We start from the raw sequence: 56,854 nt of genomic DNA, 5'->3' as shown, positions 1-56,854 counted from the left end.
GCCAGCGCAAACGCGAGCGCATCCAACTGATGAACGAGATCTTCGATTTCGGCCGCCATGCCGGACAATCGTCCAAGGACCTGCCGCTCGGCCTGAAGCAGCGCCTCGCGCTCGCCTGCGCCGTCATGCACGAGCCGCGGGCGCTGTTCCTCGACGAACCCACCTCCGGCGTCGACCCGATCACCCGGCGCGAATTCTGGACGCATATCAACGCGTTGGTCGAAAAGGGCGTGACGGTGCTTGTCACCACCCATTTTATGGAGGAGGCCGAATATTGCGACCGGATTTCGCTGATCTATCGCGGCCGCTCGATCGCGCTCGGCTCGCCGGATGAGCTGAAGGCGCGCGTCGTCACCGACGACCAGCCCGATCCGACCATGGAGGACGCCTTCATTGCGCTCATCCGGCAGTCCGAAGCCGAAACGAGGAAAGCGGCATGAGCACATCCTCGGCATCGGACAGGATCCGGCGCTTTGCGGCTCTGGTGCGCAAGGAGAGCTACCAGGCCGTGCGCGACCCCAGCACGACGCTGATCGCCTTCGTGCTGCCCTTGATCCTGCTCTTCCTGTTCGGCTATGGCGTCTCGCTCGACACCACCCGCACCCGCGTCGGCCTCGTCATGGAGGAGACCACGCCGCTCACCCAGAGCCTTGCGGCAAGCTTCCAGGCCTCGCGCTATTTCGCCGTTGCCACCAACCGAGACCGGCGTGTTTTCGAGGAGGATCTGGTCAACGGCCGCATTCGCGGCATTCTCGTCATCCCCGCCAGTTTCACCACCGACTACGCCGCCGGCAACCACCCGCAGGTGCAGGTGATCGTCGATGGCTCCGAGCCGAATACGGCAAATTTCGTCCAGAACTATGCGCAGGGCACCGTCGCCAATTGGGAGCGCCAGCGGCAGGCGCTGATGGCGGAGCGTGCCTCGGCGATCTCGATCGAACAGCGGTTCTGGTTCAATCCGGAGCTCACCAGCCGCTATTTCCTCGTCCCCGGCTCGATCGCCATCGTCATGACGCTGGTCGGCACGCTTCTGACCTCGCTGGTGGTCGCCCGCGAATGGGAGCGCGGCACGATGGAGGCGATGATGGCAACGCCGGTGACCGCGGTCGAGCTCCTGCTCGGCAAGATCCTTCCGTATTTCCTGCTCGGCCTCGCGGCGATGACGCTCTGCGTGCTGCTCGCCGTCTTCCTGTTCGGCGTGCCCTTCCGCGGCTCGGTCGTCGCGCTCTACGCGCTGTCGGCGACTTTCCTCGTTCCGGCCCTCGGCCAGGGGCTGTTGATCTCCGCGGCGACGAAGAACCAGTTCCTCGCCTCGCAACTGGCGCTGATCACCGCCTTCCTGCCGGCCTTCCTGCTCTCCGGCTTTCTGTTCGAGATCAATTCCATGCCCACCATTATCCAGTGGATCACCTTCGTCGTGCCGGCGCGCTACCTGATCCCGAGCCTGCAGACCGTGTTCCTTGCCGGTGATATCTGGCCGATGTTCCTGCATTCGATCGCCGTCATGCTGACGATCGGCGCGGTGTTCTTCCTGATTGCCGCCCGCAGCACCAGAAAGAGGATCGGCTGATGTGGTGGACGCGGCTTCGGGCCCTGATCGTCAAGGAGCTGCTGGCGGTGCTGCGCGACCCGAAGGGCCGTGCCATCCTGATCGGCCCGCCCCTGATCCAGCTCCTCGTCTTCTCCTATGCAGCGACGCTCGAGGTGCGCAATGTAGACGTGATGATCCTCAATCGCGACTCTGGACATTGGGGACAGGAACTGGTCGAGCGCATCGACGGTTCGCCCACTTTCCGCCGGATCGCGATCGCCGCCGATCCGCAACAGGTCCGCGCGGCGATCGACGACCAGGATGTCATTGCCGCCGTCGAGATCGGCCCGGATTTCTCCCGCGGCATCGAGGCTGGAACCCCGGTCGACCTGCAGATCATCCTCGACGGGCGCCGCTCCAACGCCTCGCAGATCGTTTCCGGCTATCTGACCCAGATCGCCGGCGGACTTGGCTCCGAAACGCCGGCCGGCAAACGGTCGGCCACGCAGTCGATCTCGACCATTCCCCGCAACTGGTTCAACCCTAATCTCATCTATCAGTGGTTCATGGTGCCGAACCTGATTGCCAGCATCGCACTGCTGATCGGCCTGATCGTCACGGCGCTGTCGATCGCCCGCGAGCGTGAACTCGGCACGTTCGACCAGTTGATGGTGTCGCCGCTCAGGGTGCATGAGATCCTGATCGGCAAGCTCCTGCCGCCGATGATGATCGGTCTCTTTCACATCACCCTTTATATCCTGGCGGCGCTCTTCATCTTCGGCCTGCCGCTGCGCGGATCGCTGTTCCTGCTCTATGGCAGCGGCATCTTCTATCTTGCCTCGGTGGTCGGCATCGGGCTGTTCATCTCGGCCCTGTCGATGACGCAGCAGCAGGCCATCCTCGGCGCGTTCCTGTTCATGGTGCCGGCCATGCTGCTCTCCGGCTTTGCGACGCCGATCGAGAACATGCCGGACTGGCTGCAGCCGGTGACGCTGGTCAACCCGTTGCGCTACTTCCTGATCATCGTGAAGGGCGTCTTCCTCAAGGATATCGGCCTTGGCGAAGTGATCCATCTGACCATCCCGCTCTGCCTGATCGCAGCGGTGACGCTCACCGCCGCGGCCTGGCTGTTCCGCAGCCGGCTGGAGTGATCAAGACGTCTGGACCGGGTATTGCTCACACCTCCGATGTCGGCTGCCGCGGGATACCCCCCTCTGTTACTTCGTGACATCTCCCCCTCAAGGGGGATCGGCAGTATGTCGAACCTTCCGCCGATAATGACCTCCTTTTCAACCGAAATGGAGATGGTCGATAGGCGCGCGGCAGATCAATCTCCCCCCTTGAGGGGGAGATGTCACGAAGTGACAGAGGGGGGTACTGCGGCAAACTCCGAAGCCGCGGGAACAGTTTTCACCGCCTGTCAATCTCAATCCGCGATCCGGTAGGGAAGCGGGCCGCGCACCGTGTGGTCGACGATCAGCTTGCGCTTCAGCGGCGGCACGGCCCGGCTGGTGCACTTCGTGCGTTCGCAGATGCGGCAGGAAATGCCGATCGGATCGAAGGCGGCGCGATTGCTCATGTCCAGCCCGTCGGCATAGATGAAGCTGTGCGCGTCGGAAATCTCGCAGCCGAGCGCGATCGCATAGCTCGGCCGCGGCGTGCCGAAACTGCCGCCGCCCTTCGTCACCTGCGTCGCCAGACAGAGGTAGCGCATGCCATCGGGCGTTTCCGCCAGCTGACGGATCATCCGCCCCGGTGTTTCGAAAGCCTGGTGCACGTTCCAGAGCGGGCAGGCGGCGCCGAAACGCGCGAACTGCAGCTTGGCGGCGCTGTGCCGCTTGGTGATGTTGCCGGCGCGGTCGATGCGGGCAAAGAAGATCGGGATGCCCTTGGCGCCCGGCCGCTGCAGCGTCGAGAGCCGATGACAAACCTGTTCCAGCGAGGCGCCGAAACGCGCCGCCAGCAGTTCGAGGTCATGCCGCAACTCTCGCGCCGCAACGAGAAAGGACTGATAGGGCAGAAGCAATGCGCCGGCGAAATAGTTCTGCAGGCCGATGCGACAGATCTCGTAGGCTTCCTCGGTGCGGAAGCCGGCAGCCGCCGCCACCGCGTCGATCTCCTTGCCCGCATGCAACTGGGCGATCTGCAGGGCGATCTGGAAATCGCGCGTCGGCGCCGGAGCATAGGGGTTGAGCGTCAGGATGCGCGACTTCGGATCATAGCGGCGCAGCTCGTCGCTGTCGGGCGCGCCGCGCACGATCCGTACGCCATGCTGCCGCTCGATATAGGCCGACATCAGCCCGTGGCTGTCGCCCTCGCCGATCCCGAGCGCTTGCGCCAGCCGCTCTGCCGAGACGTCGATGTCGTTGATGTAATTGTCGACGAAGTGGAAGAAATCCCGCACCTCCTCATAGGGCGTCGTCTCCGTCAGCGCCGCCCCGCGCGCATCGTCGAAGCTGGCAAGCTGCTCGCTGTTGCGGCGATAGGCCTGATGGACCGCAATCAGCGCGTGGGCGAGACCCGGGGCGTTCTGTGTCACCAGCTTCAGTTCCTGCAGGCTTGGCGTATAGGTCTCGAACAGCGGATCCGAGAGCGCCTCCGAAAGCGCCGACAGCAGCCGGTCACCCTCACCGGAGGAAAGGTCGCCGATGCTGATCTGGAACTTCTCTGCCAGCGCCAGCAGCACGGAGGCGGAAACCGGCCGCTGATTGTTCTCGATCTGGTTAAGATAGCTGGTCGAGATGCCGATGCGTTCGGCAAATTGCGACTGGGTCGCGCGGCTCGCTTCGCGCAGCGCCCGCACCTTCCGGCCGATGAAAAGTTTTCCGATTGCCATTTTCGCAAAATCGCAATTTACAATTTTCAATTTTGTATATTCTGCATTCGCACATGATCCAAGGTTTTTCTTCGATGCTTTGCCGGCTATTGCGGGAGCACGAAAACCGGTCACAATAGCCGCGAACAGGGCAGCCGGAGAGGCCGGCACGAGGGGGAACACGCAATGCGCGCCATTCTTGCGGAAGTGGAGTCACGTCGCGCCGAGGCGCGGCTCGGCGGCGGCCAGAAGCGTATCGACGCGCAGCATGCCAAGGGCAAGCTGACCGCGCGTGAGCGCATCGAGGTGCTGCTCGACGAAGGCTCGTTCGAAGAATACGACATGTACGTCACCCACCGCGCCGTCGATTTCGGCATGGCCGAGCAGAAGGTTGCAGGCGACGGCGTCGTCACCGGCTGGGGCACGATCAACGGCCGCCAGGTCTACGTCTTCTCCCAGGATTTCACCGTGCTCGGCGGCTCGCTGTCGGAAACCCACGCCCAGAAGATCTGCAAGATCATGGACATGGCGGTGCGCAACGGCGCACCCGTCATCGGCCTCAACGATTCGGGCGGCGCCCGCATCCAGGAGGGCGTCGCCTCGCTCGCCGGCTATGCCGAGGTCTTCCGTCGCAATGCCGAGGCCTCCGGCGTCATCCCGCAGATCTCCGTGATCATGGGGCCTTGCGCCGGCGGCGCCGTCTATTCGCCGGCGATGACCGACTTCATCTTCATGGTGCGCGATACATCCTACATGTTCGTCACCGGCCCCGACGTGGTGAAGACCGTCACCAACGAGATCGTCACGGCCGAAGAACTCGGCGGCGCCGGCACGCATACGAGAAAATCCTCCGTCGCCGATGCGGCTTACGAGAACGACATCGAGACGCTGGAGCAGGTGCGCCTGCTGTTCGACTTCTTACCCGCCAACAACCGCGAAAAGCCGCCGGTGCGTCCGTTCCACGACGACCCGGCCCGCATCGAGAACCGTCTCGACACCCTGATCCCGGACTCGTCCGCCAAGCCTTACGACATGAAGGAACTGATCCACGCGATCGCCGACGAAGGCGATTTCTTCGAACTGCAGGAAGCCTTCGCCAGAAACATCATCACCGGCTTCATCCGGTTGGAAGGCCAGACCGTCGGCGTCGTCGCCAACCAGCCGATGGTGCTGGCCGGCTGCCTCGACATCGACTCCTCACGCAAGGCCGCCCGCTTCGTCCGCTTCTGCGACGCCTTCTCGATCCCGATCCTGACGCTGGTCGACGTTCCAGGCTTTCTGCCCGGCGTGGCGCAGGAATATGGCGGCGTCATCAAGCATGGCGCCAAACTGCTCTTTGCCTATTCGCAGGCGACCGTGCCGATGGTGACGCTGATCACCCGAAAAGCCTATGGCGGCGCCTATGACGTCATGGCCTCCAAGCACATCGGCGCCGACGTCAACTATGCCTGGCCGACCGCCGAGATCGCCGTGATGGGTGCAAAGGGCGCCACCGAGATCCTCTACCGCTCCGAACTCGACGACCCGCAAAAGATCGCCGCCCGCACCGCGGAATACGAGACCCGCTTCGCCAACCCCTTCGTCGCCGCCGAGCGCGGCTTCATCGACGAGGTGATCATGCCGCACTCGTCGCGCCGCCGCATCGCCCGCGCCTTCGCCTCGCTCAGGAACAAGCGCAAGGAGCAGCTGTGGCGCAAGCACGACACGATCCCGTTGTAGCCCGTCACATGGACAAACCACACTCGCCGTCATCGGGCTCGACCCGCCACTCGTCATCCTCGGGCTTGACCCCGTCATCCTCGGGTCAAGCCCGAGGATGACGGAGAAACGCAATACGCCTTGGGGGGAAAGTGACTGTCTGCACTAGCGAAATATTGCTTGCTTCCCATATGCGCTATGCGCCCCCTGCGCGCAGGTGTCACCAACAAGGACAGTTTCATGACCGAACAATCCCCTGCCGATAACTTTCCCGCCGGCTACGAAGTCCCCAAGGTCTGGACCTGGGACAAAGCCAATGGCGGCGCGTTCGCCAATATCAACCGCCCCATCGCCGGCCCGACCCATGACAAGGAACTGCCGGTCGGCAAGCATCCGTTGCAGCTCTATTCGCTGGGAACGCCGAACGGCGTCAAGGTCACCATCATGCTGGAGGAGCTTCTGGCTCTCGGCCACAAGGGCGCCGAATACGACGCCTGGCTGATCAGGATCGGCGATGGCGACCAGTTCGGCTCCGGCTTCGTCGACGTCAACCCGAACTCGAAGATCCCGGCGCTTGCGGACCACGCTCCGAAGGATGGCGGCGAACCGGTGCGCGTCTTTGAATCGGCGTCGATCCTCGTCTATCTCGCAGAGAAATTCGGCGCCTTCCTGCCGTCCGAACTGCGCGCTCGCACGGAAACGTTGAACTGGCTGTTCTGGCAGATGGGCTCTGCCCCTTTCCTCGGCGGCGGCTTCGGGCATTTCTATGCCTATGCACCGATGAAGATCAAATATGCGATCGATCGTTACGCCATGGAGGTGAAGCGCCAGCTCGACGTGCTCGACCGGCACCTCGCCGACAACCGCTACATGGCAGGCTCGGAATATTCCATCGCCGATATGGCCATCTGGCCCTGGTACGGAAATCTGGCGCTCAACCAGTCATATGGCGATGCCGGCAACTTCCTGGAAGTCCAAAGCTACAGCCACGTCCAGCGCTGGACCGCTGAAATCGCCAAGCGCCCTGCCGTGAAGCGCGGCCGCATGGTCAACCGCCTGTCCGGCGAGCCATCCGAGCAGCTGCACGAGCGCCATGACGCCTCCGACTTCGAGACGAAGACTGAGGACAAGATCGGGCAGGACCAGACGGTCAAGGCCTGAAGGAGACAGAGATGCCCAAACGGCCCGACATGACCAAGCATCGAGGCTTTCCCTCCGGCATGCCGGGCCATGGCCATCATTTCACCATCCGGCGGGCGAACGAGAAGGGGGTAACGCCGCTCAAGGCGTTGCAGCGCCTCGCTCGCCCGAACACGATCGAACACAAGGTGGATGCAGCCTTCCTGCATGCGCTCTGGCACCATTTCGGGGCCGAACCGTTCGAACGGGGCAATCTCGACGCCGGACGGCTCAACCTCCTGTTTGGCCGCGAAGTCGTGCCGGCCGAGGAGCCCTTCGATCCGGCGTCCTATGAAGCGCTGCTGCGGATCGACGAGCGGGTAGCGCGCAAAAGCTTTCCGGAAGCCTTCGACGACGTGATGGAGGTGTGAAGCCGTGCTCCAGTCAGTCCGTCACTTAGCCGCCTCACATCCCCCCCTGTCGCTTTACGGCATTTCCCCCTCAATGGGCGAGGCACGCTCATCTGGATGCGTGAACGAAGCGGGCAGCGGCCTCCCTCTTCTCCCCGGCGGGGAGAAGATGCCCGAAGGGCAGACGAGGGGGTGCGCGAAGCGCCAATGTCGTGCCCGAAGCCCCCTCATCGCCTCGCATGCGCTCGGCACTTCTCCCCGCGGGGGAGAAGAGGGAGCCAGCGGGCGCCCTCGCCGTCGCATAGGCCCACGCTTGATCATGCGGTTCGCAAAGGCGAGACCGGACGCTCCTATTCACCGCGATTTCCAGGGAGCGGCCTGCTAGCATGTTCAAGAAAATCCTCATCGCCAACCGCGGCGAGATCGCCTGCCGGGTCATCAAATCAGCCAGGAAGCTCGGCATCGCCACCGTCGCCGTCTATTCCGACGCGGATGCCGATGCGCTGCATGTGAGACAAGCCGACGAAGCCGTCCGCATCGGCCCGGCGCCATCCAGCCAGTCCTACATCGTCATCGACAGGATCCTCGAGGCAATCAGCAAGACCGGCGCCGATGCGGTGCATCCGGGCTACGGCTTCCTGTCGGAAAACGCCGCCTTCGCCGAAGCGCTAGAGAAGGCGGGTATCGCCTTCATCGGGCCTCCGGTCGGCGCGATTTCAGCAATGGGCGACAAGATCACCTCGAAGAAGCTGGCGGCCGAAGCCGGGGTTTCCACGGTGCCCGGCCATATGGGCCTGATCGAGGAAGCCGACGAGGCAGTGAGGATCGCCAGCGAGATCGGCTATCCGGTGATGATCAAGGCCTCGGCCGGCGGCGGTGGCAAGGGCATGCGCATCGCCTGGAACGATGCGGAAGCCCGCGATGGCTTCCAGGCCTCGAAGAACGAGGCGAGGTCCTCGTTCGGCGACGACCGCATCTTCGTCGAGAAGTTCGTCACGCAGCCGCGCCACATCGAGATCCAGGTGCTCGGCGACAAGCACGGCACCGTGCTCTATCTCGGCGAACGCGAATGCTCGATCCAGCGGCGAAACCAGAAGGTCATCGAGGAGGCGCCCTCGCCCTTCCTCGACGAGAAGACCCGCCGCGCCATGGGCGAACAGGCCGTCGCCCTTGCGAAAGCCGTCGGTTACCATTCGGCGGGCACAGTCGAGTTCATCGTCGATGGCGCGCGCAATTTCTACTTCCTCGAAATGAACACGCGGCTGCAGGTCGAGCACCCGGTGACCGAACTGATCACCGGCATCGACCTGGTCGAGCAGATGATCCGCGTCGCTGCCGGCGAAAAGCTCGCCTTCACCCAGAAGGACGTCCGGCTCAACGGCTGGGCGATCGAGAGCCGGCTCTATGCCGAGGACCCCTACCGCAACTTCCTGCCCTCGATCGGTCGCCTGTCGCGCTACCGGCCGCCGCCGGAAGGTGTGCGGCCGGATGGCATTGTCATTCGCAACGATACCGGCGTCTTCGAAGGCGGCGAGATCTCGATGTATTACGATCCGATGGTCGCCAAGCTCTGCACCTGGGCGCCCGACCGGCTGACCGCCATCGATGCGATGAGCGCCGCCCTCGACGATTTCGAGGTCGAGGGCATTGGCCATAACCTGCCGTTTCTGTCGGCCGTCATGCAGCACGACCGGTTTCGTTCCGGCCAGATCACCACCGCCTTTATCGCCGAGGAATTCCCGGAAGGCTTCCACGGCGTCGAACCCGATCCGGCATCGGCCCGCAAGCTGGCGGCCGTCGCCACGCTGATCCATCAGGCCCTTCAGAACCGCGCGGCGCAGATCTCCGGCACGATCGGCAATCACCGCCGGGTGATCGGCAAGGACTGGGTCGTCTCGTTCGGCGGCCAGGAACATGCCGTGACGCTCGACACCACGGGCGACGGGGCCTGTGTGCAGATGGCCGATGGAGCGGTGTTCGCGGTCGCCGGCGACTGGATGCCCGGCCGCAGCCATGCCACCTTCCATGTCGAGGGCACGGCGCTCGGCGTGAAGATCGACCTCTCCGGCACCGCCATCCGCCTGCGCTGGCGCGGCATGGACGTCACCGCCCATGTGATGAGCCCGCGCGTTGCCGAGCTTGCCCGGCTGATGCCGAAGAAGCTGCCGCCCGATACCTCTAAGATGCTGCTCTGCCCGATGCCGGGCGTCGTCACCGCGCTTGCCGTTGCCGCGGGCGACACGGTCGAGGCCGGCCAGGCGCTCGCCACCGTCGAAGCGATGAAGATGGAAAACACCCTGCGCGCCGAACGCCGCGGCGTGGTCAAGCGCGTCGCCGTTGCGGCCGGCACGAGTCTCGCGGTGGACGAGTTGATCATGGAGTTCGAGTGATGGTTATCGCGCCTCCGGGGACGAACACGCCCCCTCACCTATAAAATCTAGCACTTAGCTGACGCTAAGATGCTGATTTCATATCCTCTCCCGCAGGGGGAGAGGTAGAATGCGGCAGCCGCGGTGCCTCATCTCTCCCCTCGTGGGAGAGAAAGCAATTTCAACATCTTAGCTTTGGCTAAGTGTTAGAAATTGCAAGTGAGGGGGTTTCGCGGACGCAGAGAACCACATGGAAACGAGCCGTCGGGAGCCGGAGCATTGATGACATTTATCGCATCGGATTTTCCCCGTCTGGCCCGACGATGGCATATTGGATGCGTCCCGCCGTCGGATACGCTGCCAGCCGTGGCAGCGAGCGGGACCGGCGCCGGGTTCGGGGAAAGGACGGAAGTCCTCGGAATCGGGGTTCGCGAGAAGGTTCCCCTCCGCAGGCTGTTGCTGCTGCGGGCGTGCAATCGCACAGAGGGCCGAGAGGCCGTAGCGGAACGAGTTTGCGGGCAGAAACCGCCGAACGGGGCGCCGGAAGGTGTCACCTATTCTACTCTCTCGAGGCAGCTTCCGGCGCCCCGTCCGAGTTTCATTGCAGCAAAACCACGGCGAGTGTCTCGCGCGTGGCTGAAGGCCGTTGCGGCAGGCCTCGGTCTGATCTCCCCCCTTGAGGGGGAGATGCCCCGAACGGGGCAGAGGGGGGTAACGCGGCATGCGCACAGGCCGACGGTTCACCCCCCTCTGTCGGTTTCACCGACATCTCCCCCTCAAGGGGGGAGAGTGGACCGAGCCCTTGGCCGCACTATCTCACGTCAACGGAGGCACTCCCATGTCCGATAAGAAAACCCTCAGCGACTGGGCCGCCCTCGCCGAACGCGAAGTGAAATCTCCCCCTGAGGCGCTCACCTGGCAGACGCCCGAGGGCATCGCCGTCAAGCCGCTCTACACCGAGGCCGACCTCGATGGCGCCGGTCATCTCGGCTCGCTGCCGGGCTTTGCGCCGTTTACCCGCGGCCCGCGCGCCACCATGTATGCCGGCCGGCCCTGGACGATCCGCCAATATGCCGGATTTTCCACGGCGGAGGCCTCGAACGCCTTCTATCGCAAGGCACTTGCGAGCGGCCAGCAGGGCGTCTCGGTCGCCTTCGACCTTGCCACCCATCGCGGCTATGATTCGGATCATCCGCGCGTCGTAGGCGATGTCGGCAAGGCGGGCGTGGCGATCGATTCGGTCGAGGACATGAAGATCCTGTTCGACGGCATACCGCTCGAAAAGATCTCCGTGTCGATGACCATGAACGGCGCCGTCATCCCGATCCTCGCCGCCTTCATCGTCGCCGGCGAGGAACAGGGCGTGCCGCGCGCCGCGCTTTCCGGCACCATCCAGAACGACATCCTCAAGGAGTTCATGGTCCGCAACACCTATATCTATCCGCCCGAACCCTCGATGCGGATCGTCGCCGACATCATCGACTACACGGCGCGCGAAATGCCGAAGTTCAACTCCATCTCGATCTCCGGCTATCACATGCAGGAGGCCGGCGCGACACTGGTGCAGGAACTCGCCTTCACGCTCGCCGACGGCCGCGAATATGTCCGCGCCGCCCTCGCCAAGGGCCTGAATGTCGACGATTTCGCCGGCCGCCTCTCCTTCTTCTTCGCCATCGGCATGAATTTCTTCATGGAGGCCGCCAAGCTGCGCGCCGCCCGCCTGCTCTGGGCCCGCACCATGGAGGCGTTTTCGCCGAAGAAACAATCCTCGCTGATGCTCAGAACCCATTGCCAGACGTCCGGCGTCTCGCTGCAGGAGCAGGATCCCTACAACAACATCATCCGCACCGCGTTCGAGGCGATGTCGGCCGTGCTCGGCGGCACGCAGTCGCTGCACACAAACTCGTTCGACGAGGCAATCGCCCTGCCGACCGAATTCTCCTCGCGCATCGCCCGCAACACCCAACTCATCCTCCAGCACGAGACCGGCGTCACCCGGGTCGTCGATCCGCTCGCCGGCTCCTACTATGTCGAAAGCCTGACGGCGGAGCTCGCGGACAAGGCCTGGGCCTTGATGGAAGAGGTCGAGGCGCTCGGCGGCATGACCAAGGCGGTGGCCGACGGCCTGCCGAAACGGCTGATCGAGGAGGCAGCGACCCGCCGGCAGGCCGCGGTCGACAAGGGCGAGGAAGTCGTCGTCGGCGTCAACAGATACCGGCTGGAAACCGAGGATGATCACGACATCCTCGACATCGACAATGCCGCCGTGCGCACCGCCCAGATCAAGCGCATCGAGGAAACGAAGCGCCGCCGCGATACGGCAGAGGTCACTGCAGCGCTGAATGCCCTGACCGAGGTCGCCCGCAGCGGCAAGGGCAATATCCTCGAGGCCGCCGTGGCTGCTGCGCGTGCCCGCGCCACAGTCGGCGAAATCTCGGATGCCATGCGCGCCGTTTTTGGCGATCATTCCGCCGTTCCCGAGGTCGTCACCGACATCTATGGCGACGCCTACAGGGACGAGCCGGAACTGGCGACGCTCTCCGCGCGGCTTTCCGCCGTCTCCCGGTCGATTGGCCGAAAGCCGAAGATTATGGTCGCCAAGCTCGGCCAGGATGGCCATGACCGCGGCGCCAAGATCATAGCGTCGGCCTTCGGCGATATCGGCTTCGACGTGCTCGCCGGTCCGCTGTTCCAGACACCGGAGGAAGCCGCGGACATGGCGCTTGCAGCAAACGTCCATGTCGTCGGCGTTTCGTCGCTCGCCGCCGGTCACAAGACACTTCTGCCGCAACTGGTCGAGACATTGAAAGCCCGCGGCGGCGGCGAAGTCATCGTCGTCTGCGGCGGCGTCGTGCCGCGCCAGGACTACCAGTTCCTGATGGACCACGGGGTTGCCGCCGTCTTCGGGCCTGGAACCAACGTCATGGAGGCAGGCCGCGCCGTGCTCGACCTCCTGGAAGGCAGGCTGCGCAACGCCTGAAGCGACGGGACACCCCAAATAATCATCGCCGAAAAGTTGTGCTTTCGCTTTAGCGGAAATGTCGCATCCTGTTCACGTGCTCAGATGATTCGCCTTATGTGCCTGCGTCCAGGCCGGATTGGGAGCGGGGGGCGGCAACGCTAAATGATTTAGCTGGGGGCAAGCGCAATGCGGAAGCGCGACGACGTCGAAAACTGGGCAGTTTACCGGGCGCAACAAATTCTGATGCGCGAGGGCATGGACCTCGCGCTCTCGGCTCGCGACCTGGACAAAAAGGCGATCCGGGCCAAGGGAAAGCTTCTGGCGATGGCCATCGTCGCGTCGCTGCTGGAGGCATCCGCCGTCGCGGAATGAACTCAAAGGCTGCCCGGCCCGGTTCCTCGTTCGATTGCCAGGCCCGAAACCCCTTAAATCTGGGAATTGCCACCGTATCGAATGGCTCTACACTGTCCATCCAAACCGGGTGTGTTCCGAAAGGTAAAAGCAGTGTCGTTTCTGTCGGACCTGGCCCTGAACCAGAATGAAATCGAAGTCGTCTGCGGCGCGCTGGAGGAATGGTGCGCGGAAACGCGCACGACGCTCGACAGCGACGATGGCCGCGACGCCGCCACCGTCATTCTCGGCCTCTACAAGACGGGCCACGCCACCAAGGGTTCCATTCTCGAAGCGATGCGCCGGGTCGCCGGCGTGTGCGCCTGACGGCCTCCGGCACTCCTCGCTTTGCCCCTCACCCTGGCCCTCTCCCCGCAAGCAGGGAGAGGGGACGACGGAGGTCGCCGCTTGTCCCTTCTCCCCGTTTGCGGGGAGAAGGTGGCCGGCAGGCCGGATGAGGGGCCAATCGGCGGTCAGCCAAGCACTGCCGTATTGATCACCGCATGCCCGCCTCCTTGCCCGCTCAATTTCCCCGCTTTACCCAACTGCGGTAGACTCGTCCTTCGCAAGGGAGGGCCTATGCCGTCTGTTCTTTGAAAGTACGGTTGAGTTATAAAACCACCCGCCGGCCGCCAATCTCAGTTGACGGTGACAGGTTTGGAGCGCATGCGCGACACCGTCTCGCGCTCCGCCCGCTTGCAGCGCATCGGCGGCAGGCTGCGGTCCATCAGGTCCATGTCCTCCAGTACCATATCGCCCATTTTCTTGAAGGCACTGTCGAGCGCGCCGGCCCGGTGGGCGGAACGCAGGAAACCCTTGAGATTTCGAACGGGATGGTCGAGCGGTAAAGGCTCCTCCGGAAAGACATCGCTTGCCGCAACGATATGGCCGCTTGCCACCGCCGCCATCAGCGCATCGAAATCCACCACATTGGCACGGCTGAGCAGGATGAAGGCGGCGCCGGGCCGCATGCTGGCAAAGGCGTCGGCACCGAGGAAATGCTGGTTCTCGCTGGTGGCGGCCGCAACGACGAAGACGAAGTCGCTTTCGCTCAGCACCTCCTTAAGGCTCGACGGCTGGACGCCGTGGTCGATCAGGATCGAGGCCGGCATCCACGGATCGTAGACGCGGGTCTTAGTGCGGAAGCCGCCTAGGACCCGGTTCAGAGCCTTGCCGAGATCGCCGAAGCCGATAATGCCGACGGCGGCACCGGAGAGAAGCCGCGCCCTGGCGTTGCCCTCGCCGCCCCAGAGTTCCCTGCCCTCCCGGAAATCGACATCCGCATCGACGATGCCGCGGGCGATGTTCAGCGCCATGGCAAGGCCGAGTTCCGCAACCGGCTCGGCAAAGACCTGGCCGGTCGTCACCACATGAATGCCGCGGGCGAACAGAACCTCATAAGGCATGTTGTTGATCAGGTTGCTTTCGACGTTGAGGATGCAGCGCAGCGCAGCGAGGCGCGCAAGCGTTTCGGGGCTGAGCGGCGGCTGGCCGATGATGTAGCGGCATTCCCCGAGCACATCGTCACCCAGACCGGCGATGTTCTCCTGATCGGCCTCGACGATCCGGTATTTCGCCTTGAGCCGTGCCAGAGCCTGCGGCGTGAAGATCAGGTCGAGCGTGCGCGGCTCCGGCGCGCAGATGACCAGGGGTCGGTGCGGTTCAGCCATGATGTCTCTCCCAGGCCAGCCCCGGAAAGGCCGGCAAGCCTCGATGCAGCAAGTTGTATTGTCGCCCCGGCAATTTGCAAGCGCGCCGACGGTCAGTAGGTGAAGCCGCGCAATTGCCGTATGATCGACGGCGGCAGCCGGCCGGACTGGAAGACCGGTCCATTGCCGCGCCGGCAGAAATTAGCGGTCGCATAGCCCGAGTTGAGGCCGGGGCTGCGCCGTATGCGCACCTGCTGGCAACTCACCGCGTTTTCCTGCTCCACGGCCTCAGGCGTCTTGACGCCCGGGAGATCCGTATAGGCCTGCACCGGCTGCCGGAACGGATCAGCCGACACGGTCGCACCGAACGGCATCGAAGCTGCCCACAGCACGAGAGAAAAGGTGACGGTTCGAAGCGCTTTCATGAGATGATCGCATTTGGGGCCGGCAACGGCTATCCGGCTGTCACGGCAGAAGGAGAAGGTATCGCTTTCAGAGAAGTTGCGCTATAGGCCAACAACTTGGACGACGCGCGACACCCTGTCCGGCTGATGTGGGGATTGAAATGGCAAATACAATACGGCTTCACGCAGGTGACATCTCGGCCGACGACGCGGCCCGCTACAAGGGCGCGATAGCCATCGATACCGAAACGCTCGGCCTCATTCCGCGCCGCGACCGGCTGTGCGTCGTGCAGCTTTCGCCGGGCGACGGCACCGCCGACGTGATCCAGATCGCCAGCGGCCAGAGAGAGGCGCCAAACCTCGTGGCCATGCTGGAAGACCCGGCCCGCCAGAAGATCTTCCATTTCGGCCGTTTCGACATCGCGGTGCTGTTCCACACCTTTGGCGTCACGACGACGCCGGTGTTCTGCACTAAGATCGCCTCCCGCCTGACGCGGACCTATACCGACCGCCACGGCCTGAAAGACAATCTCAAGGAACTGCTCGAGGTCGATATCTCCAAGCAGCAGCAGTCCTCCGACTGGGCGGCCGAGACGCTGACACCGGCGCAGCTGGAATATGCCGCCTCCGACGTGCTGCACCTGCATGCGCTGCGCGACAAGCTGACGGCACGGCTGATCCGCGATGGCCGGATGGATCATGCCGACGCCTGCTTCGCCTTCCTGCCGACGCGCGCCAAGCTCGACCTCCTCGGCTGGGACGAAACCGACATTTTCGCGCATAGCTGATGCCGCCGATCGAAGACCGTGCGAAGGCAGGAGGCCCGCCTGATCAGGCCTTGCGAATGATCCCGAGCCGCGCCATCACTTCCTTGGGGATTCCGTAGCGCTGGACGGCATCTCGGTTCGAGCGCAGACCGCAGATCTCGCGCTGGATGAAGAACGCCCAGACGGCATCGGCCGCATCGTTCAGCAACTGCTCTCGCCTGTCCGGCGTCGTTGCCGCATCCCCAAGCACGCTGAGGGCCGCGATCGCCTTTTCCACCTTCAGGCCGTGCCGCCCGAGCGCATCGGCCCGTTCGGACATCAGCTCGTATTCCAGGAGATTGAGGCCGGAATCTCGCGTGAAGGACGGCGACAGGGATTGGGGCGGACGGACAGTCATCTCAAGGCTCCCGTATAAATCGGCGCAAGGATGGGACGAGAGCGCCGATGCTGCAAGCGTCTATTTGGCGCGCTCGCGAATTTCCGCGAAGCTCCAGTCCCTCAGAAGCTCGCCATCCTTCCAGACCGGCTCCAGATGGTTGCGTCGACCCTTGAGTTCATCGAGGCGCGCCGCCTCCAGACCGCCCGGACCGCTGACCACCGCCTGGCGGCCGGCCTTGGAGGCCTTGACGTTCATGGTCGCCGGACGCTTATAGACATCGTGCCATCTGCCGGCATCGTCCAGCCGCGCATTGGTCTTCATGGCGAAGGAATAGGTGTCGCGGCTGACCTTCTGCAGCAGGCCGCCACCCATTCCGAAGGCGATGTTCTCAGCCGAGAAACCGAAGGCTTCCAGCCGCCCGAGGATCTGACCGATATCGGCAATGGAAACACCGTCGCCCTGGATCACGCGCACAGACTTGTCGAGGACCTTGTAGCCCTTGGCGTTCAGCGTCGAACCAAAATGATAGTCCAGTTGCTTGATGACATGGACCGGCGTTTCAATGGGGTCGCCACTGTCGGGCCGGACGACCACCGTGCCGCCGCTGGCCCTGACCTTCTCGCGCAGCTGCTCGCCCCAGATTTCCGAGACCGCGTAATTGATATCGTAGCTGTCGGAGACAACCGCCACCATGCCGCCACCGGCAAAGCGGTCGATCATGTTGGCATAGGCATCCGCCTCGCGGCCGATACCCCAGGCGGTCATGGTCGAGTGCTCGGAGGCCGGAATGGACAAGCCGGCCATCTCGGCGCCGTAGTACCGCCGGGCATAGAGCACGCCGGTTACGGTATCGGTCACCGTGAAGTTGACGAGGTGGGCTGCGCCGCCGATGCCCGCCTGCTCGAAAGCGCCGACGCCGCGGGCGCCAAAATCATGCAGCCGGGACGGCAACACCGCTTCCGGATTGTCGCTGGTCTTTTCGAGCATCGGGCGGATGATCCGCTTGACCTTGCGGGCATTGCTGGCGACGGAGGACGGATACCAGACGGCGCGCAACAGCGCCGTCTCGATGTGGGAGGTCAGCCAGAAGGAGTGCGGATCGGTATTGACCACCTGCACCATCGGCACGCCGCGGCGAACGAGCGTCCCTTCCGGCAGGGCCTGGATCTCCAGCGGCAGGTAGCCGCCGAACTGTTCGACGATGCGCGTCCAGCCGGCGCGATTAAACGGCAGGCCGTGGGCCGTGACGATCGCCTCGGCTTCGTCGATATCGGCCCGCGTCACCGGCTTGCCGAGATATTCCTTCAAGAACATCTGCAGGCCGAAGAACAGGACGTCGGCATGATCCTGATGGCCGCGCGCTTCGATATAGGCGGAGATTGCGCTTGTGCCGGGCGGATATTGCAGGAAATGGCTGAACTTGTAGCTGTCGGTATTGAGGATCAGATTGGCCGCATTCATCGCATTCCCCCCAGGTCCAGTCCGCGGCCCCACCGACGGCGCGCGGCGGCAGAGATGTACGCGACCCCACAACACGCAGCAAGGTCAAAGCAAGCCGCCTGCTCCAGCACCTCGCGCCGCGCAGTATGGTTAATATTCTGTCAATCATTCTGCCCTAACATTGAACCTGAAATGCTCAACCATTCGTGGTTTGGCAGCAGCCGCCGCAGTCTGGTATGGCCGTGAACGAGCCGTCGGGCATGCGCATGAAGCGCCCTTCCCCCTCGACACCCGCATGCGACTTATCCGGCTCGATAGCCGGTGTGCCGCCAACAGAACGATGCTTTTGACCTCGACCCGAACCTGACGGAGATTGCGATGCTGACGCCCATTCTCACGGTCAAGACATCCGCCGCGCTCACGCCGGCAGCCGCCGTGGTGGAGACCGCTACGCCGAAAGAGCGCACGCATGTCGAACCGGTGAGGATTTCGGGAAGCCAGTCGGAAGCCGTCCTCAAGATCGTGGAGACGCTGAACCGACACGTCGTCGGCAGCGAATCGCTGCAAAAGGAAGCATTGATCCGGTTGCTGGACACGCTGGCAAAAGCCCTGAATTTTCCGCCGCTGCCGCAGGAAACCCTGCGTGACTTCACCAGGCGGCTGGCGGTCTTTCTCGATACGCTGCCACCGGCCGCCCGGCTGACGCTGGAAAAGCAGCTCGGGCAGCGTAATCTCGCCATGTCGATCCGGATTCTCGCGGAGGCACTGAAGGGACCTTCGATCATCGACGCGCTGGACGAATTTTTCACCCCGGCGGCGCAGCCGGCGACGAGCCAGCCGGGGGGCAGGCCGGCGGGGACAGGGACCGTCCCGCGGGAGATCGTGCAAGGTCGCCCGACAGCGCTGCCGGCGATGCAGCCGCAGTTTGCCGCACCGGCGACAGGGGCCGATCCAGGCCTGCTGCAGGCAGCCCTGAAGAAAGCCTTCGGCGACGAAGACGAGGCCCTGGTACCGGCGGGCAGCGATACGACGTCCGCTGGCACACCGTCCCACGCCAAGGCAGATTCCGAGACGATCCCCTTGCTGCGGGCTGCCGCTGCCTTTCTCGCCGCGGATCCGGAGGCGCTGTCGCTGGTGGCTGCCATTGCCACGGGCGACATCGATAGCCGGACAACAGCCGATCTGGAGCAGGAACTGGGATTTGATCTTTCACAGCAAACAGGTCAGATCGAGCTGTCGGAAGAGCCGACCCACGCTCGATCCTACATTGCAGAGGCCGAGCGGGAGAGCGCAGCGGGACCGGCAGCAGACGAGAACTCTGCGGCTTCCCAAACCGGTTCCGTTCCACGGCAGACCGCTTCGGTGCCAGCTGATCCCCTTCCTGCGACCGCCGCTGAACCGGAGGTCGAGACGGAAACCGCCGGACCCGGCGACATGCTGGCGCACCGCGGCGAGGTCGAGGGTTTCAAAGGCCACGACCTCGGTGAATGGGAGCTGCATGCAGAACCGTTGCCACGATCCTTTGCGCCCGCAGCCGAGGGGCAAATTGCGGAATTCGAATTCGAGACGTTGCAGTCGGAAGAGACACTGGTCGAGACCCTGCAGACGCTGATCGATGCCGGCCTGCCGCCGCCGGAAGGATCGGCAGGCACGGACACGCTTTTTGCCACGCTGGCAGGCGAGACAGCCGATATGAGTGCCGAGACGCTGTTTGCACAGCTTCAGACGGAGGACGACCTCGAATTGCCGCCGGATACCGCGCCGACCACCGGCGCCTTGGCCGAGCAGGCCGAACCGCCCGGACTTGAAGCCGACACCTGGAGTGCGCTGCTGGATGCGGCAGAGGAGAAGGCGGCGCGCCGTCCGGCCCATGCATCCGGCCCCCAGGAAGGCGCGCAGGAGGCCCAGATGCCCCGCCAGCCGGAAACGGGCATTGCACGCGACGCCATCCCCTTCGCCATGATTCCCTATCTGCCGGCAAAGACCGCCGAGACGCGGAGCCTGGAGGCGGAAGAGGAGCGGCCTGCCGATGACGAACAGCGGGACGAGCGCGGAGAAGCCGACGACCAGGCTGCCGAGGACGAGGCGGCCGCCGGCGACGAGGACGAGACGGAAACCGCCGATGCCTACGATTTCTACCAGCGCATGGGCGGACTGGGCTAGCCGAAGCAGCCGGCGCCGCCCGGCAAGGACACAAAAAAAGCCCGCGGAAACCGCTTCCCGCGGGCTTCTTATTCGTAAGGCCTAAGGCTTATTCGCCCGAGCGGTTCTTCAGAGCCGCACCGAGGATGTCGCCGAGCGAAGCGCCGCTATCGGACGAACCGAACTGTGCGACGGCTTCCTTCTCTTCAGCGATTTCAAGCGCCTTGATCGACAGCATGACCTTGCGGTCCTTCTTGGAGAAGTTGGTGACGCGGGCGTCGACAACCTGACCAACGGAGAAACGCTCCGGACGCTGCTCGTCGCGGTCACGCGACAGATCGGCACGGCGGATGAACGAGGTGAGGTCTTCGTGGTTGACGAGCTTCACTTCGATGCCACCGTCGTTGATGGCGATGACTTCGCACGAGACGACGGCGTTCTTGCGCAGATCGCCGGAAGCAGCGGCGTCGCCGACCGCATCCTTGCCGAGCTGCTTGATGCCGAGCGAGATGCGCTCCTTTTCGACGTCCACATCGAGAACGACAGCCTTGACGACGTCGCCCTTGTTGTATTCCTCGATGACCTGCTCGCCCGGACGGTTCCAGTCGAGGTCGGACAGGTGCACCATGCCGTCGACGTCGCCGTCGAGACCGATGAACAGGCCGAATTCGGTCTTGTTCTTGACTTCGCCTTCAACTTCCGTGCCAGCCGGATGGCTGTGCGCGAAGGCCTGCCACGGGTTCTCGAGCGTCTGCTTGAGGCCGAGCGAGATGCGGCGCTTGGTCGGGTCGACTTCGAGAACGACAACGTCAACTTCCTGCGTCGTGGACAGGATCTTGCCGGGATGTACGTTCTTCTTGGTCCAGGACATTTCGGAGATGTGGATCAGGCCTTCGATGCCCGGCTCCAGCTCTACGAATGCACCGTAGTCCGTGATGTTGGTGACGGTACCGGAGATCTTTTTGCCGACCGGGTACTTGGCACCGATGCCATCCCACGGATCCGACTCGAGCTGCTTCATGCCGAGCGAGATGCGGTGGGTTTCCTGGTTGATACGGATGATCTGAACCTTGACCTGCTGGCCGATGTTCAGGATTTCCGACGGATGGTTGACGCGGCGCCATGCCATGTCGGTTACGTGCAGCAGGCCGTCGATGCCGCCGAGGTCAACGAACGCACCGTAGTCGGTGATGTTCTTGACGACGCCGTCAACAACCTGGCCTTCTTCGAGGTTCTGGACGATTTCCGAACGCTGCTCGGCGCGCGATTCTTCAAGAACCGTACGACGCGACACGACGATGTTGCCACGGCGCTTGTCCATCTTGAGGATTTCGAAGGGCTGCGGGTTGTGCATCAGCGGCGTGACGTCGCGGATCGGACGGATGTCGACCTGGGAGCGCGGCAGGAAGGCAACGGCACCATCCAGATCGACGGTGAAGCCACCCTTGACCTGGTTGAAAATGACGCCCTCGACGCGTTCGCCGGCTTCGAACTTGACTTCGAGGCGGACCCAGCTTTCTTCGCGGCGAGCCTTCTCGCGCGACAGTACAGCTTCGCCCAGCGCGTTTTCGATGCGCTCGACGTAAACTTCGACTTCATCGCCGACCTTCAGCGTGCCGTCCTTGGCCTTGGCGCCGAATTCCTTGAGAGCGATGCGGCCTTCGACCTTCAGACCGACGTCGACGATCGCGACGTCCTTCTCGATGGCCGTGACAATACCCTTGGTGACGTAGCCTTCGGCAAGATCCTGCGTGGCAAAGGATTCCTGCAGCAGCGCGGCGAAATCGTCGCGGGTGGGGTTAGCTTGAGACATGAATACTCCTGATGTGCCCTCATATGGGCACAGGCGCCGGGGGTTGGTGTTGAACCTGTCCGAAAACCATCCGCTCCCATTCAGATGAGGAGCAAATCCGGCGCGGGGATGGTGTCTCGGACCAAGCAAACTTGCGTTGGCAAGCCAACGCATCATTTGCCGAGCTTTTTATCTCGTCGCAGGCTTTGATCGGCGTGATACACTTTTCCGAACCTGCTTAGTGCTTCAATGCGGCATCGATGATGCTCTTCGCCGCCAAGAATGCGGCCTCTATACTCATTTCGGACGTATCTAGCAAGTGCGCGTCTTCGGCCGGTCGAAGCGGGCTGTCGGCGCGGCCCATGTCGCGCTCGTCACGCTTGACGATATCTGCCAGGATCTCCAGATAATCGGCCGGAATGCCGTTTGCCACGATCTCGTCGAAGCGGCGGCGCGCCCTGACTTCAGGGGATGCCGTGACATAGAGCTTCACCGGCGCATCCGGGCAGACGACCGTGCCGATGTCGCGGCCGTCGAGCACCGTTCCCGGCGCGCGCTTCGAAAAGGCACGCTGCGCCTCGACCAGCGCCTGGCGGACAAGCGGCATCACCGCGATCTTCGACGCCGCCTCGCCGACCGAATGGGCCGAGAGGACGGCACGATCAAGCCCCGCAAGCTCCACCTCGCGCGCCATCTCCTCAGCCAGCAGTTCGTCATCGAGCGGCAGGCCCGCATCGATGAGGGCCTTGGCGGTGGCGCGATAGGTCAGGCCGGTGTCGAGGTGGTGGAAACCGTATTCCTCGGCGATCCGGCGCGACAAGGTTCCCTTGCCGGCCGCCGCGGGTCCGTCGATGGCGATGATCATGAAAACGTCCTTGCAATGCGGTTGTCGTCGTGCGCCTTGTTAGCGGAAAGCCGCGGAGAATGCCACGCGCGGGCGCTCGTTGCCCTCGATGTTCCCGTGCCATTCGAATCGGCAGCCTAATTTCGAGCGTTTCTACAGACACCATGGCGTGCCCGCGTCGGTCATCGGCTCCGGAATCCGGAAAGTTAGGCTTTGACAGATCAGGCCAAGACGATTATGGGGACCGGCTAATTCATTTCACGTTCAACGCCGGTATTCCGGCAAATGCCGGTAACCCCGGCCATTCAAGAGGCTTTGACTGTGGCAAAAGCGGAACTTGGAACAAAGCGCATCGATCCCGAAACAGGCCGTAAGTTCTACGACCTGAACAAGGATCCGATCGTTTCTCCCTACACCGGCAAATCCTATCCCCTCTCCTTCTTCGAAGAAACCTCCGTCGCCAAGGTGCTGGAAAAGGCTGCCGAGGAGGACGAGATCCAGGAAGTCGATACCGAGAACACCGAAGTCGAACTCGTGTCGCTCGAGGATGCCGACGGCGAAGCAGGCGGCGGCGACGATCTGCCGGACCTGGGCGACGATGATGTCGAGATCGAGGGCGACGACGATGACACCTTCCTCGAGCAGGACGACGAAGACGAAGACGGCCTGTCCGACCTGATCGGCGTCTCGGACGACGACGACGAGGTCTAAACCTCTCAAAATACACGCAAATGGCGTTCGCGCGGTGTTTTCAACAGGCCATGCGGACGCATTTTCCGGGTTCAGCGGAAAAAACTTGCCCGGTTGTCTTTTTCGGCTTGCCATCTGCAGAAAGCAGAAGTATGAAGCCGCCACCCGACCGGACGAACTGTCCGGACGGACTTCCCGGAACCGGCATCGCCGGACCCAAAATGGGGCTATAGCTCAGCTGGGAGAGCGCTTGCATGGCATGCAAGAGGTCAGCGGTTCGATCCCGCTTAGCTCCACCAATTTCCTTCGATTGGAATTTTCTCTCCCTGAAATGCGCTTTGTCGCCGGTCCACCGGCTGGAATTCTATTGATCCACTTGTGACCGCCTGGCCATCGCTGGCTGAGGCCGGCCACAGTTCCTCGATCACATGAAAGAACAGGACATGACGGACTTGAAGACACGATCCCGGCCGACTGGTGCAACGGCGGTTCTCGGCCGGACCGGCTTTCCGCATGTCACGTCAGCAACCGGGGGCGAACTCGGCATCGTCACCGGCCCCTCGCAGCCGGGCTTCAATCCGCTCGACCTGCTTCACGCGTCGCTATCGGCCTGCCTGGCCATGAGTGCCCGCATCGCAGCAAGCCAGAGGGGCGTTCTCGACAGGGTGGTGGAAATCAGCGCGGAAGTGACGGGCGAAAAGGCGACGGAAGGACTTTCGCGAATTCAGACATTCTACATCGTCTTGACGATCAAGGGCGACATTGACGACGAGACGCGCAACGCCATTGCGCGGGCGGCGGAAGAGGAAATCTGCACGGTCAGCAACACGATCCGCGGCAATGCCGAATTTTCGACGATTGTCTCCAGCTAGTCTCCAAACATCCCGCCCATTGGCAAGGCGCGCGTGTTTGACTATGGATGCGCCTGAGCAATTCTGGAGTATGTCATGAAAATCACGATGATCGGCGCCGGTTATGTCGGGCTTGTCTCCGGCGTCTGTTTTGCGGATTTCGGCCATGAGGTGGTCTGCATCGACAAGGATGGAAGCAAGATCGACGCGCTCGTTGCCGGCCGCATTCCGATCTTCGAGCCGGGACTGGAACAGCTGGTTGCCGACAACGTCAAGACGGGGCGCCTCAGCTTCAGCACCGATCTGGCAGCAAGCGTCTCGCAAAGCGACGTGATCTTCATTGCGGTCGGCACGCCTTCGCGGCGCGGCGACGGCCATGCCGACCTCTCCTATGTCTACGATGCCGCCCGCGAGATAGCCGCCCATGTGACCGGCTTCACCGTCATCGTCACCAAGTCGACCGTTCCGGTCGGCACCGGCGACGAGGTCGAGCGGATCATGCGCGAGACCAATCCGGATGCCGACATCGCGGTCGTCTCCAATCCGGAATTTTTGCGCGAGGGTGCGGCGATCGACGACTTCAAGCGACCTGACCGCATCGTCATCGGTCTCAACGACGAGCGCGCCCGCGGCGTCATGACCGGCGTCTACCGGCCGCTCTACCTCAACCAGGCACCGCTGCTCTTTACCTCGCGGCGCACCTCCGAACTGATAAAATATGCCGGCAACGCCTTCCTGGCCATGAAGATCACCTTCATCAACGAGATGGCCGACCTGTGCGAAAAGGTCGGCGCCAATGTCCAGGAGGTCGCCCGCGGCATCGGCCTTGATGGCCGCATCGGCGCGAAGTTCCTGCATGCGGGCCCCGGCTACGGTGGCTCCTGCTTCCCCAAGGACACCCTGGCGCTGGTCAAGACGGCGCAGGACCACGACAGCCCGGTCCGGCTGATCGAAACCACCGTCGCCATCAACGACAACCGCAAGCGGGCCATGGGCCGAAAGGTGATCGCCGCTGCCGGCGGCGAGGTGCGCGGCAAGAAGATCGCCGTGCTCGGTCTTACCTTCAAGCCCAACACCGACGACATGCGCGACAGCCCGGCGATCGCCATCATCCAGGCGCTGACCGACGGTGGCGCCATCGTTACCGGCTATGATCCTGAGGGCATGGAAAACGCGAAGCATGTTATCGACGGCATTGGCTATGCCGAGAGCCCCTACGAGGCCGCCGAAAACGCCGATGCGCTCGTGATCGTCACCGAATGGAACGAATTCAGGGCCCTCAACCTCGACCGGCTGAAGTCGTCGATGAAAAACCCCGTGCTTGTCGATCTCAGGAACATCTACCACCCCGACGAAGTCACCAAGCACGGATTCAGCTATACGAGCGTCGGCCGGCCGCAATAGGGGCGGCATCTCGATCGATTGCAGGGAAGGCAAGGAGCGGCATGCGCTATCTGATCACAGGGACGGCAGGTTTCATCGGGTTTCACCTGGCCAAGCGGCTGCTCGACGAGGGCCATTTCGTCACCGGCTTCGACGGCATGACGCCCTATTACGACGTCCGCCTGAAGGAACGGCGCCACGCCATCCTGGCGCGCTCGAACGGCTTCCGGCCGGTGATCGGCATGCTCGAGGACAAGGCCGCGCTGGAGCAGGCAGCCGAGATCGGCGAACCGGACGTTATCGTCCACCTCGCGGCACAGGCGGGCGTGCGCTACAGCCTGGAAAACCCGAAGGCCTATGTCGATTCCAACCTTACCGGCTCGTGGAACATCCTTGAACTGGCGAAGGCCGTGCGGCCGAGGCACCTGCTGCTCGCCTCCACTTCCTCGATCTACGGCGCCAACGAGAAGATTCCGTTTGCCGAGACCGACCGGGCCGACGAGCCGATGACGCTCTATGCCGCCACGAAGAAATCGGCCGAACTGATGGCCCATAGCTATTCCCATCTCCACCAGGTGCCGACGACCGCGTTTCGCTTCTTCACGGTCTACGGGCCCTGGGGGCGTCCGGACATGGCGCTGTTCAAATTCGTCGACAGCATCCTTCACGACCGGCCGATCGAGATCTACGGCGAAGGCCGCATGAGCCGTGACTTCACCTATATCGACGACCTCGTCGAAGGCATCGTCAGGCTGATGGGCGTCGTGCCGGCGCAGGACAATCGTATTGACGACATCGATACGCTGTCGCATCACGCGCCATTCCGCGTCGTCAATATCGGCGGCGGGCAGCCGGTGGAACTGATGCGATTCGTCGAGACAGTCGAGGCTGCGGTGGGCCGGCCGGCGGTCCGCAGGATGCTGCCGATGCAGCAGGGTGACGTGCCGCGAACCTTTGCCGCCCCGGACCTTCTAACGGCACTGACGGGCTTCACCCCATCCATATCGGTGGAGGAAGGCGTTAGACGCTTCGTCGACTGGTATCGCGCGGAGATGGCGGGCGCCTGAGGCCGCCTGCACACGACGCACTTTCCGCAAATCATCAAGCGTTTGCGGCGACAGGAAGCCCGCAGTGCATCCGGAAGGATCAAAGGCATCGCACTGCATATATTTGTTGCTGCACTGCACAGTTTGCCGGCTTTCGACTGCGGTTTCCCTGTCGGATCAATTCATTATCCGGGTTGCGTCTTGACAGAGACCGCAGGAAACTTCTAGGTTAGGTAGTATATTTGATTTTTGTAACGAAACTCCCAAGTCCAATCCATTTTTAAAGGGGCTCATCGATGTTTAAGCGATCTTTATTGATCTCGACTGTAGCGCTATGCGCTTCTCTTTCTTTCGCACAGGCTCAAACGGCGCCGGCTGCGGCTACGATTGCCGCTCTTGCAAGCTGCTCGAGCAATTGCGTCGGGCAGGCACAAAGCCTTTCTGCTGAAATCAGCGCTCTGCCGGCCGGTCCGGCAAAAGACGCCTTGATCTTATCGCTGGTCAAGGCGGTCGGTACGCTCGCAATCTCCCAGCCGGCGCTTTCTGTTGCTCTCGGCGACGTCGTTGCCTCGGCGCAGGCCGGCCTCAGCACAGATGCTGCTGCTGCGGCTCCGTTCGTCGAACAGGTCGCTGCCGCGCTTCGGGCTGGCACTCCGGGCACCGCAACGGCAGCGATCGGCCAGATGCCGGGCGGGGAGCCTGCCAGCTGATAGCGTGCACCGGCACAGGGTTTGACGCGTCGAAAAGCGCCCATCGGGCGCTTTTTTGTGCCGGGCCGCTCCAAAAACTTCGCCGGGCTTCCAAACGACAGGTTTAACTTACCCTTGTTACCGTCCGGCCTCGCAATATAGGGTACAAGCATACTGGAAATACGAACTTGAATATGGGCCTCGTCCAACCGTAGATGGTGCGGTACAGCCGACGCGCGAAAGCCGAGCCGTTCGCGCGCCTCGGTGAACTGCGATTCGGCCCTGTTTGGGACTGCTAATCATAACCGAGCGGTAGGAATGACATTTTCAGAAAGCATCCGGCTTCACGTGCTTGGAAAAGCATCCGGTCCGGAGCAAAGCCAGAGATGGCACATCATGGTAAGGCAGCGCAAATGGATCGCGATGGTATGCTGCCTGCTGATTGCGGCAGCGAGCGGCTACGGGCTGCGGCGCGAACTGGCGCCGTTTACCGCCAAACCCATCGAACAGGCGCTGACACCCGGCGCCTTCGCCGACGAGGACTTCGGCTACGGTCTGTCGTCCTATTCGAAGGCGCTGGTGATGAAGGACTGTTTCCGCATCGTGCTGGCCTACAGCGACATCGACATGATCGACAAGGCAGTGCGCGACGTGGTGTCGAGATGCGCCGCCCGGGCCGCGGACATCGTGGCGACGACACCGACAGACTCCTTCGCCTGGCTCGTGCGCGCCGCCGCATCCGTTCGCCTGCTTGCCAACGATGACTTCAATGCCGCCTTGAGGCAATCGCAACTGACCGGCCCAAACGAACAATGGATCGCCCGCCTTCGCGTCGATCTGGCGGAAAGCTATTTTTCACGACTGAGCGCTAAGACCATCGAGTCTGAAGCCGTGGACCTGAAGCTGCTCGCCAGCAGCCAGAAAGGTGTCGCAGTCATCGCCCGGCGTTACGTCTCCGACCCCGATTTCCGGGCGCGGATCATGGCAGTCGTCGAAGCGATGCCGCAGGACCGGCAAGCCGCCTTTGTGAACAACGTCAAGAGATCGATGGGCAAGTGATGATCCGGTTTTCCGCTTTGCCGTGTCCCCACCGGGACCCGGCCGCAATCCAGCCGTCAGGCCCGCGCTTTTCTGGCGCCACGGCAGGTCTGAGACCATGACGACGCGCTACCACTCGGACCGCTTTCGGCTGAACAACCAGTTGATGTGGCCCATTCTCTTGGTTCTGTTCCTTTCGCCCTTCGCATTCGGCAGCACCAAGCCCGCCCTCTGGCTGCTGTGGTGCCTGCTGATCTCGCTGTGCGGCGCGGTTTTCTTCGGCCGCATGGCACTGTCCAACGCCCGCTTCAGGATCGCACCACGCAATCTGCCGGTACAGTTCTGCCTTTTCGCCCTTCTCGGCGCCTTTATGGTTTTTCAGGCTCTGCCCCTTGGCGTATCGTCAACGGCTGCCAGCATTGCCGACTTCGGTGTCCTTATCAGGCTCGATACGATCAGCCTGACGCCGCACGATACCATCCTCGCCCTGGTGCGCTGGGCGACCTATGGCCTGCTCTTCTTCCTCGTGCTGCAAATCACCAGCAACCCCCAGCGCGCTCGCGCCTTCATCAACCTCCTCTATTGGGCGATCGTCACCCACGCCGTCGTCGGCCTGCTGTTCCTGCTGCAGTTCGGCGACACGATCCTCGGTATTCCGAAATGGAAGTATTTCGGCTCGGCGCTGGGCGGTTTCATCAATCGCAACTCGTTTGCCACCTTCCTGTCCTTCGGCAGCGTGCTCGGCGTCAATCTCATGATCGAACGGATGACGGAGAGGCTATCGGGGAAAGACGACACCTCGATCCTGGGGACCTATCTTGGCAAGGACGGTGTCGTGGTCATCGGGCTCGGCTGGCTGATCCTGGTCATCACGCTGATCGCCACGAACTCGCGCATGGGTCTCTTCGCCGGCTGCTGCGGCATGATCGCCTCGGTCGTTCTGGCGCTTGCCAAGAAGTCCGCCAATACCAACCGCACCAGCATCTGGCTGTTTCTGCTCGTCATCCCTGTTTTCGTCGGTCTTGGCATGCTTGGCTACGGCACGCTGTTGCTGGAGCGCCTCGGCCGCGTTGGCGATGCGTCCGACGTGAGAATGCAGCTCTACCAGCAGGTGCTGCAGATGATCGAAACCCGGCCTCTGCTCGGCTTCGGCGGCGATAGTTTCGAATATGCCTATCCGCTGTTCCATCAGGCGCCGGTCAGCGTCGATCTCGTCTGGGAAAAGGCGCATTCCACCTATCTGTCGCTCTGGGCCGAATACGGGCTGTTCTTCGGCAGCCTGCCGATGCTGATCGTCGCGATCATCGTGCTGCAGCTTGGCGTGGCCTATATGAAGGCGCCCGGTCAGGACATGCTGATCCGCAGCGGCCTTTGCGTAATACTTGTCGGCGCGCTGCACTCGCTGGTCGATTTCAGCCTCGAGATCGAAGCCGTAACGTTTGCGTTCGTCGCCATTGTCGCCACCGCCTGGGCACGGCAATTCGAACTCAGGAACACCGACACGAGGGACGGGCCATGATCCGCGGCATCCTTGATTTCCTGCGCGGCGGTCCCGGCACGACGACGACCGCGCAACGACAGAAGCTCTTCTTCGAAGGCGGCCCGGATCACATCTATGCCGTCGGCGACGTGCATGGGTGCGACGATCTTCTCGGGAGGCTGGAGGATCGGATCTTCGAAGACTGCCGCAGGCGTGAGGGCACCAAATGGCTGATCATGCTCGGCGACTACGTGGACCGCGGACCGAAATCGGCATCGGTGCTCGACCGCCTGATCGCCAAGCCGCGTGCAGACATCAGGCGCTTCTGCCTTGCCGGCAATCATGAGGACGTGATGCTCGACTTCCTGCGCAACCCGTCTCACGACCATCAATGGCTGGATTTCGGCGGGCGGGAAACGCTCTATTCCTACGGCCTGCAAAAGCTGCCGGCCAGTCGCCCGGCACTGAGGAACCTGCTGCAATCGCGCATTCCGGACGAACACGTCGCCTTTCTTGAATCCTTGCCCTCGATGCTGAGCATACCGGGATTCTGCTTCGTCCATGCCGGCCTTCGCGATGGAGTGCCGCTCGCCGACCAGTCGGATGCGGACCTGTTGTGGCTACGGCCTTCGGCGAGCGGAAAGGTTGTAGCTACAAGCGGCATCGTCACGATTCACGGCCATACCCCGGTCGCCAGGGTCGAAGTAGGTCAGGCGCGAGTCAATGTGGATACGGGCGCCTACATGAGCGGTATATTGTCCGCCGTGCGACTTTCTCGCCGCAGTGCGCCAGAGATCATTCAATGCAGTTGATGATGTTTGAACTTGGCAATTGTCGGTCTTGCGTAATCTGCTAGAACTACCACCATACATATTGCATTGCAGCATTCATAAAATACTTTTCACTTTTTCAAATAAGCGGCGGCAGCTGCGCAAATCCTGGTTGTGTGCATATGGAAGCAGAAATTGACCTCAAAGGCATACTTGGCTTGATACGCCGCCAGCTCTGGCTGATTTTATCAACAATTGCCGCCATACTGGTCCTGACGATTATCGTCACCTACTCCCTTACACCCAAATACACGGCAACCTCTCTTGTCCTTGTCGATACGAGCACGAAAAACCTGCTTGATTCAGACAATGTCCTTTCCAATCCCAATGCCGACAATTCCCGCGTTGAAAGCGAGGTCGGAATTCTCAAATCCGATCACATCCTGCTCAACGTCGTCAGCGAAAACAACCTCGTTTCGGACAGCGAATTCGGCATCGGCGTTTCGCTGAAAGACCGGATCCTGAGCTGGCTGCGCATCCCATTGCCGCCGGCGCCCTCGGGCGAGGCGGCCCTGTCACGCGTCCTCACCGCGTTCAAATCTGCCGTCACCGTCAGCCGCAGCGGCCTGACCTACCTGATCACCGTCGGCGTGGTTTCGAGGGATCCCGAGAAGGCGGCAAAGCTCGCCAATTCGATGAGCGAGACGTATATTCGCGAGCAGATCAACGCGAAGATCGCTGTGACGCTGACCAAACGCGATTCGATCCAGAAGCAGGCGGAGGCGGCCAACGCCGCAATTGTCGAAAACGAACGGAACTTCGATGCCTATATTACCAGCAATATCAACCGGCTGGAGAAGCAGACAAATTCGCACGGCCTGACCACGCTTCGCGCCGAACTCGAGAAGGTCAATCGCGAAAGCGCAAGCATGCTCGACCGCATCGAATCGCTGCAGAAATCGCTGCAGGCGCAGGATTTCTCGACGCTGGTGACCCAGCTCGGTTCAGACGCGGTCAACGCGTTGCAGCGCCAGCGCGAAGGCCTCGCGACGCGGATCGCCGCGGCCGGCGACAGGAGCACTGAGGCCATCGGCCTGCGCGAAGAACTTGCCAAGCTTGACAAATCGCTGGCCAACGCGGCCTCTCAGGAGGTCAACACCCTGCAGCAGTCGGTCAACAACTACCAGCAGCAGGCAAACGAGGTTCGGCAGAAGATCCGCAGCACGGTCCTGCAAAGCAACCTGCCGCCGGAAGTGCTGACCGAAATCTACAGCCTGCAGCAATCCTCCGAGATCGCCCGCAATCAATACCAGACCCTGCTGTCGCGGCTGCAGGAGCTTGATGCGCAAGCCTCGCTGCAGTTGCCCGACAGCCGCGTGGTTTCGGCCGCGCTGACCCCGACCCTGCCGTCGTTCCCGAACAGCAAATTGATCCTCGGCCTGTCGCTGATCGTTTCGATCGGCATCGGCACCGGCCTTGCGATCCTGCGCGAATACTTCATCGGCGGCTTCGTCAGCGAAAACCAGATCGAAGCCGTGCTGAAAGTGCCGTTGTCGGCCATTGCCCCACGTCAGGCGAGCGACGATCATCATAAGCTGGCGAGCCCGAACTCCAGCCTGTCCGATCTCATGGTCACCGCGCCCCTCACGCTCTTCAGCGAAAGCGTGCGGCGGCTGCGGCTGACACTCGACCAGCAGGAAAGGAAAGATCCGGCGCCCAAGCGGCAGGATGCCGACGAGGGCAAGATCATCATGGTCTCCTCCGCGCTTCCGGCGGAAGGCAAGTCGACGATGGCGCTGTCGCTGGCCCGAGCCTATGCCCTGACGGGCAAGCGGACACTGTTGATCGACTGCGACCTGCGCAAGCCGAGCGTCAACAAGCACCTCAATCTCGAGCCAAACCACGACTTCATCGACTATCTGCGGCAGGATCGCAACTCCGCGACCTTGACCTCGCTCATCATGCGCGATCCGCTCTCGAACCTCACCGTACTTCTCGGCGGACGCCGCAGCGACGTGGCCACCGACGAACTGGTGATGAGCGAGAAAATGGGCCGGATTCTGGCCAGTGCCCGCAAGCACTTCGATTACGTCATTCTCGACACACCGCCGATCGAACCGGTCGTGGACGGCCTTTATCTTTCCCGTCATGCCGACATGATCGTCTTCGTCATCAAATGGGCCAGCACGTCGCAGTCGAGCGCCAAGCGGGCAGTCGCCGCGCTCAAGGAAAACAAGAACCCGGACGCCGGTATCGTCACGCTGCTCAACCAGCAGGACCGCACCAAGATGTCGGGCAATTACAGCTACTCCGGCTACTACACCGAGTAGACGCCGACAATTTGCAGATCGGGCTGTGCGCCCCTTTTTGTGCCTCGAAGCGGCAACGCCATGTGGCACGGGGCCTGCCGCATGAGGTCCGCGCAGGACTTGCGGCGCAAAAAATCGCAATCGGTAAAATTCTATCTTTCCACTTAAGCGAGCAGAAGAACGTTCTCCTGTACCTTTATGGCACAGATGGACGAAACGGATGTGATCCGCTTCGCAGCATGATGCGCCCTCCGCCTGAACCGAAATGATTTCGGTCCAACAAACGAAGCCTTGGAAGAAGGCTGCGGACGACAGGGACAGGGATCATGTTCAAGAAAGCAGTCATCGCGTTGGCGACCATCGCGGCTCTTGGCGCCACCAGCATGTCTTCGGCCTATGCCGTCAATCTCGGCTCGGCGCGCGGCGCCGCAAAGGATCATCGCCAGACCTCGGTGGCACCGATCGCATTTTCGCTTTACTGCCTCGATCATATCGCGGAGTGCACCAAGAGCTCGAAGTCACAGGTCGCTTACACCTCAAAGATCCGCGGGCTGCTGGCCTCCGTCAACCGCTCGGTCAACCGCAGCATCCGCCCGCTGAACGAGCGCCGCGACGTCTGGTCGCTCAACCCGGCCTCCGGCGACTGCGACGACTATGTCATGACCAAGCGCAGCCATCTCATCCGCGCCGGCATACCGGCCAGCGCGCTCAGGGTTGCCGTCGTGCGCACGCCGCGCGGCGAAGGCCACGCGATCCTGCTGGTCAAGACGTCCGCTGGCGAATTCGCCCTCGACAACCTGCGCAAGACGATCGTCAGGCGCAGCCAGACCGGTTACCGCTTCGTCAGCGTTGCTTCGGCCGATCCGACCCGCTGGGCGGCGAACTGAGAACGTCAAACGATGGAACGCGAACGGGGAGAGCCCTTTCCGTTCGAGCGAGATGCAAGGTTGCCTGGCGAGCAGCCCGCGCCCTGTTGCCGATGCAGCAGGGCGATGATCCCGGAACCGTTGTTGGTCACCTTTTAAGGCAGACTCCACATGCCATCCATTTCAATGATGGGCATGGCGGGCCAAACAGGCAAATGCCCCAAAATTGGTCGGGTCTTTCGAACGGTTCGCCGGCTTCGTTTCTTGGAAATTTAGTTTTTCTGCAGATAGTAAAGTCCGGTTGCCTCCGTTTTCCGCATGCGCCGTCGCAACCTTACGGCGCGCCCTCCATGACAGGATTTGCCATGAAACTTAAAACTTCGCTGTGCGTTGCAGCGGTCCTCCTACACCTTTCCGCAGCCGCCTTCCCGAACGTCGGCGCCGCCCATGCGGCCGGCCATAAGATGCGCTCCGCGCACTTCGTCACCACGGCTCTGGAGAAAAAGGGCTTCAAGATCGATGGCGTTCATCGCAAGGGACAGGTGTATTTCGTCAAGGTCACCGACGACGGCACCACGGCCATTCTTGCCATCGACGGCTACAGTGCCGAAATCGTCGGTCTGAAGGTCCTGGTCCTCGCACCCGGCGCCACGGCCAAGGCGCGGGGCACCGGCGGCAACCATTTCGTCGATCTGACGTATGAATATGGATACGTGGTCGAAGAGAGCGTCTACGAGGCGTCCTACGAGCTGACGGTCGAGGAAATATCCGTCACCGAGGAATACACCGAGGTCAGCTACGAGGAAAGCGAGGAGGTCACCTACGAGGAGGTCGAGGAGACGGCGGAGGCCGACCTCGACGACGGCACGGCGGAAGATGCCGCGGGCGATGCCGAAGCGGACGCCAATGACGATGCCGACGACGGCGACGCCGATGATGCCGCTGCCGAAGCGGATGATGCCTCCGATGACGCAGCCGACGATGGAGCCGATGACGATGTCGGCGACGACGACGGCGGTGACGACGACGGCGGGGATGACGGCGGCGGGGATGACGGCGGCGGGGATGAATAACTCCGGTATGACACTGGCGGCTCCCATCATGCTGCGGGGCCGCCGCTGACAGGCTCTGGGGTTAGATGAGCCCCCGCGTCGCAAGATTGCGCATCAGCGCTGCCGAACCGAATGTCCAGGGTGGGCATTCGGTCGACAGGCGCACGGTGTTGGTGAGCGAGCCCAGATGCGGGTTGGAGATGGTGACGACGTCGCCGATCTTGTGGGTGAACCCCTGCCCCGGCGCGTCGCGATCCTCGACGGGCGCAAACAGCGTGCCCATGAACAGCATAAAACCGTCGGGATATTGATGGTGGCGTCCGATCGTCTGGGAGACGAGGTCGAGCGGATCGCGACTGATTTCCCGCATCGTGCTTGCGCCGTTCAGCACAAACCCGTCCGGGCCGCTGATCGTCAGCGTCAGATCGGCATTGCGTACGTCGTCTATCGAATAGCTGGCGTCGAACAGCCGGATGAACGGGCCGATGGCTGATGACGCGTTGTTGTCCTTGGCCTTGCCGAGCAGCAGCGCCGAGCGGCCCTCGACATCGCGCAGATTGACGTCGTTGCCGAGGGTGGCGCCCTTGACGCGACCCCGGCTGTCGACGGCGAGCACGATTTCCGGCTCCGGATTGTTCCACCGCGAGATCGGGTGCAGGCCGACGGAGGCGCCCCAGCCAACCGAGGCCAGGACCTGCGCCTTGGAAAAGACCTCGGCATCGGGACCGATGCCGACTTCGAGATACTGCGACCAGACGCCCTCCTCGATCAGCGCCGCCTTCACCTTCGCCGCCTGCGGCGAACCCGCCTTCAGGTCGCGCAGGCTGTCTCCGATGATGGCGGTCACGCGCTCGCGCATCTTTTCGGCCAGCGCCGGATTTCCGGCAGCCTTTTCCTCGATGACGCGCTCGAGCATTGACCGGGCGAAGGTGACGCCGCACGCCTTGACCGCCTGCAGATCGCATGGAGCGAGAAGATGCATGGTCGACAGATCGCCGGTCGCCTCAATCGACGCGTCCATGAGCGTCTGCAGCGATGCGAGACGCTCGCCCTCCTGCTGCATCAGGAAGGCAATGGGATCGTCGCGTTCGAGCAGGTCGCGCATCGTCGGCACCTCCTTCGAGGTGATGTCGTAGAGATCGCCGCCGCGCAGCACCACCAGCGAGGGGCCTGCCACATCCGGCCGCCAGAGGCGACCAACGAATGTGCCCGTTTCAAAAATATCGCTTGCCGCCGCCATGCCGCCCTCCCGTTCTACGCCTGCAGCGGCAAGATAACTGCCGCCGGATCGCGGGCAAGGTGCGCGACGGAAAAACAATATGCCCGCGTCGGAACGACTGTCGCGAAATCTTGCCGGATGACCCGAAGAATGGTCGGCGCGACAGGCGAACGCTCTATTTAATTTTACCAGATTTCTGATAGCACCGGAGAGCGCGAATAAGCGTGCGAGGCCAGCCGTTGCACGGATGGTCACAAGAGGGGATGCCACATGAGTTTTACCGAAACGACGAAGACTTCATGGTTTTCACGGCTGAAGAACGGACTGATCGGCCTCATCCTCGGCCCGCTGCTGGTGTTTGGGATGATCTGGCTGCTCTCCTGGAACGAAGGCCGCTCGGTGCAGACCTACCGCGCCTTGGCCGAGGGGGCCGGCATTGTCGTTTCGGTCGATAATGGCAGAATCGATCCGGCCAATGAAGGCAAGCTGGTACACATTTCCGGATCGGTGAAGCCTGATGGTGCGCCGGAGGATCCGGCGCTCGGCGTCTCGGCGCAAGGTGCCGCCGGCCTCAACCGCAAGGTCGAGATGTATCAGTGGGTGGAGGACAGCAAGAGCGAGACGAAGAAGACGCTGGGCGGCGGCGAGGAGACCGTTACGACCTACAGCTACAAGAAGGAATGGCGCCCGCGCCGCGTGGATTCCGCCGACTTCAAGCAGGCCGACCAGCATCAGAACCCCGACATGCCCATCGAGGGCGAGCGCTTCACCGTCGCGACCGCGACGCTCGGCGCCTTCACCGTCGATGGCAAGGCCGTCGCCGATCTCGCCAAGGACAGCCCGGTCAAGCTCTCCCCCGATGTCGCCGGTCAGGTGACATCGGCTCTCGGTTCCGACAGGCCGGTCAAGGTCGACGGAACGACGATCCATGTCTCGCAGAACCGCCAGAGCCCGGCGATCGGCGACCTGCGCATCAGCTTCAGCCGCGAAGACATTGCCGAAGCGAGCTTCGTCGGTGCGCAGAAGGGTGCGACGATTGGTGGATACAAGGCCTCCAATGGGCGCAAACTGTTCCTGAGCGCTGCCGGAAATGTCGGCCCAGCCGAAATGTTCGAGGCGGCCCAGAGCGAGAACACGCTGATCACCTGGCTCATTCGCTTCGGCGGCCTGCTCGGCATGTTCATCGGCTTCGTCATCATGCTGTCGATCCTCAGCATCATCGCCGACGTCATTCCCCTTGTCGGCTCGATCGTCGGCTTCGGCACATCGATCGTCGCCGGCATCCTGACCCTGGTCCTCGGGCCGGTCGTCATCGCCATCGCCTGGATCGCCTATCGGCCAGTACTGGCGATCATCATCATCGCCCTTGGCATCCTGCTGGCCGCGGCGCTGATCTATCTTCGCCGCAAGCGGGCAGTTGCTGCGCCAACCGCATCGACCGCCGCTTTCGGGCGGAGCTGACACGACCCTCGCGCGCCCCCGAAAGGGGCGCGTCGGATTGATGACAAAGTCAGCCACCACTCTCTTGCGTCATGCTTGGGCTTGTCCCAAGCATCTAATCCCATCAGTGAGTTGTAAAATAAACAATTATACTCAACGGCTTAATGGGCGGTAGGCAGATCCTCGGCAGAAAGCCGAGGATGACGTCGCGGATGTTGCGAGGATCCACCGTCGAGCGTTTGCGTTTGAACGTCGTTCTCTCTAGCCTGCAGCACTTTCAACGCGGCGGATCACGGGCACCGGATGTTTCTCGTCTCGAAAGTCTTCTGGCTGTTGGCGCAGCCGCTCTCGCTGATCTTCCTGGCTCTGATCTTGAGCTTGGTTTTCGGTGGCGCCGGCTTCCGGCAGTTGGGCCGGTTTTTCTGCGGGCTTGCCGTGACCCTCTTGTTCCTGACGCTGTTCACGAGCGGGGGTGCGGTGATGCTGCAGGTGCTGGAGAACCGCATTGCCCGGCCGGCAAGCCTGCCCGCCAATCTCTCCTGCATCATAATCCTCGGTGGCGCCTTCGAGAACGAAGTGATCGCCGGGCGTGGCGGCATGGAATTCAATCAGGCGGCCGACCGTTTCGTCGAGGGGCTGAAGCTGGCGCAGACCTATCCCGCCGCGAAGATCCTGGTCTCGGGCGGCGACGGTTCATTCAGCGGCAAATACGACGGCGACGCCGAGACCTCCGCGGTCTTCTTCTCCACCTTCGGCATCGCGCCCGAACGGATCATCCGGGAGAGCCGGTCGCGAACCACTTTCGAGAATGCCGGCAATACCAGGGGGCTGCTCGAGAGGAACGGACTTTCGGATTGCGCCCTGATCACTTCGGCGTTCCACATGCCGCGGTCGATGGGCCTGTTTCGCAAGCTCGGCATTGCGGTCACGCCCTGGCCGGTGGATTATCGCACCAGCGGGCAGCTTTCCGTTGGCCCGGATTTCAGCCAGCCGTCCTTGAACGCGCAACTGACCACGACTGCAATGCGCGAATGGACCGGACTGATCGCCTATTACATCGGCGGCAGGACGCATGTGCTTTTCCCGCAATAGGCGGCCGTTGACGCGGCATCCCCATTGTGGTCCTTCTCGGTTTTCTGGCGCGGGGGAAACATGCCGATCCTGGAAATTCTCGACTATGCCGGGGTGGCCGTGTTTGCCGCGACCGGGGCGCTTTCGGCCTCGCGCAAGCAGCTCGACATCATTGGCTATATCTTCCTCGCCTCGGTGACCGGCATCGGCGGGGGCACGCTGCGCGACGTCATCCTGGGCGCGACACCAGTCTTCTGGGTGACAAACCCGATCTATCTCGTCGTCTGCTGCTGTGCCGGCCTTTTGGTCTTCTTCTCCGCGCGCAGGATGGAATCACGCTACAAGTTTCTCGTCTGGCTCGACGCCATAGGGCTATCGGCCTATTGCGTCATGGGGGCCGCCAAGGGGCTGTCGGCTACCGGATCGCCGATTGTGGCGCTGGTCACCGGCATGCTGACGGCGACCTTCGGCGGCATCCTGCGCGATCTGCTCGCGGGCGAACCATCGGTGCTGCTGCGCCCGGAAATCTACGTGACGGCCGCACTTGCCGGCTCCGGCGTCTTTACCGCAGCCACCTATTTCGGCGCATCGCTGCTTATCGCCTCAAGCCTTGGCGTCGTGACGGCCTTTGCCGTGCGGGGCGGCGCGCTCAAATACGGATGGACGTTGCCGACCGGCGATTCACGCCCCGGCCGTCATCCGGACGATGTCATGTGAGGAAGCTCAGCTGCGCTTGGGGCGAAGACGGATCACCACGTCGACATGGGCGATTTCCATGCCTTCAGGCGGCTCCGGCAGATTGCCGATCGTGATGCTGTTGATCGGGATGTCGAGCACTTCGTTGTGGCCCTCGACGAAGAAGTGATGGTGATCGGACACATTGGTGTCGAAATAGGTCTTGGCGCTCTCGACGGCGAGAACGCGGATCATGCCGGCTTCGGTGAACTGATGCAGGGTGTTGTAAACCGTCGCGAGCGATACCGGCACGCCTGCCGCGACTGCTTCCTCGTGCAATTCCTCCACCGTCAGGTGGCGATCGCCCTTGGCAAAGATCAGGTCTGCAAGCGCCATGCGCTGTCGCGTCGGCCTCAGGCCGGAGCGGCGCAGGCGTTCTTCCGAACGGATCTCCATGGCATTCGTCATACGGACGGGTCCAACTTTCAGGCTATTGCACAACGCGTTCCTTGTGCCGATATAACTTTTGCTGCGATTGCTTTCAATAGTGGGCAGAGGCAGCAAGGCGGCCAAGCCGTGAAAAACAGCCGGAATCTTGGGGCAAAGGCCAATTATCTCTGGCTGTTGCAGCCCCCATAATGTATGCGACGGCGGAAATAGACCTTGTGCTTGACCGGGCAGGGAGATGCGACACAACTGGGAAGCGTCATGCCGACGCTTCAAATTGTGGCTGTCTTGCTCTAAACCAAGTCAACGAAAAACGGATGTAGCGGGGAAACGACAGTTCATGACGACCAGACAATCCAGCTTCAACTATGAAGAGATCCTATCGTGCGGTCGCGGCGAACTGTTTGGCCCGGGCAACGCCCAGCTTCCCCTGCCGCCGATGCTGATGGTTCATCGCATCACCGACATCTCCGAAACCGGGGGCCTGTTCGACAAGGGCTATATCCGCGCCGAGTACGACGTCCGTCCCGATGATTGGTACTTTCCCTGCCATTTCCAGGGCAATCCGATCATGCCGGGGTGCCTCGGCCTTGACGGCATGTGGCAGCTGACCGGCTTCTTCCTCGGCTGGCTTGGCGAGGAGGGGCGCGGCATGGCGCTTTCCACCGGCGAAGTGAAGTTCAAGGGCATGATCCGTCCGCATACCAAGCTCCTGGAATATGGCATCGACTTCAAGCGCGTCATGCGTGGCCGCCTTGTCCTCGGCACGGCCGATGGCTGGCTAAAGGCCGATGGAGAGACCATATACCAAGCAAGCGACCTTCGCGTAGGTCTGTCGAAGGAAAAGGCTGCCTGAACCGCGGCCACGCCGCACTCAGAGACAAATAAGAAGAGGTCATCGACATGAGACGGGTTGTTGTCACGGGTCTGGGCATTGTTTCCTCCATCGGAAACGATGCGCAGGAAGTCACCGCGTCGCTGCGCGAGGCGAAGTCCGGCATTACGTTTTCAAATGATTTTGCCGAGCATGGCTTCAAGTGTCAGGTCTGGGGGGCGCCCAACATCGACACGACCGAGCTTGTCGACCGTCGCGCCGCGCGCTTCCTGTCGCAGGGCGGCACGTGGAACCACGTGGCCATGAAGCAGGCGATCGCCGATTCGGGCCTCGAAGACAAGGATGTTGGCGGCAACGAGCGCACCGGCATCATCATGGGTTCGGGCGGCCCTTCGACCCGCACGCTGATCGATGCGGCGGAAATCACGCTGAAGAACAATTCGCCCAAGCGCATCGGCCCGTTCGCCGTGCCGAAGGCGATGTCGTCGACCGCATCCGCGACGCTCGCCACCTGGTTCAAGATCCACGGCGTCAACTATTCGATCTCATCGGCCTGCTCCACCTCGGCGCACTGCATCGGCAATGCCACGGAAATGATCCAGTGGGGCAAGCAGGACGTGATGTTTGCCGGCGGTCACGAGGACCTCGACTGGACCATGTCGAACCTGTTCGACGCCATGGGCGCCATGTCCTCCAAGTACAACGACACGCCCGCGACCGCCTCGCGCGCCTATGACGCCAGCCGCGACGGCTTCGTCATTGCCGGCGGCGCCGGCGTTCTGGTTCTCGAAGAGCTGGAGCATGCCAAGGCCCGCGGCGCCAAGATCTATGCCGAAATCACCGGCTACGGCGCAACCTCGGACGGCTACGACATGGTCGCTCCGTCCGGCGAAGGTGCGGTCCGCTGCATGCGCCAGGCGCTTGCCACGGTGAAGGGCGACGTCGACTACGTCAACACGCACGGCACCTCGACGCCGGTGGGCGACCAGAAGGAAATCGGCGCTATCCGCGAAGTCTTCGGAAACAAGATCCCGCATATCCAGTCGACCAAGTCGCTCACCGGCCATTCGCTGGGCGCTGCCGGCGTGCAGGAATCGATCTATTCGCTCCTGATGATGCAGGCCGGCTTTATCGGCGAAAGCGCCCACATCACCGAACTCGATCCGGAATTCGAAGGCGTGCCGATCGTGCGCAAGCGCATCGACAACGCCAAGATCGATATTGCGCTGTCCAATTCCTTCGGCTTCGGCGGCACCAACGCAACGCTCGTTTTCCAGCGCTACAATGGATAAAAACATGACCGGTCTCATGCACGGAAAACGCGGCCTCATCATGGGCGTTGCGAACAGTCACTCGATCGCCTGGGGCATCGCGCGGGCGCTGGCTGCCGAAGGTGCGGAACTTGCCTTCACGTATCAGGGAGAAGCGCTCGGCAAGCGGGTCAAGCCGCTTGCAGCCGAACTCAACTCCGAGTTCCTGCTTCCCTGCGACGTCGAGGATATCGCTTCCGTCGATGCCGTCATCGACGCGCTGAAGGAAAAATGGGGCACGCTCGACTTCATCGTCCATGCCATCGGCTTTTCCGACAAGAACGAGCTCAAGGGCCTCTACGCCGATACGACGCGCGACAATTTCAGCCGCACGATGGTCATCTCCTGCTTCTCCTTCACCGAGATCGCCAAGCGCGCGGCCGAACTGATGACCGACGGCGGGGCGATGCTGACGCTGACCTATGGCGGTTCCGTGCGCGTCATGCCGAACTACAACGTCATGGGCGTCGCCAAGGCCGCTCTCGAGGCGTCGGTGCGCTACCTCGCTGCCGACTATGGCGCGCGTGGCATCCGCGTCAACGCCATATCCGCCGGCCCGATCCGCACGCTTGCCGGCGCCGGCATTTCCGACGCCCGCGCCATGCTCTCCTGGCAGCAGAAGAACTCGCCGATGCGCCGCACCGTCACCATCGAGGATGTCGGCAGCTCCGCGCTCTACCTTTTGTCCGACCTGTCGCGCGGCGTCACCGGCGAAATCCACTATGTGGATTCGGGCTACAACATCACGTCGATGCCGACACTCGACACCCTGCGCAAGGCAGATACGGAGTAGTTTTTTAGCTGCTCGCAACCGGCGCGCGGTTCGCAAACGGCGCGCGCCTCATGCCCTCTTGAATTTTGCCCGATTCCTTGCCAGTTCAGAGCGCGCAAGAATTCCGCAATACAAGATGAGGCATGACAAGCATGAGCAATGCTCAAGAAAAACCCGTCGAAAACCACGTGTTTGAGGCCGACGTTGCGCGTCTGCTGCACCTCATGGTGCATTCCGTCTATTCCGACAAGGACGTGTTCCTGCGCGAGCTGATCTCCAACGCGGCCGATGCCTGCGAGAAGCTGCGCTACGAGGCGATCGCCGCTCCGGAACTCCTGTCCGACGATCCGGCCTCGCGCATTGTGCTGACGCTGGACGCGGATAAAAACACGCTGACGCTCGAAGATAACGGCATCGGCATGAGCCGCGACGACATGGTCGAGGCGCTCGGCACGATCGCCCGGTCCGGCACCCGCGCGTTCATGGAACGCATCGAGGCGGCTAAGGCCGGGGATGGTGCCCAGCTGATCGGCCAGTTCGGCGTCGGTTTCTATTCCGCCTTCATGGTCGCCGACAAGGTCGATGTCGTTTCCCGCCGGGCCGGTACTGCCCATGCCTGGGTCTGGTCATCCGATGGCAAGGGTAGCTACACGGTCTCCGAATCCGAACTCGCGGAAGCTCCGGCGCGCGGCACCCGCGTCACGCTGCATCTGATGGACGACGCCAGGAGCTACACCTCGAAATGGAGCGTCCAGCGGATCGTCAAGGACCAGTCCGGCCACGTGCCGGTGCCGATCGACCTGGTCGAGAAGCCCGGCGCGGAAGCCGAGCGCGTGGCCGACGGCACCGCCCTCTGGACCCGCTCCAAGAACGAGATCACCAAGGAAGAGTATGCCGATTTCTACCGAGGCGTTTCCGGCCAGTATGACGAACCGGCGCTGACCGTGCATTTCCGCGCCGAAGGGCGCCACGAATATACCGGCCTTGCCTTCGTACCGGAATCGAAGCCCCTCGACCTGTTCGATCCCCAGGGCAAGGGCCGTATGAAGCTCTACGTCAAACGCGTCTTCATCACCGACGACGCCGAGCTTCTGCCACGCTACCTGCGCTTCGTGCGCGGCCTCGTCGACACGGCCGACCTGCCGCTCAACGTCTCGCGCGAGATGATCCAGGAAAGCCCGATCCTCGCAGCGATCCGCAAGGGCCTGACCAATCGCGTGCTGACCGCCATCGAGAAGCTTCAGGAAAGCGACGAGACCGCTTTTGCCAAGCTCTGGGAGGCCTTCGGCAGCGTGCTGAAGGAAGGCATCTATGACGATTTCGAGCGTCGCGCGCAGCTTCTTTCACTGTCGCGCTTCCGCACAACGATTTCGGACGAGGCGACGCGGTCGCTTGCCGACTACGTCAAGGACATGAAGGATGCGCAGGCGGCGATCTACTATCTGGCGGGCGACAATCTCGACCGGTTGAAGGCTTCGCCACAGCTCGAAGGGTTTCGCGCCCGCGGCATCGAGGTGTTGCTTCTGACGGATTCCGTCGACAGCTTCTGGGTGACGGCCGCTCCGGATTTCGAGGGAAAGCCGTTCAAGTCGATCACCCAAGGCGCTGCCGACCTCGCCCAGGTGCCGAAGAGCGAGGGCGATGTTTCAAAGACCGCGGAGACGACACCCGCCGTCAGCGATTTCATCGCCTTTGCCAAGTCGGCGCTTGGTGACGCGGTATCGGACGTGCGGGCCTCCGACCGGCTCACGGAAAGCGCCGTCTGCCTCGTTGCCTCCGAACAAGGTTACGATCGCCAACTGGAAAAGATGCTGCAGGGTGCGGGACGTCTGGATGCGGTCGCCAAGCCGATACTCGAGATCAATCCCGGCCACGGGCTTATCGCAGCGCTGGCTTCAGGCGGCAGCGACGAATTCCGCACCGACGCGGTCCAGCTTCTGCTGGACCAGGCCCGCGTTCTCGACGGCGACAAGCCGCAGGACGCCCGCGCCTTCGCCGAGCGGCTTTCGCGGCTGTTCGAGCGGGCTTTGCGAGGCTGAGTTTCGTGGAGCGCCCGCACGCTTGAAAAGCGGATTGCCTGGCACCGTAATGCGCATTGTAACGCGTATTGCGGTGCGCCCTCCACGCATGACGAATCTATGCACGGGGAAGAGGTTCACGAGGAATGGGCCAAGGGCGCCCTTCTGACGCGCGTCCCCTTATCGACGTTTGAAAACGGCATCCTGGACGCCATAAACACCGACGCCCGCGAACGCGGCCTGAGACGGTCTGCTTTCCTTGCAAGCTGCGCACGCAAGGAAATCGAGGGCGCCTAGAACCTCAGGCGGCCCACCAGACGGCGAGCAACACCGCCAGGACCGCGATCGCAAAGATGCCGAACATCGTCATCTGCTTGCGCGCCTGGTCGAGGGTTTCCGGATCGACCGGCCGGCGGCCGGTCTGGAAAGCCAGGGGCACCTCGGAGGTTGGTTCCTTGCCTTCGCCGCTCTTGATATCCTTTGCAATCACTTCCGCAACGTCTTCCGTGATGGGCGGGCGGGCTGGTCCAAATCCCATTGTTTACTCCATCGAGGGCCGCGCGTCCGCTTGGACGCGCAAGGGCGCGGCGAGGAAATGGTGTACCTTATTCAGGGCGAACGCAACTGCAAAAGTGAGTCCCGGGGGCGCTGCGGGAGGGCCGCCCTCGACGCCTCAGCGCTTGCCCCAGAGCACCTTGAAGCGGGCGTTGCGGCAGGTCTCGCCCCATTCCTTGAAGGTCTCGGCCATCACCGGCTCGTAGGGCAGGCCGCGATTGGCAACCAGCATCAGCCGTCCCCCGACCTTCAGCGCCTTGGCCGCCGCCTTGATCATCGCTGCGCCGAGCGCCGGATCGGCGGCCTGGGTCTCGTGGAACGGCGGGTTCATGACGATCAGGTCGTACTTGTCGCGTGTTTCCTCCAAGGTGAGGTCCTGCCAATAGAAGCGCGTCGGGACGTTCGGCGCGTTGGCCTTGAGGTTGGCGCGTGCGGCCTCCAGCGCGTGATAATCAGCCTCGAAGAGATCGATGCCCTTCAAGCTAGGTGATTTTTCGGCCAGCATCACCGAAAGATAGCCCCAGCCGGCGCCGAAATCGGCGGCGTGGCCCTTGAAATCCTCCGGAAGGCGCGAGGCCAGCAGTTCCGAGCCGGCATCGATCCGCTCATGCGAGAACATGCCCGGAGCCGCGTCGAAACGACCTTCGACCCGAACCGGCTTCTTGGCAAACTTGGCGATCACATCATCCGCAGCTTCCGGACGACCGAACCAGAAAGCGATGCCGTGATATTTCGGCAGGCTGTCGCCGCCCCAGCCAAGCTGGGCGACGCGCTTGCGCAGCGACTGGATGCCGTCTTCCTTGCCGCCGGCGACGACGATCAGGCCGCCGATCTTGGTGCGCTTCAGCGCTTCGGCAATCCGGTCCTCGTTCTCGCCCTTGTGCTTGCCACAGAGGATGAGCGCGGCATCATAATCCTCGCCCTCGACGAGCGGCGTCACGCTCGCCCTTGAGGCTTCCAGGCCGCGATAGAGCGGGCGCAGAGGCTGCACCGCGGCGATCGACGCCGAAAAATCCGCCGGTAGCCGGTAGCCCGCCTCGGCACCGAGGAACAGCACCCGCTCGTCTTTGCCGGGTGCGGGAACGACCCCGGTCTCGAAGGGATGGAAAAGGGTTTTCAGCGCGTCGCGGCTCATGGTGGAACGTCCCAGGCGGCATTTCCAGGCAACGCGTGAAACGGTTTTCCGCCCGGAAATGCGTAAAAACAAGAGATAGAGCGTTTTCGTGACTCGCGGAAAAGCGCAGCGCTCTAGCGGGGATAAACGAGAAAGGGCGCGGAACGATCCGCTCCGCGCCCGTGGCAGTCTTTTCAAGCGCGGCGCTTATTCAGCAGCTTCGCCTTCGCCCTTGGCGACTTCCTTGCCGGTTGCCTGGTCGACGACCTTCATCGAGAGGCGGACCTTGCCGCGCTCGTCGAAGCCCATCAGCTTGACCCAGACCTTGTCGCCTTCCTTGACCACGTCGGAGGTCTTGGCAACGCGCTCGGAAGCGAGCTGCGAGATGTGCACGAGGCCGTCACGCGGGCCGAAGAAGTTGACGAAGGCGCCGAAGTCGGCGGTCTTGACGACCGTGCCTTCGTAGATCTGGCCGACTTCCGGTTCCGCGACGATCGAGTGGATCCACTTGCGGGCCGCTTCGATTTCCTTAGCCGACGAAGAGGCGATCTTGATCGTGCCGTCGTCTTCGATGTTGATCTTGGCGCCGGTCTTCTCGACGATTTCGCGAATGACCTTGCCGCCCGAACCGATGACTTCACGGATCTTGTCGACCGGGATGTTCATGACTTCGATGCGCGGTGCGAATTCGCCGAGCTGGCTGCGGCCTTCGGTGATGGCATTGGCCATTTCGCCGAGGATGTGCTTGCGGCCACCCTGGGCTTGTTCAAGCGCCACCTTCATGATTTCTTCGGTGATGCCCGCGATCTTGATGTCCATCTGCAGCGAGGTGATGCCGTCGGCAGTGCCTGCGACCTTGAAGTCCATGTCGCCGAGGTGGTCTTCATCGCCGAGAATATCGGAGAGAACTGCGAAGCGCTCACCTTCGAGGATCAGGCCCATGGCGATACCGGCAACGGGCTTTGCCAGCGGAACGCCGGCATCCATCAGCGCAAGCGAGGTGCCGCAGACGGTTGCCATCGAGGACGAGCCGTTCGACTCGGTGATCTCGGAAACGACGCGCAGCGTGTAAGGGAACTGCTCGGCGCTCGGCAGCATCGGGCGGATAGCGCGCCAGGCGAGCTTGCCGTGACCGATTTCGCGGCGGCCCGGGGAGCCCATGCGACCGGTTTCGCCGACCGAATAGGGCGGGAAGTTGTAGTGAAGCAGGAAGCGTTCCTTGTACATGCCGGTCAGGCTGTCGACGTATTGTTCGTCTTCGCCGGTACCGAGCGTGGCAACGACGATTGCCTGTGTTTCACCGCGGGTGAACAGCGCCGAGCCGTGCGTGCGCGGCAGGATGCCGACTTCCGAGACGATCGGGCGAACGGTCGACAGGTCGCGGCCGTCGATGCGGCTCTTGGTGTCGAGGATGTTCCAGCGGACGATCTTCGCCTGCAGGTGCTTGAAGACGGCACCGACGACTTCGGCCGTGTACTTCGGCTCAACGCCTTCGGGCAAGAAATGCTCCTTCACCTTGGCCTTGACGGCGTCGACGGCGGCGTAGCGTTCAGCCTTCTGGGTGTTCTTGTAGGCGTCGCGCAGTTCGGCTTCGGCGAGCGAGAGCATTTCGGCTTCGAGTTCCGAATAATCTTCCGGCTGGAAGTCGCGCGGCTCCTTGGCAGCCACTTCGGCGAGCTTGATGATCGCGTCGATGACCGGCTGGAAGCCCTTGTGGCCGAACATGACGGCGCCGAGCATGACGTCTTCGTTCAGTTCCTTGGCTTCCGATTCGACCATCAGGACGGCGTCCTGGGTGCCGGCGACGACGAGGTCGAGGACCGACTCGTCCATCTCGTCGAGATGCGGATTGAGCACGTATTCGCCGTTGATGTAGCCGACGCGAGCGCCACCGACCGGGCCCATGAAGGGAACGCCGGAGAGCGTCAGAGCTGCCGAGGTGGCGACCATGGACAGGATGTCGGGGTTGTTCTCGAGGTCATGCTGGATGACGGTGACGACGACCTGGGTGTCGTTCTTGTAGCCTTCCGGGAAGAGCGGGCGGATCGGGCGATCGATCAGGCGGGAAACGAGGGTTTCGTTTTCCGACGGACGGCCTTCCCGCTTGAAATAGCCACCCGGAATCTTGCCGGCGGCGTAGGTCTTTTCCTGGTAGTTGACGGTCAGCGGGAAGAAGTCCTGGCCCGGCTTCGGCGCCTTGGCCGAAACGACGGTGGCGAGAACGACCGTTTCGCCATAGGTGGCAAGCACGGCGCCGTCAGCCTGACGGGCGATCTTGCCGGTTTCGAGCTTGAGCGGGCGGCCTGCCCATTCAATTTCTACCGTGTGAGTATCGAACATGTTTTGTCCTTCGTGTGCGGCAAGTCCGCGCCGCTGCCTAACTGGCGCGGGCGGTCCGCAAAAAATGACGCATCACGGGCAAGACAACGGGAGGCTTCCAAATCTGGCCGGCGGTCGTTCCGCTCCTGAAAGCCAATTGGCTTCGGGCGCCGGGAAACGAGCAAGCGCCGAAGCATCCTGCAATCCTGCCCCATGACAGGTCATCGGTTGGTTCCGCAGAGCCGGCCCATCCGGTCTGCTGGAGCGTCCGCTTCGGCAGAGCCAGCGTGGCTCGCCCGGAAGCGCAAAGACGGGATCAATCCCGCAAAAAAGAACCGGCGGGCATCCTTCCTTCGAAGGGTCCCGCCGGCGTAAGGCTTAGCGGCGAATGCCGAGAGCGGTGATCAGCTTGGTGTAGCGCGCTTCGTCCTTGCCCTTGACGTAGTCGAGAAGCGAACGGCGGCTGGAGACCATTGCCAGAAGGCCACGACGCGAGTGGTTGTCCTTCTTGTGACCCTTGAAGTGTTCGGTCAGGTTGTTGATCCGCTCGGTGAGAATGGCAACCTGGACTTCCGGAGAACCGGTATCGCCTTCAGCAGTTGCGTATTCCTTGATGAGCGCAGCCTTGCGCTCTGCAGTGATCGACATCGTGTCATCCTTTCAATGTTTAGGATTTCGGGTCGCCAGCAGCCGGGATGTCGTCTAGCTGCGGCCATGAAGGCAAAAGTCCACTTGATCGGGCCTGATGCTGGCGCTGCCTATAAACCATCCGGCATCAAAAAGAAAGAGGGCGGATGACACCCTTCCGGAGCGCCTATGGCGGCGCTGAGCGCGGACGCATCGGCGCCGATTTCAGCTTCTCGTCGCCTCCCGGGCAATCGAGGAAATTGCCAAAGACCCAGCCGAGCGTCTCGCCATTGGCAGCCACCTCGACCCAGCGCTTGCCGCCTGTCCACGTTTCGGCGATCACCTCGACGGAAAGCCCATTGTCGAGCGTCGACAGGATCTGCCCGTTCGGCTGAGCGCGAACATTGAGCGGCGTGCCCGTCGGGTCGGCAACCACGCATTCGGCACCGCAAGCCGACGCCATCCCGGCGGCGAAAACCCCAACAACGGTGGCGGCGGTGATCGTCTTGCAACGCATGTGTGCTCTTTCAACTGGCCTCAGCTGTCGCGCAGCATAACCGAATCAGGATTGTACCGACAGGTTTGCATTCAACCGCTCCTGAGGCATGGTCATCCGCCATTCGATGCCGTCGGCATGCATGATCCGCTCCAGTTTTGCATCCAGCACCATCGCAAGCATACGCTCAAGCACGATGGTCCCGAAACCCTTGCGTGTGGCGGCGACGCTGTCCGCATCGATGTCCGCGCCCGCCTCTCTCCAGACGAGCAGAAATGCCCCGTCAGCGAGCGACCAGGTGAGGTCGACGGTCCCCCTGCTGTTGCCCAGCGCACCATATTTCATGGCGTTGGTGGCAAGCTCATGCAGCGCCATGCCCAGCGTCTGCGAAACCTGTGGGTCAAGCCGCACGGACGGGCCAGAAAGACGAACACGCTGCGGGTCATCGGGAATGAACGGCTGCAGCTGGTTTTGCGCAAGTTCCTGGAAATCGACGCCCTGCGTGGCGTTGGCAATCATCAGATCTGTCGAGCGGGCAAGGCCGGCAATCCGCTTGCGGAACGCCTCAACAAAGTCCGCCCGGCTTTCGCCCGCGTTGAGCGACTGGTTGAGCATCGATTGAATGACCGTCAACTGGTTCTTGGACCGGTGCGCCACCTCGCGCATCAGGAAGCGGATTTCGTTTTCCGCCTTCCGGCGGGCCTGAGCCGCCTCCGCCAGCGCGGTCGACACCGTCTCGATTTCGGAAATCATATGCGTGCGCGGCGAGATCGGCCGTCCTGCACCAAGGAGATGCGCATCGCGTGCCAATACCTTGACGCCCTGGGTCAGCAGCCCGGCAATGGTGGCCGACCCGGCGATCGCAATGCCGGCAAAGAGAACCCCGCCCAGCGACAGCCAGAAATAGGACCAGAGCGCTGGCGCATCGACATCGGCACTCCTCGCCCAGGCGATGACCTTCCAGCCGGTGAGGACGGAAAACTCGGTGACGGTCCGGTAGGCGACGCCGTCATGCGTCGCCTCGCCTACGCCGACACGCAACGCCGGCACGATACTCATGAAGAAGGGCTTGCCGACCGCCACGGTGGGATCTGACGAGGCAATCACATTGCCGGCGCTGTCGACCAGGGCGGCGTTCCAGCCGGGCGACAGAACGTCCCTGCTGACCGCCTTCGACATGTTTTCGGCGTTCCGGGTCAACGTCAGCAGATAATCATTGTTGCCGAGCGGCGTGGTGACGGGCAGATAGACGTTGAACACCCATTTTCCCGCAGTCCTGCCAAAAAAGACGTTCGAAATGAGTGGACCGCCGTTGCGGAACGCCAGGTCGATCGAAGCGGGATCGGACGCCTTGCCCAGCGCGCTGCCGAAGGGCACACGGGTGTTGAAAAGCTGGTTGTGGGCACGGTCGATGGCCAGCAAATAGGTATCGGTATCGGCAAGGGCCGACGACGCCCGCTCATAGAGCTGGCCCAGATTTCTGGTGTCCATCGGCGTGGCGGTCGACAACACTTTGAGCGTGGTCAGCATGCTGTCGATCTCGCGCTCGACGACGCGGGTGACCGCACCCGTCGTTCCCTTGAGCAGCGCCGCAATCACACGCTCCTGCTCGTCGGTACTGCGTTTCAGGATGATCATCGAGAAAACGAAGGAAGGAACGATGGCGACAAGCAGCAGCGCCGCCAGATAGAACGACAGTGGGCGTCTCAGCCGCGAGCGAAGCAACGCCAGCCAGGAAGCGCTCTTCTCGCTCGGTTTTTCCAGTGTGAAGTTCAAGCTTCCCTCATCAGATCAGCCCTCCGGACCGCGACTGGCGCGAATCCAGACCGAACATGCGCCAGCGATCCCGGGAAGGCAACCCCGATGAATCGAAGGAATTGCTGCTGAACTCAACCGGTGGCGAAGACCCGCTTTGGCCGGAATTCGCCCTCGCCGATCTCGCCGATGGCGACCAGCTTGCCGCGCGACGTAGCATAGGCCTCCGGCTCGGCCATGGGCGCATCGCGGCCGCGCAGGATGATCGGATTGCCCATTTTCAGGCGGTGCGCCTGATCCTCCGTGATGGCAATATGCGGCAGGTTGGACAGCGCCTCGCCGGTATCGATCAGGAAGGCATCGAGCGCTTCCAGCCGCTCGTCCTCATTCTCGATCTTTTCCAGCGCCACCAGTTCGGCAAGCGGCACCATCGCCTCTTCGGCAAAGGGGGCAACGAAGCTGCGGCGCAGCGACGCGATATGGCCGAAACAGCCGAGATCGCGACCGAAATCGCGTGCCAGCGACCGGACATAGGTCCCCTTGCCGCATTCGATCTCGAAATGCGCCAGATTCGGCGTGCAGCCGAGCAGCGACAGGCGGAAGACTTCCACTTCCCGGGCCGGAATGTCGACGGTTTCGCCTTCACGGGCCAGATCATAGGCGCGATTGCCGTCAATCTTGATGGCGGAAAACTGCGGCGGGATCTGGTTGATGACGCCGGTATATTTCGGCAGCAGCGCGCGGATGTCTTCCTCGGAAGGCCGAGCGTCGGACGACTGGACGACTTCGCCCTCCAGATCATCGGTCGAGCGCTCCTCACCCCAGGCAACGGCGAATTCATAGATCTTGCGGCCGTCCATGACATAGGGAACCGTCTTGGTCGCGTCACCCAGCGCTATCGGCAGCATGCCGGAGGCAAGCGGATCGAGCGTGCCGGCGTGGCCCGCCTTCTGCGCCTTGAACAGCCACTTGATCTTGGACACGGCCTCGGTCGAGCCGAAATCCAGCGGCTTGTCGAGGATCAGCCAGCCGGAAACCGGGCGGCCCTTGGGTTTGCGAGGTTTTGACATTCTCTATGCTCTTTTTTTGCGAAACGTCGCGGCTGTCTTTGCCACGCTGCCGTCCGGCATCTTCTGGCTGTTGCCCTTTTCGAATCCCAGGGCGTAGAGCCGCCTTGCGATCAGGTATCCCGCCGCGACCGTGCCGCCATTGTCGACCCGGTAATCCTCGCCGAGCTCCTCGACGATCAACGGTTCGATGGCGCCGAGCGGCGGCTTGCCCGCGGCCGCTGCATCGAGCAGCAGCTTCTCATTATAGGGCGAATAAACGATGGCCTCGAGCGCCTTCATCTCGGGATCGCCATGGGCGATCTCCTTGCCCCTGCGGAAGGGCAGGCCCGAGGCGACCATCATTTCCACCAGGCGAACGGCCTCGGCATTGTCGAAGCGGGCAAGGCCACTGCGGTAGAATGCCTGGCGCTGCTCGAAGGTCCATCCGTTCAGCTCATCCAGAGTGATATGCCTTGCCATCACGCCCCGTCTTTATCGGTCGGGCCGTCTTCGTCCTTCAGATCGCGCACCACTTCCGGCGATTTGAGCAGATCGTCGATCTTCTTGTAGTTGTCGAAGCTGGTATCGTCGCGGAAGCGGACTTCCGGCATGTACTTCATCTGCCTCAGATGCGGCGTTAGGCGTCCGCGGATATATTTGGCGTTGCGGTTCAGCGCCTCGATGGTCGCCGCGTGATCGGCAATACCGAGCGGCGTCACGAAGGCGGTGGCGATCTTGAGATCCGGCGACATGCGCACTTCGGAAATCGAGATCACCGTCTTCTCGATCAGAGGATCGCGCACCTCGCCACGCTGCAGCACCTGGGTCAGGGCTGCGCGAACCTGTTCGCCGACCCTCAGCATGCGCTGCGAGGGGGCAGAGGATGTAGCTTTGCTCATGGTTTTTCCGCTGTCTTGCGTTGCTTGGAACGCGACCAAGGCGGTCCAATGCTACTTTCAGGCCAAAAGGTCAAGGCTTGAGGACATTCCCGGGGCAACAGAGGCCGCCAAATCCGCTCGAAACCCTCTTGAACGCCGAGGCGCGGCATGGTCAATCTGGTTGAAACGGCGGGAGAAGCGGAGACGACATGCGGGTTCTGGTGGTGGAAAACATGATCCATTCCGACCTTGGACAGGTGGGCGTGGCGCTTGGCGAGGCGGGAGCAGAGATCGACCTCAGGCGGCCTTTCACCGGCGAGGCGCTGCCAGCCGATGTCCATGCGCATGACGCGCTGGTGGTGCTCGGCGGCGAGCAGAGCGCTGTCGACGACCACATCCACCCCTACCTGCCGCAGCTTGCCCGCCTGATGCGCGCCTTTGCCGATGCCGACAAGGCCGTGCTCGGCATCTGTCTCGGCAGCCAGCTTCTGGCGCGGGCGCACGGGGCGGAGAACCTGCTTGGCCAGACCTGCGAGTTCGGCTGGCACGACATCGCCCTGACAGCCGCGGGTGCAGGCGATCCGGTGTTGAATGCGGCCGGCGCCTCGTTTCCGATCTTCGAATGGCACGCCGATACGTTCACCCTGCCGGAGGGCGCCGTTCGTCTCGCCACCAATCCGGCCGTTGCCAACCAGGCCTTCCGTATCGGCCGCGCCGCCTATGGCATGCAGTTTCACTTCGAGGCGGGAACACGCGTCGTCGAGGACTGGAACCGGATTTTCAAGGACCAGATCATGGGAATCGATCCGCACTGGCTCGAGCGCTACCCGGAGCATGCCGCGCGACATGCCGAACAGGCCGATGCGGCAGGTCTCGCGCTGGCGCGGGCCTGGGTGCGGACGATCGGAAGCATCGAAACGGATGGCAGCGAGGCGCGAAAACTGGCGGCGGCATCCGCATAGGACAAGCTGCCGGTTTGACATTGCCGTTCGGCTCCCCATTTTCCAGTAGTGGCCGACAAATCAATGGTCTTGTCTTGCCGCGCAAGCGGTGTAGAACGGGTTGAGACCATGCATCCGGGCAGCCCCGTGGACGGAGAATTCGGAGTGGTGAATGGGCATGTTTGTTGAGAGACCCGGCGGGAAGAGGCTGCGCATCGCGCGAAAGACGATCCCGCCCGTTCTTAGGCCCGCCCCGCTGGCATCGGCACTCCTTCTTTCCGGTTTGCTTTTTTTCGCGCAGCCGGCCGTGGCATCCGACTGCGGCAGCCTGCCGGCGCCGGGGCTGGATTGGAGCGAATGCACGAAGAAAAGCCTGATGCTGTCATCCAGCGAACTGGAAGGCGCCAACCTCTTCGGTACCGATTTTTCCATGACAGACCTCAGCGGCTCGAACCTGACCGCCGCGAACCTGGAGAAGGCCCATCTGGTGCGTGCGTGGCTGGCCGGCGCAAGGGCGGAAAAAGCCAATTTCTCCCGCGTCGAAGCCTACCGATCGAGCTTCGTCAACATTGTCGCCACCGGCGCTTCCTTTGCCAGCGCCGAACTGCAGCGGGCCGATTTCAGCGGAGCCCAGCTGACCGGCGCAAACTTCGAGAAGGCTGAGCTCGGCCGGGCGCATTTCAAGGGCGCGGTGCTGACCGGGACGCGCTTTTCGCTTGCCAATCTGTCCCGCGCCGATCTCACGGGCGCAAAATTCGAGGGACCGCTCGTCTTCGACCAGGCCTTCCTGTACCTGACGCGGATCGAAGGGCTCGATCTTTCCGCCTCCACGGGCCTTGAACAGGCGCAGGTCGATCTTGCCTGCGGCGACGACAAGACCAGGCTGCCTTCAGGGTTGACCACGCCCTCCAGCTGGCCCTGCGGCTCCGACTGAAACCGGCATCCAAGCCAAGGGCTTCGATTTCCACCGAGCCGCGCGCGAAGACAAGGATGGGTTTGACGACTGCAGTCGCTCCGCTAGATTGATCCAAAAATGCGGAGGACCCATCATGAAAATTCAGAATTTCCCCCTGGAGGGAGGCTGCCGTTGTGGCCAGGTGCGGCTGAAGATCAGCGCGCCGGCGCTTCTTACCATGGCCTGCCACTGCACCGGCTGCCAGAGAATGTCGTCCAGCGCCTATTCGCTGAGCGCCGCCATTCCGGCCGAGGGCTTCGAGGTAACGAAGGGCGAACCGGTGATCGGGGGCCTGCACGGCGCCACCCGCCATTATTTCTGCCCGCACTGCATGAGCTGGATGTTCACCCGCCCCGAAGGCATGGACTGGTTCGTCAACCTGCGCCCGACCATGCTGGACGATGCAAGCTGGTTCTCGCCCTTCATCGAGACCTTCACCAGCGAGAAACTGCCTTGGGCGACCACGGCGGCGGTGCACAGCTACGAGACATTTCCACCGATGGAGGCCTATGAGGGGCTGGTGAAGGAATTTGCGGAAAAGCAAGCAGCGGCTTGAGCGAGATCAAGACGGATATGCCGACAGGCGATAAGGTGCCGTCCAGCACCTGGAGATCATCTTGACCGCACCCGCCTTTATCGCCGCCGTATTCCTTCTGCTTCTCACCCCCGGCCCGACCAACACGTTGCTGGCGGTCGCCGGCGGCTCTGCCGGTTTCCGGCGCTCGGCTCACCTCATCGCGGCAGAGGCCGCCGGCTATCTGCTGACGATCGTGCCGCTTGCGACCTTCGCCGGACCCTATCTCGCCGCCCATCCGATTGCCGCCTCGGCCATCAAGCTCTGTTCGGCGATCTGGGTGCTGTTGCTTGCCGCCAGGCTCTGGACGATCTCGCCTGCCGGTATGGGGGCCCCGCTCGTTACCTTCCGCCAGGTTTTCATCACCACCGTGCTCAACCCGAAAGCGCTGATCATCGGCCTCGTTCTCCTGCCGCATGGCAGCCTCCAGGCCATGCTGCCATGGCTCGGACTGTTTCTGATGATCGTTCTGACTGTCGCCTGCCTCTGGCTCAGTTCCGGCGCGACCCTGATCGGCCGGGCCAATGGCGAATTCCCGCCACTGCTGCGCCGGATAGCGGCAAGCCTGCTCCTGTGCTTCTCGGCCGGGCTGGCGGGGAGTTCACTGGGGCTGATTTGAAGTCCTTGAGGGGTGCGCCGTCTCGCCGGGTGGCGAGGTGGCAAGGCCATCAAGCGCTGGCGGTTTCGTCTTCCACCGGTGCGTCGGGGGCGTTCTTCTTGACGGACTCGATGCAATTCTTGGCGCTGGCCTTGGACGCGTAGTTCTCCGAGCGGACCATGGTCTCGCCATTGGACGCCTTGAAGCGGACGAAATGCTCGCCGTCCTTGGCTGCGACGATCTCGAAACGATAGCCGGATCCGGCCTCGTCCTTGCTGACATCGACCGTCGCCGCACCCGGCGTGTTCTTCTTGATCGATT

At 62.5% G+C, this 56,854-nt stretch carries 53 protein-coding genes, 1 tRNA gene and 1 pseudogene (2 of these 55 only partly in view); 35 read left to right on the top strand and 20 right to left on the bottom strand.

Features of this window, described 5'->3' with window-relative positions; all coding sequences use genetic code 11:
• The 3 genes in view from JNB71_RS08010 to JNB71_RS08000 are tightly spaced (each overlapping or abutting the next) and all read left to right on the top strand, a layout consistent with a single transcriptional unit that may run on beyond the window.
• Positions 1–440, top strand: partial view of an ATP-binding cassette domain-containing protein gene (locus JNB71_RS08010; protein ID WP_220371323.1) — the end only. The gene continues 1,303 nt to the left of window position 1, outside the view; only the last 440 of its 1,743 coding nucleotides appear in the window; its start codon lies off the left edge, out of view; its stop codon occupies positions 438–440.
• Positions 437–1,570 carry an ABC transporter permease gene (locus tag JNB71_RS08005; protein WP_220371322.1) on the top strand — a complete coding sequence of 378 codons (1,134 nt, stop codon included), beginning with the start codon at positions 437–439 and terminating at the stop codon, positions 1,568–1,570. Before JNB71_RS08010 ends, JNB71_RS08005 begins: the two co-directional genes overlap by 4 nt.
• Positions 1,570–2,682, top strand: coding sequence for an ABC transporter permease (locus tag JNB71_RS08000; RefSeq protein ID WP_220371321.1), 1,113 nt, complete (start codon positions 1,570–1,572; stop codon positions 2,680–2,682). Before JNB71_RS08005 ends, JNB71_RS08000 begins: the two co-directional genes overlap by 1 nt.
• Positions 2,683–2,957: 275 nt before the next feature.
• On the opposite strand, the gene JNB71_RS07995 is transcribed toward JNB71_RS08000, so the two are convergent.
• On the bottom strand, positions 2,958–4,367 hold the full coding sequence (locus JNB71_RS07995) for a helix-turn-helix domain-containing protein (protein ID WP_220371320.1): 1,410 nt from the start codon (positions 4,365–4,367) through the stop codon (positions 2,958–2,960).
• A gap of 165 nt (positions 4,368–4,532) precedes the next feature.
• On the opposite strand from JNB71_RS07995, the gene JNB71_RS07990 reads away from it, so the two are divergent.
• The 7 genes from JNB71_RS07990 (at position 4,533) to JNB71_RS07960 (ending at position 13,621) form a co-directional block, all read left to right on the top strand.
• Positions 4,533–6,065, top strand: coding sequence for an acyl-CoA carboxylase subunit beta (locus JNB71_RS07990; protein WP_220371319.1), 1,533 nt, complete (start codon positions 4,533–4,535; stop codon positions 6,063–6,065).
• Positions 6,066–6,284: 219 nt separating this feature from the next.
• Positions 6,285–7,205 (top strand): glutathione-dependent disulfide-bond oxidoreductase, encoded by a 921-nt coding sequence (gene yghU, locus JNB71_RS07985; protein WP_220371318.1) that lies wholly within the window; start codon positions 6,285–6,287, stop codon positions 7,203–7,205.
• A gap of 11 nt (positions 7,206–7,216) precedes the next feature.
• Entirely contained in the window at positions 7,217–7,594 is a 378-nt protein-coding gene (locus JNB71_RS07980) for a hypothetical protein (protein WP_220371317.1), read from the top strand.
• 365 nt (positions 7,595–7,959) lie between these two features.
• Positions 7,960–9,963: an acetyl-CoA carboxylase biotin carboxylase subunit gene (locus JNB71_RS07975; RefSeq protein ID WP_220371316.1), complete on the top strand. Its 2,004-nt coding sequence runs from the start codon at positions 7,960–7,962 to the stop codon at positions 9,961–9,963.
• 817 nt (positions 9,964–10,780) lie between these two features.
• Positions 10,781–12,922, top strand: coding sequence for a methylmalonyl-CoA mutase (scpA, locus tag JNB71_RS07970; RefSeq protein ID WP_220371315.1), 2,142 nt, complete (start codon positions 10,781–10,783; stop codon positions 12,920–12,922).
• A 168-nt stretch (positions 12,923–13,090) separates the two neighbouring features.
• Positions 13,091–13,276 (top strand): hypothetical protein, encoded by a 186-nt coding sequence (locus JNB71_RS07965; protein WP_220371314.1) that lies wholly within the window; start codon positions 13,091–13,093, stop codon positions 13,274–13,276.
• A 132-nt stretch (positions 13,277–13,408) separates the two neighbouring features.
• Positions 13,409–13,621: a hypothetical protein gene (locus tag JNB71_RS07960; protein ID WP_220371313.1), complete on the top strand. Its 213-nt coding sequence runs from the start codon at positions 13,409–13,411 to the stop codon at positions 13,619–13,621.
• 311 nt (positions 13,622–13,932) lie between these two features.
• On the opposite strand, the gene JNB71_RS07955 is transcribed toward JNB71_RS07960, so the two are convergent.
• The gene (locus JNB71_RS07955; protein ID WP_220371312.1) at positions 13,933–14,964 is read right to left on the bottom strand and encodes a hydroxyacid dehydrogenase; all 1,032 of its coding nucleotides are present in this window, start codon (positions 14,962–14,964) and stop codon (positions 13,933–13,935) included.
• A gap of 92 nt (positions 14,965–15,056) precedes the next feature.
• Positions 15,057–15,368: a hypothetical protein gene (locus tag JNB71_RS07950; protein ID WP_220371311.1), complete on the bottom strand. Its 312-nt coding sequence runs from the start codon at positions 15,366–15,368 to the stop codon at positions 15,057–15,059.
• A 140-nt stretch (positions 15,369–15,508) separates the two neighbouring features.
• Between JNB71_RS07950 and JNB71_RS07945 the strand changes: the two genes are divergently transcribed.
• Positions 15,509–16,135 (top strand): ribonuclease D, encoded by a 627-nt coding sequence (locus JNB71_RS07945; RefSeq protein ID WP_220371310.1) that lies wholly within the window; start codon positions 15,509–15,511, stop codon positions 16,133–16,135.
• A gap of 43 nt (positions 16,136–16,178) precedes the next feature.
• Here the strand turns inward: JNB71_RS07945 and JNB71_RS07940 are convergent, their stop codons facing one another.
• Together JNB71_RS07940 and JNB71_RS07935 are read right to left on the bottom strand one after the other, a co-directional pair.
• Positions 16,179–16,511 carry a DUF6665 family protein gene (locus JNB71_RS07940; protein ID WP_220371309.1) on the bottom strand — a complete coding sequence of 111 codons (333 nt, stop codon included), beginning with the start codon at positions 16,509–16,511 and terminating at the stop codon, positions 16,179–16,181.
• A gap of 60 nt (positions 16,512–16,571) precedes the next feature.
• Positions 16,572–17,954, bottom strand: coding sequence for a nicotinate phosphoribosyltransferase (locus JNB71_RS07935; RefSeq protein ID WP_220371308.1), 1,383 nt, complete (start codon positions 17,952–17,954; stop codon positions 16,572–16,574).
• 357 nt (positions 17,955–18,311) lie between these two features.
• Here JNB71_RS07935 and JNB71_RS07930 point away from each other — a divergent pair, with 357 nt between their 5' ends.
• Entirely contained in the window at positions 18,312–20,096 is a 1,785-nt protein-coding gene (locus JNB71_RS07930; RefSeq protein WP_220371307.1) for a hypothetical protein, read from the top strand.
• 88 nt (positions 20,097–20,184) lie between these two features.
• On the opposite strand, the gene rpsA is transcribed toward JNB71_RS07930, so the two are convergent.
• Together rpsA and cmk are read right to left on the bottom strand one after the other, a co-directional pair.
• A complete protein-coding gene (rpsA, locus tag JNB71_RS07925; protein ID WP_018323670.1) occupies positions 20,185–21,888 on the bottom strand; it encodes a 30S ribosomal protein S1 in 1,704 nt (567 codons plus the stop codon).
• Between the two features lie 217 nt (positions 21,889–22,105).
• The gene (gene cmk, locus JNB71_RS07920; RefSeq protein ID WP_220371306.1) at positions 22,106–22,732 is read right to left on the bottom strand and encodes a (d)CMP kinase; all 627 of its coding nucleotides are present in this window, start codon (positions 22,730–22,732) and stop codon (positions 22,106–22,108) included.
• Between the two features lie 300 nt (positions 22,733–23,032).
• Between cmk and JNB71_RS07915 the strand changes: the two genes are divergently transcribed.
• The 12 genes from JNB71_RS07915 (at position 23,033) to JNB71_RS07860 (ending at position 34,906) form a co-directional block, all read left to right on the top strand.
• Positions 23,033–23,422 (top strand): TIGR02300 family protein, encoded by a 390-nt coding sequence (locus JNB71_RS07915; RefSeq protein WP_112853472.1) that lies wholly within the window; start codon positions 23,033–23,035, stop codon positions 23,420–23,422.
• A 202-nt stretch (positions 23,423–23,624) separates the two neighbouring features.
• Positions 23,625–23,700: transfer RNA gene (locus JNB71_RS07910), tRNA-Ala, on the top strand.
• A 144-nt stretch (positions 23,701–23,844) separates the two neighbouring features.
• On the top strand, positions 23,845–24,273 hold the full coding sequence (locus JNB71_RS07905; RefSeq protein WP_220371305.1) for an OsmC family protein: 429 nt from the start codon (positions 23,845–23,847) through the stop codon (positions 24,271–24,273).
• A 75-nt stretch (positions 24,274–24,348) separates the two neighbouring features.
• On the top strand, positions 24,349–25,656 hold the full coding sequence (locus JNB71_RS07900) for a UDP-glucose dehydrogenase family protein (protein ID WP_220371304.1): 1,308 nt from the start codon (positions 24,349–24,351) through the stop codon (positions 25,654–25,656).
• A gap of 41 nt (positions 25,657–25,697) precedes the next feature.
• Positions 25,698–26,702, top strand: a complete 1,005-nt coding sequence (locus JNB71_RS07895) for an NAD-dependent epimerase (RefSeq protein WP_220371303.1) — start codon at positions 25,698–25,700, stop codon at positions 26,700–26,702.
• 464 nt (positions 26,703–27,166) lie between these two features.
• The gene (locus JNB71_RS07890; protein WP_220371302.1) at positions 27,167–27,391 is read left to right on the top strand and encodes a hypothetical protein; all 225 of its coding nucleotides are present in this window, start codon (positions 27,167–27,169) and stop codon (positions 27,389–27,391) included.
• Between the two features lie 297 nt (positions 27,392–27,688).
• Positions 27,689–28,429, top strand: coding sequence for a hypothetical protein (locus tag JNB71_RS07885; protein ID WP_220371301.1), 741 nt, complete (start codon positions 27,689–27,691; stop codon positions 28,427–28,429).
• 97 nt (positions 28,430–28,526) lie between these two features.
• The gene (locus tag JNB71_RS07880; protein WP_220371300.1) at positions 28,527–29,927 is read left to right on the top strand and encodes an O-antigen ligase family protein; all 1,401 of its coding nucleotides are present in this window, start codon (positions 28,527–28,529) and stop codon (positions 29,925–29,927) included.
• The gene (locus JNB71_RS07875; protein WP_220371299.1) at positions 29,924–30,700 is read left to right on the top strand and encodes a metallophosphoesterase family protein; all 777 of its coding nucleotides are present in this window, start codon (positions 29,924–29,926) and stop codon (positions 30,698–30,700) included. Before JNB71_RS07880 ends, JNB71_RS07875 begins: the two co-directional genes overlap by 4 nt.
• Positions 30,701–30,840: 140 nt before the next feature.
• Complete coding sequence (locus JNB71_RS07870; RefSeq protein ID WP_220371298.1) at positions 30,841–32,988, top strand: GumC family protein; 2,148 nt, start codon at positions 30,841–30,843, stop codon at positions 32,986–32,988.
• A 305-nt stretch (positions 32,989–33,293) separates the two neighbouring features.
• Positions 33,294–33,854: a transglutaminase-like cysteine peptidase gene (locus tag JNB71_RS07865; RefSeq protein WP_220371297.1), complete on the top strand. Its 561-nt coding sequence runs from the start codon at positions 33,294–33,296 to the stop codon at positions 33,852–33,854.
• A gap of 344 nt (positions 33,855–34,198) precedes the next feature.
• Positions 34,199–34,906, top strand: coding sequence for a hypothetical protein (locus tag JNB71_RS07860; RefSeq protein WP_220371296.1), 708 nt, complete (start codon positions 34,199–34,201; stop codon positions 34,904–34,906).
• 61 nt (positions 34,907–34,967) lie between these two features.
• Here the strand turns inward: JNB71_RS07860 and JNB71_RS07855 are convergent, their stop codons facing one another.
• Entirely contained in the window at positions 34,968–36,125 is a 1,158-nt protein-coding gene (locus tag JNB71_RS07855; protein ID WP_220371295.1) for a fumarylacetoacetate hydrolase family protein, read from the bottom strand.
• A 249-nt stretch (positions 36,126–36,374) separates the two neighbouring features.
• On the opposite strand from JNB71_RS07855, the gene JNB71_RS07850 reads away from it, so the two are divergent.
• The 3 genes from JNB71_RS07850 (at position 36,375) to JNB71_RS07840 (ending at position 39,332) form a co-directional block, all read left to right on the top strand.
• Positions 36,375–37,565 (top strand): TMEM43 family protein, encoded by a 1,191-nt coding sequence (locus tag JNB71_RS07850; RefSeq protein WP_220371294.1) that lies wholly within the window; start codon positions 36,375–36,377, stop codon positions 37,563–37,565.
• Positions 37,566–37,847: 282 nt separating this feature from the next.
• Positions 37,848–38,636, top strand: a complete 789-nt coding sequence (locus JNB71_RS07845) for a YdcF family protein (RefSeq protein ID WP_220371293.1) — start codon at positions 37,848–37,850, stop codon at positions 38,634–38,636.
• Positions 38,637–38,696: 60 nt separating this feature from the next.
• The gene (locus JNB71_RS07840; RefSeq protein WP_112858314.1) at positions 38,697–39,332 is read left to right on the top strand and encodes a trimeric intracellular cation channel family protein; all 636 of its coding nucleotides are present in this window, start codon (positions 38,697–38,699) and stop codon (positions 39,330–39,332) included.
• Positions 39,333–39,338: 6 nt separating this feature from the next.
• On the opposite strand, the gene irrA is transcribed toward JNB71_RS07840, so the two are convergent.
• Positions 39,339–39,758: an iron response transcriptional regulator IrrA gene (irrA, locus tag JNB71_RS07835; RefSeq protein WP_220371292.1), complete on the bottom strand. Its 420-nt coding sequence runs from the start codon at positions 39,756–39,758 to the stop codon at positions 39,339–39,341.
• Between the two features lie 319 nt (positions 39,759–40,077).
• On the opposite strand from irrA, the gene fabA reads away from it, so the two are divergent.
• From fabA to htpG, 4 genes are all read left to right on the top strand, one after another.
• Complete coding sequence (gene fabA / locus JNB71_RS07830) at positions 40,078–40,593, top strand: 3-hydroxyacyl-[acyl-carrier-protein] dehydratase FabA (RefSeq protein WP_018323653.1); 516 nt, start codon at positions 40,078–40,080, stop codon at positions 40,591–40,593.
• A 47-nt stretch (positions 40,594–40,640) separates the two neighbouring features.
• On the top strand, positions 40,641–41,864 hold the full coding sequence (gene fabB, locus JNB71_RS07825) for a beta-ketoacyl-ACP synthase I (protein ID WP_220371291.1): 1,224 nt from the start codon (positions 40,641–40,643) through the stop codon (positions 41,862–41,864).
• Positions 41,865–41,868: 4 nt separating this feature from the next.
• Positions 41,869–42,675 (top strand): enoyl-ACP reductase FabI, encoded by an 807-nt coding sequence (gene fabI, locus JNB71_RS07820; RefSeq protein ID WP_220371290.1) that lies wholly within the window; start codon positions 41,869–41,871, stop codon positions 42,673–42,675.
• Positions 42,676–42,806: 131 nt separating this feature from the next.
• A complete protein-coding gene (gene htpG, locus JNB71_RS07815) occupies positions 42,807–44,693 on the top strand; it encodes a molecular chaperone HtpG (protein ID WP_220371289.1) in 1,887 nt (628 codons plus the stop codon).
• A gap of 280 nt (positions 44,694–44,973) precedes the next feature.
• On the opposite strand, the gene JNB71_RS07810 is transcribed toward htpG, so the two are convergent.
• From JNB71_RS07810 to rbfA, 9 genes are all read right to left on the bottom strand, one after another.
• Complete coding sequence (locus tag JNB71_RS07810) at positions 44,974–45,210, bottom strand: hypothetical protein (protein ID WP_112853444.1); 237 nt, start codon at positions 45,208–45,210, stop codon at positions 44,974–44,976.
• Positions 45,211–45,345: 135 nt separating this feature from the next.
• The gene (locus JNB71_RS07805; protein ID WP_220371288.1) at positions 45,346–46,362 is read right to left on the bottom strand and encodes a class I SAM-dependent methyltransferase; all 1,017 of its coding nucleotides are present in this window, start codon (positions 46,360–46,362) and stop codon (positions 45,346–45,348) included.
• Positions 46,363–46,548: 186 nt separating this feature from the next.
• Positions 46,549–48,681 (bottom strand): polyribonucleotide nucleotidyltransferase, encoded by a 2,133-nt coding sequence (gene pnp, locus JNB71_RS07800; protein ID WP_220371287.1) that lies wholly within the window; start codon positions 48,679–48,681, stop codon positions 46,549–46,551.
• A 357-nt stretch (positions 48,682–49,038) separates the two neighbouring features.
• Positions 49,039–49,308: a 30S ribosomal protein S15 gene (gene rpsO, locus JNB71_RS07795; protein WP_220371286.1), complete on the bottom strand. Its 270-nt coding sequence runs from the start codon at positions 49,306–49,308 to the stop codon at positions 49,039–49,041.
• 166 nt (positions 49,309–49,474) lie between these two features.
• The gene (locus JNB71_RS07790) at positions 49,475–49,804 is read right to left on the bottom strand and encodes an SH3 domain-containing protein (RefSeq protein ID WP_220371285.1); all 330 of its coding nucleotides are present in this window, start codon (positions 49,802–49,804) and stop codon (positions 49,475–49,477) included.
• Positions 49,805–49,849: 45 nt separating this feature from the next.
• Positions 49,850–51,559 carry a sensor histidine kinase gene (locus JNB71_RS07785; protein ID WP_220371284.1) on the bottom strand — a complete coding sequence of 570 codons (1,710 nt, stop codon included), beginning with the start codon at positions 51,557–51,559 and terminating at the stop codon, positions 49,850–49,852.
• A 113-nt stretch (positions 51,560–51,672) separates the two neighbouring features.
• Positions 51,673–52,608 carry a tRNA pseudouridine(55) synthase TruB gene (gene truB, locus JNB71_RS07780; RefSeq protein ID WP_220371283.1) on the bottom strand — a complete coding sequence of 312 codons (936 nt, stop codon included), beginning with the start codon at positions 52,606–52,608 and terminating at the stop codon, positions 51,673–51,675.
• Positions 52,609–52,611: 3 nt separating this feature from the next.
• Positions 52,612–53,067: a hypothetical protein gene (locus JNB71_RS07775; RefSeq protein WP_220371282.1), complete on the bottom strand. Its 456-nt coding sequence runs from the start codon at positions 53,065–53,067 to the stop codon at positions 52,612–52,614.
• A complete protein-coding gene (gene rbfA, locus JNB71_RS07770; protein WP_220371281.1) occupies positions 53,067–53,486 on the bottom strand; it encodes a 30S ribosome-binding factor RbfA in 420 nt (139 codons plus the stop codon). Before rbfA ends, JNB71_RS07775 begins: the two co-directional genes overlap by 1 nt.
• Before the next feature lie 188 nt (positions 53,487–53,674).
• Here rbfA and JNB71_RS07765 point away from each other — a divergent pair, with 188 nt between their 5' ends.
• From JNB71_RS07765 to JNB71_RS07750, 4 genes are all read left to right on the top strand, one after another.
• Positions 53,675–54,427: a type 1 glutamine amidotransferase gene (locus JNB71_RS07765; protein WP_220371280.1), complete on the top strand. Its 753-nt coding sequence runs from the start codon at positions 53,675–53,677 to the stop codon at positions 54,425–54,427.
• 151 nt (positions 54,428–54,578) lie between these two features.
• Complete coding sequence (locus tag JNB71_RS07760) at positions 54,579–55,340, top strand: pentapeptide repeat-containing protein (protein ID WP_223215803.1); 762 nt, start codon at positions 54,579–54,581, stop codon at positions 55,338–55,340.
• A gap of 115 nt (positions 55,341–55,455) precedes the next feature.
• On the top strand, positions 55,456–55,917 hold the full coding sequence (locus JNB71_RS07755; RefSeq protein WP_220371279.1) for a GFA family protein: 462 nt from the start codon (positions 55,456–55,458) through the stop codon (positions 55,915–55,917).
• Positions 55,918–55,978: 61 nt separating this feature from the next.
• Positions 55,979–56,554, top strand: a complete 576-nt coding sequence (locus JNB71_RS07750) for a LysE family translocator (protein WP_220371278.1) — start codon at positions 55,979–55,981, stop codon at positions 56,552–56,554.
• A 49-nt stretch (positions 56,555–56,603) separates the two neighbouring features.
• Here the strand turns inward: JNB71_RS07750 and JNB71_RS24415 are convergent, their stop codons facing one another.
• Positions 56,604–56,774: a YegP family protein gene (locus tag JNB71_RS24415; RefSeq protein WP_346657261.1), complete on the bottom strand. Its 171-nt coding sequence runs from the start codon at positions 56,772–56,774 to the stop codon at positions 56,604–56,606.
• A gap of 51 nt (positions 56,775–56,825) precedes the next feature.
• Positions 56,826–56,854, bottom strand: a pseudogene (locus tag JNB71_RS24410) (YegP family protein) (its annotated part continues 124 nt past the right edge of the window); the annotation flags it as partial.

The organism is Rhizobium herbae (assembly GCF_019511375.1).
In the GTDB taxonomy this organism is placed as follows: domain Bacteria; phylum Pseudomonadota; class Alphaproteobacteria; order Rhizobiales; family Rhizobiaceae; genus Pararhizobium; species Pararhizobium herbae_A.
The sequence above is the reverse complement of the archived record's forward strand: the minus strand, read 5'-3'. Positions and strand labels throughout refer to the sequence as shown.

Excerpts from the sequence above, each read along its gene's own strand:
- JNB71_RS08005 (WP_220371322.1), top strand. The coding sequence starts at position 437 with ATGAGCACATCCTCGGCATCGGACAGGATCCGGCGCTTTGCGGCTCTG.
- JNB71_RS08000 (WP_220371321.1), top strand. The coding sequence starts at position 1,570 with ATGTGGTGGACGCGGCTTCGGGCCCTGATCGTCAAGGAGCTGCTGGCG.
- JNB71_RS07995 (WP_220371320.1), bottom strand. The coding sequence starts at position 4,367 with ATGGCAATCGGAAAACTTTTCATCGGCCGGAAGGTGCGGGCGCTGCGC.
- JNB71_RS07990 (WP_220371319.1), top strand. The coding sequence starts at position 4,533 with ATGCGCGCCATTCTTGCGGAAGTGGAGTCACGTCGCGCCGAGGCGCGG.
- yghU (WP_220371318.1), top strand. The coding sequence starts at position 6,285 with ATGACCGAACAATCCCCTGCCGATAACTTTCCCGCCGGCTACGAAGTC.
- JNB71_RS07980 (WP_220371317.1), top strand. The coding sequence starts at position 7,217 with ATGCCCAAACGGCCCGACATGACCAAGCATCGAGGCTTTCCCTCCGGC.
- JNB71_RS07975 (WP_220371316.1), top strand. The coding sequence starts at position 7,960 with ATGTTCAAGAAAATCCTCATCGCCAACCGCGGCGAGATCGCCTGCCGG.
- scpA (WP_220371315.1), top strand. The coding sequence starts at position 10,781 with ATGTCCGATAAGAAAACCCTCAGCGACTGGGCCGCCCTCGCCGAACGC.
- JNB71_RS07965 (WP_220371314.1), top strand. The coding sequence starts at position 13,091 with ATGCGGAAGCGCGACGACGTCGAAAACTGGGCAGTTTACCGGGCGCAA.
- JNB71_RS07955 (WP_220371312.1), bottom strand. The coding sequence starts at position 14,964 with ATGGCTGAACCGCACCGACCCCTGGTCATCTGCGCGCCGGAGCCGCGC.
- JNB71_RS07950 (WP_220371311.1), bottom strand. The coding sequence starts at position 15,368 with ATGAAAGCGCTTCGAACCGTCACCTTTTCTCTCGTGCTGTGGGCAGCT.
- JNB71_RS07945 (WP_220371310.1), top strand. The coding sequence starts at position 15,509 with ATGGCAAATACAATACGGCTTCACGCAGGTGACATCTCGGCCGACGAC.
- JNB71_RS07940 (WP_220371309.1), bottom strand. The coding sequence starts at position 16,511 with ATGACTGTCCGTCCGCCCCAATCCCTGTCGCCGTCCTTCACGCGAGAT.
- JNB71_RS07935 (WP_220371308.1), bottom strand. The coding sequence starts at position 17,954 with ATGAATGCGGCCAATCTGATCCTCAATACCGACAGCTACAAGTTCAGC.
- JNB71_RS07930 (WP_220371307.1), top strand. The coding sequence starts at position 18,312 with ATGCTGACGCCCATTCTCACGGTCAAGACATCCGCCGCGCTCACGCCG.
- rpsA (WP_018323670.1), bottom strand. The coding sequence starts at position 21,888 with ATGTCTCAAGCTAACCCCACCCGCGACGATTTCGCCGCGCTGCTGCAG.
- cmk (WP_220371306.1), bottom strand. The coding sequence starts at position 22,732 with ATGATCATCGCCATCGACGGACCCGCGGCGGCCGGCAAGGGAACCTTG.
- JNB71_RS07905 (WP_220371305.1), top strand. The coding sequence starts at position 23,845 with ATGACGGACTTGAAGACACGATCCCGGCCGACTGGTGCAACGGCGGTT.
- JNB71_RS07900 (WP_220371304.1), top strand. The coding sequence starts at position 24,349 with ATGAAAATCACGATGATCGGCGCCGGTTATGTCGGGCTTGTCTCCGGC.
- JNB71_RS07895 (WP_220371303.1), top strand. The coding sequence starts at position 25,698 with ATGCGCTATCTGATCACAGGGACGGCAGGTTTCATCGGGTTTCACCTG.
- JNB71_RS07885 (WP_220371301.1), top strand. The coding sequence starts at position 27,689 with ATGACATTTTCAGAAAGCATCCGGCTTCACGTGCTTGGAAAAGCATCC.
- JNB71_RS07880 (WP_220371300.1), top strand. The coding sequence starts at position 28,527 with ATGACGACGCGCTACCACTCGGACCGCTTTCGGCTGAACAACCAGTTG.
- JNB71_RS07875 (WP_220371299.1), top strand. The coding sequence starts at position 29,924 with ATGATCCGCGGCATCCTTGATTTCCTGCGCGGCGGTCCCGGCACGACG.
- JNB71_RS07870 (WP_220371298.1), top strand. The coding sequence starts at position 30,841 with ATGGAAGCAGAAATTGACCTCAAAGGCATACTTGGCTTGATACGCCGC.
- JNB71_RS07865 (WP_220371297.1), top strand. The coding sequence starts at position 33,294 with ATGTTCAAGAAAGCAGTCATCGCGTTGGCGACCATCGCGGCTCTTGGC.
- JNB71_RS07860 (WP_220371296.1), top strand. The coding sequence starts at position 34,199 with ATGAAACTTAAAACTTCGCTGTGCGTTGCAGCGGTCCTCCTACACCTT.
- JNB71_RS07855 (WP_220371295.1), bottom strand. The coding sequence starts at position 36,125 with ATGGCGGCGGCAAGCGATATTTTTGAAACGGGCACATTCGTTGGTCGC.
- JNB71_RS07850 (WP_220371294.1), top strand. The coding sequence starts at position 36,375 with ATGAGTTTTACCGAAACGACGAAGACTTCATGGTTTTCACGGCTGAAG.
- JNB71_RS07845 (WP_220371293.1), top strand. The coding sequence starts at position 37,848 with ATGTTTCTCGTCTCGAAAGTCTTCTGGCTGTTGGCGCAGCCGCTCTCG.
- JNB71_RS07840 (WP_112858314.1), top strand. The coding sequence starts at position 38,697 with ATGCCGATCCTGGAAATTCTCGACTATGCCGGGGTGGCCGTGTTTGCC.
- irrA (WP_220371292.1), bottom strand. The coding sequence starts at position 39,758 with ATGACGAATGCCATGGAGATCCGTTCGGAAGAACGCCTGCGCCGCTCC.
- fabA (WP_018323653.1), top strand. The coding sequence starts at position 40,078 with ATGACGACCAGACAATCCAGCTTCAACTATGAAGAGATCCTATCGTGC.
- fabB (WP_220371291.1), top strand. The coding sequence starts at position 40,641 with ATGAGACGGGTTGTTGTCACGGGTCTGGGCATTGTTTCCTCCATCGGA.
- fabI (WP_220371290.1), top strand. The coding sequence starts at position 41,869 with ATGACCGGTCTCATGCACGGAAAACGCGGCCTCATCATGGGCGTTGCG.
- htpG (WP_220371289.1), top strand. The coding sequence starts at position 42,807 with ATGAGCAATGCTCAAGAAAAACCCGTCGAAAACCACGTGTTTGAGGCC.
- JNB71_RS07810 (WP_112853444.1), bottom strand. The coding sequence starts at position 45,210 with ATGGGATTTGGACCAGCCCGCCCGCCCATCACGGAAGACGTTGCGGAA.
- JNB71_RS07805 (WP_220371288.1), bottom strand. The coding sequence starts at position 46,362 with ATGAGCCGCGACGCGCTGAAAACCCTTTTCCATCCCTTCGAGACCGGG.
- pnp (WP_220371287.1), bottom strand. The coding sequence starts at position 48,681 with ATGTTCGATACTCACACGGTAGAAATTGAATGGGCAGGCCGCCCGCTC.
- rpsO (WP_220371286.1), bottom strand. The coding sequence starts at position 49,308 with ATGTCGATCACTGCAGAGCGCAAGGCTGCGCTCATCAAGGAATACGCA.
- JNB71_RS07790 (WP_220371285.1), bottom strand. The coding sequence starts at position 49,804 with ATGCGTTGCAAGACGATCACCGCCGCCACCGTTGTTGGGGTTTTCGCC.
- truB (WP_220371283.1), bottom strand. The coding sequence starts at position 52,608 with ATGTCAAAACCTCGCAAACCCAAGGGCCGCCCGGTTTCCGGCTGGCTG.
- JNB71_RS07775 (WP_220371282.1), bottom strand. The coding sequence starts at position 53,067 with ATGGCAAGGCATATCACTCTGGATGAGCTGAACGGATGGACCTTCGAG.
- rbfA (WP_220371281.1), bottom strand. The coding sequence starts at position 53,486 with ATGAGCAAAGCTACATCCTCTGCCCCCTCGCAGCGCATGCTGAGGGTC.
- JNB71_RS07765 (WP_220371280.1), top strand. The coding sequence starts at position 53,675 with ATGCGGGTTCTGGTGGTGGAAAACATGATCCATTCCGACCTTGGACAG.
- JNB71_RS07760 (WP_223215803.1), top strand. The coding sequence starts at position 54,579 with ATGGGCATGTTTGTTGAGAGACCCGGCGGGAAGAGGCTGCGCATCGCG.
- JNB71_RS07755 (WP_220371279.1), top strand. The coding sequence starts at position 55,456 with ATGAAAATTCAGAATTTCCCCCTGGAGGGAGGCTGCCGTTGTGGCCAG.